Origin of the sequence: Pseudomonas sp. (genome assembly GCF_030683065.1) — a bacterium.
Classification (GTDB): domain Bacteria; phylum Pseudomonadota; class Gammaproteobacteria; order Pseudomonadales; family Pseudomonadaceae; genus Aquipseudomonas.
The window spans coordinates 1-45,714 of sequence record NZ_JAUXMX010000016.1; the positions used below are offsets into that span (position 1 = coordinate 1).

The window sequence follows — 45,714 nt, forward strand, 5'->3', positions numbered from 1 at the left end:
GTTGACCGCCAAAGCGAACAGGTTGACCCATTCCATGCCGCTGAGGGTCGAGCCGATCACGTTGGGCTTGCTCATCTCCTGCAGGCTGCGGTGCAGCTTGGCCGCACGGCGCTTGACGTTGAGCCCGCCGGGCAGGATGCCTTCGTGCGCAAGGCCCTGCTCGACGCAGTCGCGCATGGCCTGCCACAGGCGCATCAGGCCGCTGCGGATTTCCGCCTCGCTGCGCCAGGCCTTCTCGTTGGCCATCATCAGTTCGGACACACGCAGCCCATGCTCCTTGCACAGGCGCAGCAGTTCGTCACCACTGGAAAAGTCGTAAGGCAACTGGGTGTGATCCTGGTCCAGTTGGCCGGTGGCGGCCTGTTCGGCATCGACCACGAAACCGCCGCCGACCGAATAATAGGTGCCGCTACTCAGCTCGCTGCCGTCGGCCGCGAAGGCCGTGAGGGTCATGGCATTAGGGTGATAGGGCAGGTTCTCATCGAGCAGCAACATGTCGCGCGCCCAGTCGAAGGCCACCGGCAGGTTGCCGTCGAGCAACAGTTGGCCGCTGTCGCGTAACGCCGCGATGCGTGGCGCGATCTGCGCCGGGTCGATCTGATCTGGCCAGTCGCCCATCAGCCCCATGACCACCGCTGTGTCGCTGCCGTGACCGATGCCGGTGGCAGACAACGAGCCATACAGGCGCACTTCCACGCGCTGTACCCGCTCCAGCAGGCGCCGCTCACGCAGCGTGCCGAGGAACAACGCCGCGGCGCGCATCGGGCCGACGGTATGCGAACTGGAAGGCCCGATACCGATTTTGAACAAGTCGAACACACTGATAGCCACAACAATCTCCTGCACGTATTCCAGGAGACATCATCGGGATTTGCGCAAAGCACAGGCGTCCCACACCGACGCGTTCGTATCCAAAGCCGTCAGGCGCTCATTGAGGCGCCGAATGGAGACCGTCGATTGCGCCTGCACTGCGGTTATGGGTCGTCAGCAAGCGCTCACCAAAAAAATAACCCCTTGTTTTATATGTATAAATTAAAAATTAACGACGCCTTCGTTGCGCCAGCTTGCTGCGCGACGGCGCGGCGCCGAAGACGTGCCGCCCCCTCCTGCACATTTCCAGCGATGAAATGCGACAGCAATGTTCTGTTCGCGACCCGGCGCATAGGCAGCGACCAGGCCCCGGCGCAATGATCCGACGCCCATGCGCCGGCCATATAGCCAGGTTCATGGCCAGAGCCCCGAGGGGATCCGCCACCCGCGAAAGGATAAGCCGATGAAATTTCCTCAGAACTGCCTGCTGGCACTGGCTCTGAGCACCCCTCTGTTGGCCCAGGCTGTAGAGCCCGCCGCCTGCGACCTGGTGCGCTTCGCCGACGTCGGCTGGACCGACATCACCGTCACCACTGCAGTCACCCGCCTGGTACTCAACGAACTGGGCTACCGCACCCAGGTCAAACGCCTGTCGGTGCCGGACACCTACAAAGCCCTGCAGGAGCAAAAGATCGACGTGTTCCTCGGTACCTGGATGCCGACCTCGGAGGCCCACATCAGGCCGTACCTGGACAGCGGGGCGGTGGAAACCGTGATCGCCAACCTGGAAGGGGCCAAATACACCCTCGCGGTGAACCAGGCGGCGCACGACGGCGGACTGATTAACTTCGCCGATATTGCGAAGTTTAGAAGCGAAATTGGCGGCAAAATCTACGGAATAGAACCAGGCAACGACGGCAACAAGCTGATTCAGCAGATGATCGATAGCAATGCCTTCGGCCTGGCCAACTTCAGCCTGGTGGAGTCCAGTGAGTCGAGCATGCTGGCCCAGGTCAAACGCGCCGAACACCTCAAGCAGTGGGTGGTGTTTCTCGGCTGGGAACCGCACCCGATGAACAATCAGGTACAGATGCACTACCTGGGTGGCGGCGACGATTACTTCGGGCCCAATTATGGCGGCGCCACGGTGTATACCAGCGTGCGCAAGGGCTATACCGAGCAGTGCCCGAACGTCGGCCAACTGCTGCGCAATCTGCGCTTCAGTTTGGAGATGGAAAACCACCTGATGGGCGCAATTCTCAACCAAAGCACCAACCGCCGCCGCGAAGCCAAAGCCTGGCTCCAAGCAAACCCACAGGCGCTTGAGCAATGGCTGAAAGGCGTCACCCACCGCGACGGCAGCGTGGCGCATTCGACCTTTGACAGCAAAAAAACGCTCTGAATTTCATTTTTTTTCATTGCGCCACAGCCCCCGGCATACGGCGGCTACACTCTTGTCAATAGCTGAAAACCACGGCTGGCGCGGGCTTCAGCCTTGGCCAAGGGCTAAAAAACTCTGTTATGGTTTTTAAGGCCAGCGTCATGTCGTCGCCCAATACGTCAACGTCGCAAACCGACAATTGCCAGGACTTTAAGCCTATATCGTTGAGTCAGCCGATTTCGTCGCTGCCACCTCCAGGGGAGATGGCAGACCGGAGCCCCACCGCTCTGGACCGAAGAACATATAAGCGCTGGCAGCATTTTTGAGCGCCAGCCCAACAAGAAAATTTCGGATGTACGCGCACCTCGGTTCGAGGTGTGAACTCCCAAGGATTGGGCTTCTTAACGCTGCCAGAGAGCTAGAAAAGCAGTTTGCAGTACGGCAAAGATCACTCAGCAGTTGGCCTTAGCAACGTCCATGACCCACGAGGTTGTGGGTGTGTGTTACGGGCGGCTGTCGGCAGCCCGGCAAATGCATTTCCAGCACTCGAAACCATGCACATACCTACAGGCAAGTACAGTCGGCATCACCTGACGAACGCCCCGATGGCGCGCGGCGGGTTCCATGTAGCTGATCTGGATGTCTACTGAAGGGGAACACCCATGCAGTCTGGAAAAATCGTCGTCAAAAACCTCTACAAGGTTTTTGGCAACAAACCGCAAGAAGCCATCGCCCAGAGTAAGCAAGGCTGGAGCAAGGATAAAGTCCTCGCCGAAACCGGCGCGGTGATCGGCGTTAGCGACGTGTCATTCAGCGTCGAAGAAGGCGAGATCTTCGTCCTCATGGGCCTTTCCGGCTCAGGCAAATCTACTCTGATCCGTTTGATCAACCGGCTGATCGAGCCCTCGGACGGCGATGTGTTCATCGACGGCCACAACGTGGCCAAGATGTCCAACGCGGAGCTGATCAGCCTGCGACGCCGTGATATGAGCATGGTGTTCCAGTCCTTCGCCCTGATGCCTTCGCGCACCGTCCTGGACAATGCGGCTTTCGGCCTGGAAGTAGCCGGCGTAAGCCGCAAGGAACGGGAAGCCCGGGCCATGGCGGTACTCAAGGAGGTGGGCCTGGATACATTTGCCCAGATGCACCCCCACGAACTCTCCGGCGGCATGCAGCAGCGCGTCGGCTTGGCCCGCGCCTTGGCCGTCGACCCCTCGATGATGATCATGGACGAGGCGTTTTCCGCCCTCGACCCGCTCAAGCGCCGCGAAATGCAGGACTTACTGCTCGAGCTGCAGAAAGTACACCGGCGCACCATCATCTTCGTCTCCCACGACATCGAAGAGGCCATGCGTATCGGCAACCGTATCGCCATCATGGAAGGCGGCAAGCTGGTACAGGTTGGCACCCCACAAGAGCTGGTCGACAACCCGGCCAGTGACTATGTGCGCAACTTCTTCGACACCGTCGACACCAACCGCTACCTCACCGCCGGCCAGCTAATGGCCAATAGCGTACCGATCTTCGTGCACAACGGCGTTGCCCCGGACGCCCAGGTGGTCTCGCAAAAGCTGCAGGAACTGGACAAGCATTACGCCTTCATTGTCGATGAGAACAACCGTTTCTACGGTTCAATCAGCCTGGAGAAAATCGCCCTGCTGGTCGAAGGCGGTCAGTCATGCAAGCTCGACCAAAGCGTGGTCAAGCACATCACCCCTGTGCCGGAAGACATGCCGCTGGATAAGGTCATTGAGCGCCTGGTAGACAACGAAGGGCCAATCCCGGTTGTCGGTGCCAACGGCCAATACTCTGGCGCCATTAGCAAGGGTCGCCTGCTGACCCGCATGCAGGGAGAATGATATGAGTGACAAGAAACTCGACCTGGGCACCTGGGTCAACGACGGTGTTGAGCACCTGCTGGACAACTACAGCGAAGGCTTCGACAGCATTGGCGGCGTGGTCAGCTCGTTTTCCGAAGGCATCGAGGCCATCCTCATGCTGCCGCCGGCGTGGCTGCTGATTGCGATCTTCGTCGGCCTCGGCCTCTGGCGTATCGGCGCGCGCTTTGCCGCCTTCACCGCAGTTTCATTCATCCTGATTGTCCTTACCGGCTTCTGGGAGCAGACCGTGGTAACCCTCGGCCTGACCTTCTCAGCGACACTGATCAGTCTCTTGATGGGTATCCCCTTGGGCATCTGGGCGGCCAAGAGCGAGCGAGTGGCGATGATTATCCGCCCCATTCTCGACTTCATGCAGACCATGCCGGCATTCGTCTACCTGATTCCGGCGGCCATGCTGTTTGGCCTCGGTCGAGTGCCAGGGATCATCGCAACAGTGATTTTCGCCATGCCACCCGCGGTGCGCCTGACCAGTCTGGGCATCCGCCAGGTCAACAAGGAAATCGTCGAGGCAGGCCAATCCTTCGGTTGCAGCAAGACCCAACTGCTGCTCAAGGTGCAACTGCCTAGCGCGATGCCGTCGATCATGGCCGGGGTAAACCAGACCATCATGATGGCCTTGTCGATGGTGATCATTGCCTCGATGGTCGGCGCCGGCGGCCTGGGCAACGATGTACTCGCGAGCATCCAGCGTCTGGATATCGGTCTAGGCTTCGAAAGCGGCATGGCCGTGGTACTGCTGGCGATCATTCTCGACCGCATTACCGAAAGCTTCGGCACCAAGCAAAGTGAAAAACGCGGCACCCTGATCAGCTGGGTAAGCGCGAAATTGCAGCGCCAGTAAGACTTTCACCCTATCCGTTCATAGAGGGATTCATACATGATCAAGCTGAAAACCATCGCTGGCGTTGGCCTACTGTCTTGCACGCTGCTGCAAAGCGCCTGGGCCCAGGAACCTGAAAGCTGCAAACAGGTGCGTTTCGCCGAAATCGGCTGGGCCGACATCGCCGCCACCACCGGCGTGGCCATGACCCTGAGCGAAGGCCTGGGCTACCAGCCCCGCAAGATCATGGCCTCGGTACCGATCGCCTTCACCGGCGTGCAAAAGGGTCAGATCGATGTATTCCTTGGCTACTGGGCACCCTCGATGGACGCGGTGATCGAGCCGTTCACCAAGGATGGCGGGGTCAAAGTGCTGCCAACCGCAAATCTGGAGGGTGCCAAATACACCCTCGCCGTACCGACCTACCTGGCTGAAGCCGGCCTGAAAAGCTTCCAGGACATCGCCAAGTTCAAGAAGGAACTCGACGGCAAAATCTACGGCATCGAGCCGGGTAACGACGGCAATCTGCTGATCGATAAAATGATCAAAGAAGACCAGTTCGGCATGGGCAGTTTCCGCATGGTCGAGTCCAGCGAAGCCGGGATGCTGGTACAGGTGCAGCGTGCAGTCAGGAAGAACAAGCCGGTCATCTTCCTCGGCTGGGCACCGCACCCAATGAACACCCAGTTCGACATCACCTACCTGGACGGTGGCGATGACATCTTCGGCCCGGACTACGGCGCGGCCAAGGTCTACACCGTGGTACCGCCGGACTACGAAGCGCGCTGCGCCAACATGGGCAAACTGCTCAACAACCTGCAGTTCAGCGTCGAGATCGAAAGCCAGTTGATGGAAAAAGTGCTGGAGAAAGAAGACCCGGCCACAGTCGCGAAAAACTGGATCAAGGCCAACCCACAGATGCTCGACAAGTGGCTGGCTGGCGTCACCACCTTCGACGGTCAGGACGGCATCGCCGCCGTGAAGAAGCACGTCGGACTGTAAACCCGCTGGCCCGGCTGGCGTTCGCGCCAGCCGACTAGAGGTACGAACACCTGGCATCGGCTAACCGGCCAGCGCAACACCTGCACTGCGCACGAACGAGCAACACAGTTGAACTGAAACTCTCACTGATGGAGCACTAAATCTATGCGTAACCTTTCCACCTTCTGCCTGAAAAGCCTTGGCGTTGCTGCACTCGCGCTGGGCATGTCAACTGCCATGGCTGCGGACAAGCCCACCCTGACCATCGGCTTCGTCAACGGTTGGGACGACAGCGTCGCCGCCACCCATGTCGCCAGCGAAATTCTCAAGAGCAACCTCGGCTACAAGGTCGATCTGAAAGCGGTTGAGCCGGCCATCATGTGGCAAGGCGTGGCCCGCGGCGATCTCGACATCACCCTCTCCGCCTGGCTACCTGCCACCCACGGCGAATACTACGAGAAGATGAAAGACAAGGTGGTGATCCTTGGCACCAACTATGCTGACGCGAAAATCGGCTTGGTGGTTCCAGATTACGTCGAAGCCAAGAGCATCGAAGACCTGAACAAATACACCACGGAATTTGGCGGCAAGATCACCGGCATCGACGCTGGCGCTGGCGTCATGCGCCGCACCGAAGAAGCCATTGAGAAATACAAACTGGACTACAAGCTCATGCCAAGTTCCGGCCCAGCCATGGCTATCGCCTTGGGTCGCGCCGAGAAGAAGCAGGAAGCCATCGTAGTCCCGGGCTGGATTCCACATTGGATGTTCGCCAAGTGGAAACTGCGCTTCCTGGAAGATCCACAGAATGTCTTCGGTGCAGCTGAGCACATCGACACCGTCGTCAGCATGGGTATGGAAGCCAAAGCTCCAGAGGCCGCAGCCTTCCTCAAGAAATTCTCTTGGGGCCCTGAAGACGTAGGCGCGGTGATGCTGGCCGTCAGCGAAGGCGCCAAGCCAGAACAGGCTGCCAAGGACTGGGTCGCAGCAAACCCTGAACTCGTGGCAGGCTGGTTGAAATAAGCACGACTAGCGCACTAGCAGAAAGCGGGCTTCGGCCCGCTTTCTGCTTTCTGGTATCTGTGCTTAACCGCAACCGTGCAATCAGACGGCGCGGCACAGCGCTCTGCGCCCATCCTCGAACGCGAGGCAAGGCCGGCAGTTACAAATGGACCTCTGCGTTCTTGATGCCCAGTTCGCGCAACTCGTCGACCAGGTCATCCAGCTGGACGAATGATTCGACCTCCTCGTTCTCATCGACCAGAAAGTAGCTTCTCCCTGCGTCTTTTTTGAAAAACACGATCCACTCCTTGAGGTTGGTCGGGTTGGCTATCACGTGGGTGTCAAAGGTGACGCCCTCGGCATGTTTGCTTTTAACGTCGTTACGGTTCATCTCGGTCACCCGCTTGTTGGTGCTCACGCACGCCTGTGCACTTAGTGTCGAAGAAGCGCTTTATTATCACCACATGATAATATCACGCACATACACAGACCGAGGAGCTCACCATGATTGCGCTACGTGAAGCGTGGAATGCCGGTTTGCTGGGGCGCAAGCACTGGCTGAACAACCTGGTCGCCGGGGTAATCGTCGGCATAGTCGCACTGCCGCTGGCCATGGCCTTTGCCATCGCCTCGGGGGTCAAGCCCGAACAAGGCATCTATACGGCGATCATTGGCGGCGTGCTGGTATCGCTGTTTGGCGGCAGTCGCGTGCAAATCGCCGGACCGACCGGCGCGTTCATCGTGATTCTAGCGAGCATCACCGCCGAGTACGGCATCGACGGCTTGCAGATCGCCACGATGATGGCCGGCGTCATACTGCTGTTACTGGGGATTACCCGGCTGGGAACGGTGATCAAGTTCATTCCGGCACCGGTGATCGTCGGCTTCACCGCCGGGATCGGGGTGATCATATGGGTCGGCCAGTGGAAGGACTTCTTCGGTCTGCCCAAGGTCGGCGGCGAACATTTCCACGAGAAGGTCTGGAATTTACTCCAGGTGCTGCCGGACCTGCACCCGGCTACCACGCTGCTGGCCCTGCTCAGCCTGGGTTTGGTTTTGTTCTCGCCAAAGCTGCCGGGGCTAAAACGCGTACCCGGGCCGCTGGTAGCCATGCTGGTGGTCACGTTGACCCAGGCGCTGTTTCAGTTCGATGGCGTGGCCACCATCGGCAGCGCCTTTGGCGGCATCCCCCAGGGCTTACCCGAATTTGGCCTGCCTGACGTCAGCCTGCCGCGGGTTATCGAGTTGATCGGTCCGGCCTTTGCGATTGCCATGCTCGGCGCCATCGAGTCGTTGCTGTCGGCGGTAGTAGCCGATGGCATGACGGGCACCAAGCATAATTCCAACCAGGAGTTGATTGGCCAAGGCATCGCCAACATGGCCACGCCCTTGTTCGGCGGTTTTGCCGTGACTGGTGCGATTGCCCGCACCGCGACCAATATCCGTAACGGTGGCAGCAGCCCGCTAGCCGGGATCATGCACGCGGCCACCCTGCTGCTGATCATCCTGTTCCTGGCTCCGCTGGCTTCCGACATCCCGCTGTGCGCGCTGGCGGCGATTCTGTTTGTGGTTGCCTACAACATGAGCGAGGTGCGCCACTTCAAGCGCATGGTGCTGCGCGCGCCACGGGCGGACGTGGCAATCCTGTTGATCACCTTCGGCCTCACGGTGTTCAGCGACCTGGTAGTGGCAGTGAATATCGGAGTGATCCTGGCGATGCTGCATTTCATGCGGCGCATGGCCGCCTCGGTGGGCGTGCAACAGGTAGTCGAGCAGGAGCTGGAAGCGGAGTTACGGCTTGGCGGCCATGCCCACCTGCCGCCAGGCCTGATGGTGTACACGATCGAAGGACCGCTGTTCTTTGCCGCGGCAGAGAACTTCGAGCGCGCGCTGGCTCAGACCCATACCGACCCGCAGATACTGGTGATTCGTCTGAACCGCGTGCCCTTCATGGACATTACCGGCTTGCAAACGCTGGAGGAAGTCATCCAGCAACTGCTCAAACGCAAGATCGTGGTGAAACTCTGCGAGGCCAACAGCAGGGTGCTGACCAAGCTGGACAAGGCGGGCATCCTGCTGCAGATCGGCGCGGATAATTACCACGCGGGCTTCAACGCCGCGCTGAACGCCCACAAGGAGCGCGAGCACGCGCCAGGCTAACGCTGGCGGGCGACTCGGCGGCTCATGACTTGGCGACAGGGCCGCGCTTGCTCTGGGTGTCGTAGGTCGCACCGTGGGTTTCGAGGTAATCGCGAATCAATTGGCGCACAACCTGGGAAGGCGTCAGGTCCTGCCCGGCGCACAGTTCCTCAAATGCCTTTTTCTTGACCGGATCGATCAATACGGTGAGGCGCGCTGTCTTGTTTTCCATAAAATTGCCAACCATTCAGTTTTGATGTTAATCAAATTGTAATAGCCTAGTCGGGCGCTGTCACGGCGCAGAAGGGTTGTCAGGCCCGTGGCAAGAGCTGCTACGACCAATACCTCGCCCGGCACGCTGGATATGTGATTGATCGTTCAATAAAAACCGGCCTAGACTGCCGCCCCCACGGACCGCCCTGAATCCACGGAGACACCGATGCCCAAGGTCGGAATGCAACCGATCCGCCGCTCGCAATTGATTGCGGCCACCCTCGAAGCCGTCGATCAGGTCGGCATGGGCGATGCCAGCATCGCCTACATTGCTCGCCTGGCAGGGGTGTCCAACGGCATCATCAGTCACTACTTCAAGGACAAGAACGGCCTGCTCGACGCCACCATGCGCCACCTGATGCTGGCCCTCAACACGGCAGTGCGCGCACGCCGGGCGGCGCTCAAGGACAACAGCCCACGCGCCCATCTACGGGCGATGATCGACGGCAATTTCGACGACAGCCAGGTCAATGGTCCGGCGATCAAGACCTGGCTAGCGTTCTGGGCCAGCAGCATGCATCAGCCATGCTTGCGCCGCTTGCAGCGGGTCAACGACCACCGCCTGGATTCAAACCTGTGCTGCCAGTTCCGCCGTGTCCTCCCCGCGCAGCAGGCCCGCGCCGCCTCGCGCGGCCTGGCCGCCCTGATCGATGGCCTGTGGCTGCGCGGCGCGCTGTCCGGCGGCAGCTTCGATACCCAACAGGCCATCCAGATCGCCTACGACTACCTGGACCAGCAACTGCGCAAGGCAGGCTGAACACGCCACGTCGATAGCGCCATTCACAACCCGCGTCCCGGCCTCAAACCCCGGTGCGCACGGCGCACCCTACGGGCCGGGCGGCTCCTGTACGCGACTTGTCGTATCACGTGTAGGGTGCGCCGCGCGCACCATCAATAACCCACGCAATAACTTCGAACCCCGGCGCAGCCTACGGGCCAGGCGGCGGCTCCTGCACGCGGCTTGTCGTATCCAGGCCAGCGTGAGTCGCTCCCGGCTATCTTTGTTGATTGATCGTTCAATAAAAATAACGTAGGCTGAATGCCACTCTTTCCGGCCGGGACATTGTCGCTGCGCGCGACATCCGCACCCGCCGACCCATCTGGCCAAGGCCGTACTGAAGCCGCCGCCAGCCTTGCGAAGACAACAGACAAGAGAGGACTCTCCCCATGGCCCGATTCGACGAACAGAAGCTCTACATCGGCGGCCGCTATGTCGATTCGACCAGCGGCGCCACCTTCGAAAGCATCAACCCGGCCAATGGTGAAGTGCTCGCCAACGTCCAGCGCGCCAGCCAGGAAGACGTCGAACGTGCCGTCGCCAGCGCGACCGCCGGACAGAAAGTCTGGGCGGCGATGACTGCTATGCAGCGCTCGCGCATCCTGCGCAAAGCAGTGGACATCCTGCGCGAGCGCAACGATGAGCTGGCTGAACTGGAAACCCTCGACACCGGCAAGCCACTGTCGGAAACGCGCTTCGTCGACATCGTCACCGGTGCCGATGTGCTGGAGTATTACGCAGGCCTGGTGCCCGCCATCGAAGGCCAGCAGATCCCCCTGCGCGAGAGCGCGTTCGTCTATACCCGCCGCGAGCCGCTGGGTGTGGTCGCCGGTATTGGCGCGTGGAACTACCCGATTCAGATCGCCCTGTGGAAATCCGCACCGGCCCTGGCCGCCGGCAACGCGATGATTTTCAAGCCCAGCGAAGTCACCTCGCTGACCACCCTCAAGCTGGCCGAGATCTACAGCGAAGCCGGCCTGCCGGACGGCGTGTTCAACGTGCTCACCGGCAGCGGTCGCGAAGTCGGCCAGTGGCTGACCGAGCACCCAGGTATCGAGAAAATCTCCTTCACCGGCGGCACCGTCACCGGCAAGAAGGTCATGGCCAGCGCCTCCAGCTCCTCGCTCAAGGAAGTGACCATGGAGCTGGGCGGCAAGTCGCCGCTGATCATCTTCGAAGATGCAGACCTCGACCGCGCCGCCGACATCGCGATGATGGCCAACTTCTACAGCTCCGGCCAGGTCTGCACCAACGGCACCCGGGTGTTCGTGCCACGCATGCTGCAGGCGCGCTTCGAGAGCAAGATACTGGAGCGAGTCAAACGCATCCGCCTGGGTGATCCGCAGATTGAGGCCACCAACTTCGGCCCACTGGTCAGCTTCGCCCACCTGGAAAGCGTGCTCGGTTACATCGAAAAAGGCCGTAGCGAAGGTGCGCGCCTGCTGATCGGTGGCGAGCGAGTGACCGAGGGCGACTACGCCAAGGGCGCCTACGTGGCACCGACCGTATTTACCGACTGCACGGACGGGATGACCATCGTCCGCGAAGAAATCTTCGGCCCGGTGATGAGCATCCTGGTCTACGACACGGAAGAAGAAGTGATCCGCCGTGCCAACGACACCGACTACGGCCTCGCGGCCGGCGTGGTGACGCGCGACCTGGCACGCGCGCACCGGGTCATCCACCAGCTGGAAGCCGGTATCTGCTGGATCAACACCTGGGGTGAGTCGCCGGCAGAAATGCCGGTGGGCGGCTACAAGCAGTCCGGCGTCGGTCGCGAGAACGGTCTGAGCACCCTGGAGCACTACACCCGCATCAAGTCGGTGCAGGTCGAACTCGGCGGCTACGCCTCGGTGTTCTGACCCTCGACGTAACTGTAGGAGGGGCCTTGGCCGCGCTTGCGCTTCGCGGGCATGGCGGTACACCGCCCATTCTTTGCGCCCCGTAGCCCGGATCCAATCCGGGAGCAGTCATCGTATTTCCCCCGGACTGGATCCGGGCTACAGGAGCTCTTATGCCCCAAGAATTCGACTACATCATCATCGGCGCCGGCTCGGCCGGCAACGTGCTGGCTACCCGCCTGACTGAAGACAAGGACGTCAGCGTGCTGCTGCTGGAAGCTGGCGGCCCCGACTATCGCCTGGATTTCCGCACCCAGATGCCCGCCGCTCTGGCCTTCCCATTGCAAGGTCGGCGCTACAACTGGGCCTACGAAACCGAGCCGGAACCCTTCATGAACAACCGCCGCATGGAGTGCGGGCGTGGCAAGGGCCTGGGCGGCTCATCGCTGATCAACGGCATGTGCTACATCCGCGGCAATGCCCTCGACTATGACGGCTGGGCAAAACAACCGGGGCTTGAAGATTGGTCCTACCTGGACTGCCTGCCGTATTTCAGGAAAGCCGAAACCCGCGACAGTGGCGCCAATGCCTACCACGGCGGCGACGGTCCGGTCAGCGTGGGTACGCCGAAAGCCGGCAACAATCCACTGTTCCACGCCATGGTCGAAGCCGGTGTGCAGGCCGGTTACCCGCGCACTGACGACTTGAATGGTTACCAGCAAGAAGGCTTCGGGCCGATGGATCGTACCGTGACCCCGCAGGGTCGACGCTCCAGCACCGCGCGCGGCTATCTGGACCAAGCCAAAGGCCGGCCGAACCTGACCATCGTCACCCATGCCTTGACCGAGCGCATTTTGTTCAGCGGCAAACGCGCCATCGGCGTCGACTACCTGCACGGCGACAGCAACAATCCGACCACCGTCAATGCGCGGCGCGAAGTGCTGCTGTGCAGTGGCGCCATTGCCTCGCCGCAGATTCTCCAGCGCTCCGGGGTCGGCCCGGCCGCCCTGCTAAGCGATCTGGACATTCCGCTGGTGCACGAATTGCCCGGCGTTGGCGAGAACCTCCAGGATCACTTGGAGATGTACCTGCAATACGCCTGCAAGGAGCCGGTGTCGCTGTACCCGGCGCTGCAATGGTGGAACCAGCCACCGATCGGCGCCAAATGGCTACTGCTCGGCAAGGGCACCGGTGCCAGCAACCAGTTCGAGGCCGGCGGCTTCATTCGCTCCAGCGCCGAGTTCGAGTGGCCAAACATCCAGTACCACTTCCTGCCGGTAGCGATTAATTACAACGGCAGTAACGCGGTCAAGGAACACGGTTTTCAGGCCCACGTCGGCTCTATGCGCTCGCCAAGTCGCGGGCGCGTCCAGGCCAAATCGAAAGACCCGCGCCAACACCCGAGCATCCTGTTCAACTACATGAGCAGCCCCCAGGACTGGCGTGAGTTCCGCGACGGCATCCGCATCACCCGCGAAATCATGAACCAGTCGGCGCTCGACCCGTTCCGTGGCCGCGAACTCAGCCCCGGTGCCGACGTGCAGAGCGACGCCGAACTGGATGCCTTCGTCCGCGATCATGCGGAAACCGCCTTCCACCCGTCCTGCTCCTGCAAGATGGGCGAGGACGCCATGGCAGTGGTCGACGGCCAGGGCCGGGTGCATGGCATCGAAGGGCTGCGAGTGGTTGACGCGTCGATCATGCCGCTGATCACCACCGGCAACCTCAACGCGCCGACCATCATGATGGCCGAAAAGATCGCCGACAAAATCCGCGGACGCACGCCACTGCCGCGCAGCACCGCGCCCTACTACGTAGCAGGCAGTGCGCCAGTGCGCCACACCCCGCAGCGCGGCTGAGCGGCTGAGCGGTTTTCAATGGCTATGTACCAGTTGCATGTTGCACGACTTGCGCTGGCAGCACCCCAGGAGAGATGACCAGTAAAAAGGCAGGCGCGTCTGTAGGAGCCAGCTTGCTGGCGATCCGGGCCAGCAATCCCATGCAACAGCATCGCCAGCAAGCTGGCTCCTACAGGGCATTGCTGCATGCAACACATAACGGGTACATAGCCTTTTCAATGGTGATGCCTGCGCTGGCTTGTCGAGACCCGTGGCTCTTGTAAGAGCGGGCTTGCCCGCGAAGCTGGGTCAACAGGAATCCGTCGCGACCAATAACCCAGCGTCCCGCCGCGCCTAGGTGTGAGTGGGCGCGGGGCCGCGCAGGCCAGACTCTTGGTGCGTACGGCGCACCCTACTGGCGGCAGGCGTGGGAGGCAGACTACTTGGCAAACAACTGGTCGATATCCTTGAACGCCTTGAACTCCAGGGCATTGCCGCAGGGGTCGAGGAGGAACATCGTCGCCTGCTCGCCGACCTGGCCGGCGAAGCGCACGTAGGGCTCGATGACGAAGTGGGTATTTCTGGCCTGCAAGCGCTCGGCCAGTTGCTGCCAGTCATCCCAGCCGAGCACCACACCGAAATGCGGCACCGGCACTTCATGGCCGTCCACCGGGTTGCTGTGTGCAGCTTTTTGATAGTCCATCTGCGGCGCCTGGTGGATCACCAACTGATGGCCGAAGAAGTCGAAGTCCACCCAATGCTCGCTGCTGCGACCCTCGGCACAGCCAAATACCTGCGCATAGAAGTGCCGGGCGGCGGCCAGGTCGTGGACGGGAATGGCCAGGTGAAAAGGTGCGAGTGCCATGCGGTGGTTCCTTGTGCTGAGTGTTCACCGATTCTCAGCAACAGCGATACTGATTAAAAGCGAATATCCTTGCTCGCAAGCACAAACAATATTGATCAGTCGAGGCGGCCATGTTGCGCGAGTTGAGAACCTTCCTGATGGTTGCCCGCCACGGCACCTTCGCCGCTGCTGGCCAGCAGGTCGGCCTGACCCAGTCGGCGGTCAGTGCGCAGATGCGCGTGCTGGAAAACGGTCTGGGGGTGCGCCTGTTCGACCGCAGCGGCCGCGCCGCCGTGCTCAATGGCGCCGGGCGGCATGCCCTGCCTTTGGCCGAGCAGATGCTCGCGCTCTATGCGCAGATGGCCCAACCGACCACGGCGGCCGAGTGGCGCGGCGAGCTGAAGGTCGGCGCCATCGCCAGCGTGCAGACCGGCTTGCTACCAGAAGCCTTGCCGCGCTTTCGGGTACTGGCCCCGCGGGTCGAATTGAAGCTGGTGCCCGGCGTTTCACTCAACCTGCTGAGCCAGGTGGATGCCGGCGAACTGGACCTGGCATTGCTGATCAAACCACCCTTCGAGCTACCCAAGGAGCTGCTGCAGATCAGCCTGGCGCGTGAACCCTTCGTGCTGATCACGCCACTGAGCGTTGCGGGCGATGAGCCGTTGCAAATCCTCGCCGAACAGCCATTCGTGCGTTACGACCGGCGCTCCTTCGGCGGGCGGCTGGTGAGCCAGTTCCTCCGCGAACAGCACCTGAGCGTGCATGAGGCACTGGAGTTGGACGAGCTGGAGGCCATCGTGCGCATGGTCGAGTGCGGCCTCGGCGTCTCGCTGATCCCCCGCGCCGGCTTGTGGCTGCAGCGGCCGACCCAGCTGCGGGTGCTCGAACTGGGCGAACTGACCTTCCACCGCGAACTGATCGCGGTGCTGCGCCGGGCGCAACGCCAGCCGGCGCTGGATTGTCTGCTGGAATGCCTGCTGGAGACCTAAGCGGCAAGAAAAAGGCTATGTACCCATTACGTGTTGCATGGGGCGCCCGGGGAAGCATGACACTACTTGCAGCGGCCGCAATCGGTAGGGTGCGCTGTGCGCACCAGGCGTCTGTGGCGGCGCTGGTGTTGGTGCGCGCGGCGCACCCTACGAAGCCAGCCCCCTAAACCTGGGCGCCGATGCCTGAGCGCAACAGAGGATGGGGACATAGCCAAGAAAAAGCCCGCTGCGGGAGCGGGCTCATGTGACTAGCGGAGAAGCGACAGCTTAGAACGCCGGCACGACTGCGCCCTGGTATTTCTCTAGGATAAAGGCTTTGACTTCAGGGCTGTTCAGCGCCTTGGCCAGTTTCTGCATGGCAGCGCTGTCCTTGTTGTCCGGGCGGGCGACCAGGATGTTTACGTAGGGCGAGTCGCTGCCTTCGATGATCAGCGCATCCGCGGTCGGGTTGAGCTTGGCTTCCAGAGCGTAGTTGGTGTTGATCAGCGCCAGGTCGACCTGGGTCAGTACACGCGGCAGGGTCGCGGCTTCCAGTTCCCGCACCTTGATCGCTTTCGGGTTCTCGGCGATGTCTTTCGGCGTGGCGAGGATGTTGCTCGCGTCCTTCAGGGTGATCACGCCGGCCTTTTGCAGCAGCAACAGGGCACGGCCGCCGTTGGTGGCGTCGTTGGGGATGACCACGTTGGCGCCTTGCGGCAGGTCCTTGAGGTCCTTGATCGTGCTCGAGTAGGCACCGAAGGGTTCGACATGCACGCCGGCGACGCTGCTCAGCTCGGTGCCGCGGCTCTTGTTGAACTCATCGAGGTACGGCTGGTGCTGGAAGAAGTTGGCGTCCAGGCGCTTCTCGGCGACCTGCACGTTAGGCTGCACGTAGTCGGTGAAGACCTTGATCTCCAACTCGACGCCGTCTTTGGCCAAGGTCGGTTTGACGAACTCGAGGATTTCCGCGTGCGGCACGGCGGTGGCCGCCACGCTCAGGGATTCAGCCTGGGCAGCGCTGGAAAACGCAGCGACGACAGCGATGGCAGTCAGCAATTTTTTCATCATGAAGCTCCTTGTGGGATGGATACGGGGTTCGGCGGATAGCCGCTATACAACAGGACGTAGGAGCCAGCTTGTTGTGGTCCGGCACGCCGGCGATCCTTGCCAAGGCTGATCGCCAGCAAGCTGGCTCCTACAACAAACCGTTTATTTTCTGGAGAAATGCACCACCAGCTTGTCGCCGGCGGTCTGCAGAATCTGTACCAGCACCAGCAGCAGCACCACGGTGACCAGCATCACGTCGGGCTGGTAGCGCTGGTAGCCATAGCGCACCGCCAGATCGCCAAGCCCGCCGCCGCCGATCAGGCCGGACATGGCGGTGTAGGACACCAGAGTGATGGCGGTCACCGTCACCGCCGCAAAGATGCCCGGCAACGCTTCAGGCAGCAGGGCGTTGACCACGATCTGGCGGGTGCTCGCCCCCATCGCCTGGGTCGCCTCGATGATCCCACGATCGACTTCGCGCAATGCGGTTTCCACCAGGCGGGCGAAGAACGGCGTGGCCCCCACCACCAGCGGCGGGATGGCCCCGGCCACACCCAGCGAGGTGCCGGTGACCAGCACCGTGAAGGGAATCATCACGATCAGCAGGATGACGAAGGGCACCGAACGCAGGATGTTCACCAGCAGCGATAGCACGCTGTACAGCGCTTTCTGCTCGAACATCTGCCGTGGGCTGGTGAGGAACAGCAGCACGCCCAGCGGTAAACCGAGGATCACGGTAAACAGCAGCGAGCCACCGAGCATGCTCAGGGTGTCGAGGCTGGCGTAGCCGATTTCCGCCCAATCGACATTGGGTAACAGGCGGGTCAGAAGAGCCTCCATCAGCGCAGCACCTCCATGTGCACGTCGGCGGCAGCGAAGCGCGCTAGCGCGGCATTCAGGTCGCCGCCAGTCAGGGCCAGGGTCAACTGGCCGTAGGGGGTGTCTTTGATGTGATCGATGCGCCCGGCGAGGATGCTGTAATCCACCCCGGTTTCACGCGCCACGGTGCCGAGCAGCGGCGCGTAAGTGGCCTGCCCCTGAAAGGTCAGGCGCAGGATGCTGCCGGCCACATGGGCGAAGTCGTCATGCCGCGCGCCTTCGTCGACCTGCTCGGTTTCTTGGACGAAGCGCTTGGTGGTGGCGTGCTGCGGATGCAGAAAGACATCGGCCACCGAGCCCATCTCGACGATCACGCCGGCATCCATCACCGCCACGCGGTCGCAGACCCGGCGAATCACGTCCATTTCATGGGTGATCAGCACAATGGTCAGGTTCAGTTCGCGGTTGATCTGCGCCAGCAGTTGCAACACCGAGGCGGTGGTCTGCGGGTCGAGAGCGCTGGTGGCCTCGTCGCACAGCAGAATCTTCGGCTCGGTAGCCAGGGCGCGGGCGATGCCGACGCGCTGCTTCTGGCCGCCGGACAGCTGCGCCGGGTATTTGTTGGCGTGCTCGCTGAGACCGACCCGCGCCAGCAGTTCGGCGACCCGCGCCTGCATGGCGCTGCGCGACAATACCCCAGCCAGTTTCAGCGGCAGGGCGACGTTGGCGGCGACGGTCTTCGACGACAGCAGGTTGAAATGCTGGAAGATCATCCCGACCCGCTGACGGAAGCGCCGCAGGCCAGCTGCATCCAGCGCGGTGACGTCTTCACCATCGATCTCGATGCGCCCGCCCGAGGGTTCTTCCAGACGATTGATCAGGCGCAGCAGGGTGCTCTTGCCGGCACCGGAATGACCGATGATGCCGAACACTTCGCCACGGGCGATCTGCAGGTCGCTCGGCTGCAAGGCGGGGATATCCTGGCCACTGACGCGATACGCCTTGTGAACCTGATGAAAGTTGATCACGCATTAAACCTTTTGGGTTTGTAAAACGGCCGGGTGGGCACAAAGGCGCCTAGTCTACCCGGCACGCTTTAGGCCGCAAAAATCTTTGTGGGCCTATGGTTATAGCTAAAAAGCATGAGCCAGAGCGGCACCAACCGCGAGTACAGGTCATTGCCACGGGCAGCTGCCTGGTCTAAGGCTGCGGGCTCAGCAGCAGTTGCGGTGCCTGGTCGGGTTCGATTACCTGGCTCATGACCGGGCTGAAGTCCGGGTCGAGACGCTCGATCCGCGCCTTGAGCAACGGTGCGAGCCACAGATAGTCGCCGGCCTGACGAACCTGGATAGCCACTGTGCAGCGGAAGGTGACCACATCCGCAGCGACCGCATCGAGCAGCCGGTACAGCCCCTGGTTGTCCCGGCTATCGAGCATCGGCAAGGCAATCGCACTGCTGGACGCAGCCGGATCGATCAGTTGGGCGTGCGGCACGGGGGCCTCTTCGGGCAACTGGATCGCCCTGAGTGCAGCGGCCTGCCGCTCGGCGGCCTGGCGCAATTGGCGCGCCTGCTCACCCCGCGCCGCCTGGGCTTGGGCCGCAGCCTGTTCGGCGGCGCTGCTCGCAAGGTCCGCCGCATCCAGCTCGGTTTGTCGAACCTTGGCAATCGCGCCACCCAGCCCGGTGGTCAATGCGGGCGCCTGCGGCATCAACATACGCGCCCGGCCGAGGGCCTTGGCCGCACGCTCCAGGTCACCGACCTGCAGGGCTGCTTGGCCTTGGCGCAGATAGGCTTCGGCCAGCTGACGCTGATACACCTCAAGGCGAGCGTCGCCGCTGGCGCGCACGTTTAGGGATTTGAGCTGGCTTTCGGCTGCGCTCAACTGGTCTTCGGCCAGGCTTTGCTCGAGCAGGCGAAAGTCACCGAGCAGCTCGTCGGTGATCGGGCCTGGTCCTTGCGGCGCGCTCTGGCACGCGGCCAACAGCAGCGAAATAGCGAGGATGGAAAGACAACGTGAGGCGTACGAGATCATTTCTGCGAGTCTCATGTTGGGCAAAAAACGGCCAATTCTACACCGCCCAGCCGAGCGCAACCAAACCTTGCTGCGACTGTATAGGGTGGATGACGCTCTATCCATCCACCAATCGCGATGGTGGATGAAAAAGGCATCAGCTACGCGCCCCGATTCATTGCCCTACACGGCTCCCGTAGCCTGAGCCTTACGCCGTGCGCCGCGGCAGGGCGAAGCTGAGCAGGAACAGGCTGGCCGCCGAGACCACTATCGAGGGTCCGGCCGGGGTGTCCTGGAACCACGACAGGCTGAGGCCACCGCACACCGCAACGATGCCCAGCAGGCTGGCGCCCAGGGCCATCTGCTCCGGGGTGCGCGCGTGGCGCTGGGCGGCGGCGGCGGGAATGATCAGCAAGGAGGTGATCAGCAGCACGCCAACGATCTTCATCGCCACGGCGATCACCACGGCGATCAGCAGCATCAGGCTCAGGCGGATCGCCGCCACCGGCAAGCCTTCCACCCGTGCCAGCTCCTCGTGCACGGTGATCGCCAGCAGCGGACGCCAGAGCAGCGTCAACAGCACCAGCACCAGGGCGCTGCCGCCAAGAATCCAGGCCAGGTCGCTGGGGCCGACGGCCAGCAGGTCGCCGAACAGGTAGCCCATCAGGTCAATCCGCACATCTTTCATAAAGCTCAAGACGACCAGACCCAAGGACAGAGTGCTATGGGCAAGAATCCCGAGCAGGGTGTCCGAAGCCAGCGGCTGGCGGGTCTGCAGGGTCACCAGCAGCACCGCCAGCAGCACGCAGCCGACCGTCACCGCCAAGGTCGGACTCACATCGAGCATCAGGCCGAGGGCGACGCCGAGCAGCGCGGCATGCGACAGGGTGTCGCCGAAATAAGCCATGCGCCGCCAGACCACGAAAGAGCCGAGCGGACCGGCGACAATGGCCAGGGCCAGGCCGGCAAGCAGGGCGTTGAGCAGAAAATCAGCCATGCTTGCAGCCATCTCCGTGTACATGGGGTTGCAGCGGGCCTTTGATATTCAGGCCGGCGCTCGGTTGGTTGACCACGGCGCCATGCAGGTCGTGCTCATGGTCGTGGCGGTGGTGATAGATCGCCAGGCTCTGGGCGTCCTGGCCGAACAGCTCGACGAACGCCGGGTCAAAGCTGACCTGCTCCGGGTGACCGGAACAGCAGACATGCCGATTGAGGCAGACCACTTGGTCGGTGGTGCTCATCACCAGGTGCAGGTCATGGGACACCATCAATACGCCGCAACCATGGCGGTCGCGCAACTGGGTGATAAGGCGGTACAGCTCGGCCTGGCCGCTGACATCGACGCCCTGCACCGGCTCGTCGAGCACCAGCAGCTGCGGCTCGCGCAACAGCGCCCGGGCCAGCAGCACCCGCTGCAGCTCGCCGCCGGAAATACTCTGCAAAGGACTGTCGATCACCTGGCTGGCGCCGACTTCGGCCAGCGCCGCCTGAGCGCTGGCACGATCAACACCGGGCACCAGACGCAGAAAGCGCAGCACACTGAGCGGCAGGGTGGCATCGACATGCAGTTTCTGCGGCATATAGCCGATGCGCAGCTTCGGCTTACGCCAGACACTGCCGCTATCGGGCTTGAGCAGGCCGAGTACGGCGCGCACCAGGGTGGTTTTGCCGGCGCCATTGGGACCGATAAGGGTGACGATCTCGCCGGGCTTGACGCTCAGTTGCACATCCTGCAACACGCTCTGGCCGCGGAAGCTGACACCAATCCCCTCAAGGCGAATCAACGCATCGCTCATGCGGCCTCCTGGCAACCCGCGCAGAGACCAACTACTTCCACGGTCTGCCCTTCGACCACAAAACCGACGCTCTGCGCGCCACTGACGATCGCGTCACTGATCGCGGCATACTCCAGCTCGATGGCCGCATGGCAGCTGCGGCAAATCAGGAACTGGCCCTGGTGGGCGTGCGTCGGGTGACTGCAGCCGACAAAGGCGTTGAGCGAGGCGATGCGGTGCACCAGGCCGTTTTCCAGAAGAAAATCCAGCGCCCGATAAACGGTCGGCGGTGCGGCGCGGCGGCCATCCTGCTCGCTTAACACGGCGAGGATGTCGTAAGCCCCCAACGGCTTGTGGCTCTGCCAGACCAGCTCCAGCACGCGTTTGCGCAGGGCAGTCAGGCGCAGCCCCTGCTGCGTGCAGATGCCTTCGGCCTCGGCCAGGGCATGGCTGACACAATGGGAATGGTCGTGGGGACGTGAGGCGAGCGGTGGCTGAGTCATTGGGCGAGGACGGCAAGGGCGGGAGACGTTATTATATTACCCGTTCCTTCCAGCCTGAGTGTCCTCCGTGTTGCGTCTTTTTTCTGCTGTCAGCCTGCTCTGCGCCATTTTCCTCACCAGCCCTGCCGCACTCGCCGAGGTGCGCGTGCTGACCAGCATCAAACCCTTGCAGCTGATTGCCGCGGCCGTGCAGGACGGTGTCGGCAGCCCCGAAGTGCTGCTGCCGCCAGGCGCCTCGCCGCACCACTACGCGCTACGCCCCTCCGATGTGCGGCGGGTACGCGAAGTGACGCTGCTGTACTGGGTTGGCCCGGACCTGGAAAGCTTCCTGCCGCGGGTACTGGCCGGGCGTAGCCAACCCAACGTCGCGGTGCAGGACCTGCCCGGCATGCACCTGCGTCACTTCGGCGACAGCCATGCCGCGCACGAAGGCCATGATGACCATGACTTGGGCCACGATGATCATAAGGCGCACAACGCGCCTGACCAGGGGGCCGCCGACCAGCACGATCACAATCATCGCCCCGGCAGCCTGGATGCCCATTTGTGGTTGCTGCCAGCCAACGCCCAAGTAATAGCCGCGAAAATGGCCGCCGACCTGGCCAGCGCCGACCCGGCCAACGCACCGCGCTATCAGGCCAATGCTAACGCCTTTGGCGAAAGCCTTGAGGCCCTCGACCAACGCCTGAAAACCCGCCTGAGTGGCCTGGCCGGCAAACCCTACTTTGTCTTCCACGAGGCCTATGACTACTTCGAGGCGGCCTACGGGCTCAAGCACGCCGGCGTATTTAGCGTGGCCAGCGAGGTGCAGCCCGGCGCCCGGCATGTGGCCGCCATGCGCACCCGTTTAGAGAAGGCCGGGCCGAGCTGTGTATTCAGCGAACCGCCGATGGTCCCACGCCTGGCCGAGACCCTGACCGCCGGTCTGCCGGTAACTTTGGCTGAGCTCGATACCATGGGCGCGATCCTGGCTGTAGATGGCAACGGCTACGAGGCCTTGCTGGATAACCTGGCCAATGGCTTGGTCGACTGTTTGAGCGCTTTATAAGGCCTCGCAGGCCGTCAATGCTGCGCGCGTGACAACGCTGGAAGTCATGCGCAGGTTGAGCCATGCTTGGCCGACATGCTCGCGCATGCCATAACAATAAGCAGGCAATGCCTATCAACACCCGTGCATAGGCAAAACCGTAGCTGTACCACCATCGCTGCTCTATAAAGATTTCGACTAATGGTCTTTCGCTGAGGGCATATCTGCCGATAGCCAAGACAATCCCTCAAGGAGAGATACCATGTTGCGTTTCTTCGCCGACCTCGGCTTTCGCTGGAAAATCACCCTACCTATCGGCTTCCTGGCGTTGTTGCTGGTGCTGATGGGCTGGTCAGGCATGCGCGGCATCAACCAGGTAACGGAGTCCAGCACTCAGCTGACCAAACGCTACCTGCCGGCCATCAGCCTGCTACTCAATGCTGATCGTGATCTCTATCAGGCCTTTGTTGCCGAGCGCAGCTTGCTCGACAGCAACGCGGGCAGCCACGCCCAAGCACTGCGGGCCAGTCACGCGGAAAATCTGCAGCAAGTTCAGGATCGCGTTCAGCGCTATGCCGCGATGCAGCCAGGTGCCGAGGCACTGGCCCTGGTCAGTCAGTTCAATAATGGCTTTGCGCAGTGGACGCAGGTCTCGCGGCGAGTCATCGAACAAGCCGAGAGCAACCCAAAAGCGGCCAGCGACCTGAGCTTTGGCGACAGCGAACGTCAGTTCGAAGCTATGCGCGATGTCATCGACAAGCTTGGCGAAATGGAAGACCTGGCATCGCTTAGCGAAGGCCAGGCAGCGATAGACGATGGCGCTGCCGCGAACGTGCAACAAGGCAGCATTCTGCTGATCGCCCTGCTCGGTTGCGTGCTGCTGGTTATTGCCCTGCCGCTCGTGGTGCTTCGCCCAATGCTGCAGCTGCTCCATCGCGTCGAGCAGATTGCCGAAGGTGACGGCGACCTGCGGGCACGCATGGACGCCCACTCGGCTGACGAACTGGGCCAGCTTGGTAAAGCGTTCAACCGTTTCCTCGACAAGCTGCAGCCGCTGATTGCCGAGGTCGGCCGGGTTACCGGAGAAGTCGATGCAGCAGCTCGATCCATGGCTGGTATGGCCGCGACCAATGACCGACTGATCAGCAGCGAGCATGCCTCACTCGACCAGGTCAGCACTGCCGCAACCGAGATGAGTGCCGCCGTGCATGAGGTGGCGCGCAATGCACTGAACGCCTCGGACGCCGCGCAGCAAGCCACCAGCCAGTCCCGCGATGGCGCCCAAGTGGTCAGCAGCACCATCCAGTCGATCCGCCAACTGGCCCAGGAAGTGGAAAGCGCATCGGAAACCATTGCCGCCCTGGCCCAGGAGACCTCCAGCATCGGCGCCGTACTCGAAGTAATCCGCGGCATCGCCGACCAGACCAACCTGCTGGCCCTGAACGCCGCCATCGAGGCCGCGCGGGCCGGTGAACAAGGCCGCGGCTTTGCCGTGGTGGCCGACGAAGTCAGGGCGCTGGCGGGACGCACCCAGGACTCGACCAAGGACATCCAGGTGCGCATCGAGCGTCTGCAGGCCGGGGTCGACAAGGCCGTGCACGCCATGCACGCCGGCAGCAGCAAGGCCCGCGACAGCGTCGAGCGTGCCGCCGGGGTCGATCAGGTGCTCAGTGACACCAGCGCTTCGGTGCTGCGCATCAACGACATGGCCGCCCAAATTGCCACTGCCTGCGAAGAACAGAGCAGCGTCACCGAGGAAATAGCACGCAACATCACCGACATCCGCGACCTGTCCAACGACGCCGCCGCCAACTCCGCCCAGAGCATGCAGGCCAGCCAGCAACTCTCCAGGCTATCAAAGACCCTGGCAGAACTGGTCGGCCGCTTCCGCGTCTGAGCCGGAGGCAATCAGGCAGAAGCGTAACGGTAGCAAGACCACGATTCACCCTTGAACGCCACGGAGAAATCCGTGGTGTTTTTGCTGATTTCTGAATAGCACAAAATGGAGAGGGGTCGCGGAAGCTGGATCAGGACGATTTCGGCCCTTGGTGACTGGAGCCGGTCGTGACAGGCAGGAGTCGGCCCAGAAGCGGGCGCCTGAAATAGGCCAAATAAATCTCTAGCCCCCCTTTTTGCTACTGCCTGCCGCATTCAACGCGGCAAGGCTGTCGGGGGATCTGCTCAAAACCCGCCTCAATAACCGGTCATTTCCAGAAATCCGCGCCCTCCCAGGCTGCCGGTCAAGCTGACCGGTCCTTCCCAATAGGGAAACAGCGTGGCCATCCATGCCTGCGGCTGTAGCGCTGCGACCTGCACATCCACAGCATGCTCGGGCACTTCAACCCGCCATGCTGTCGGCACCTTGCGCCCATGCTGCTGAACCGTCCAGGTCACTGGCGTGAGCTTGATCTGCGTTGCATCAAGAGGTGTTGGAACACCCTCGGCGCTGATCCAGGTTCCTGCACGATAATGGTCGCCTTGGGCCTGCCGAACCTGAAACAGCATCAACTTGGCGCCATTTTGCAGATGCAGGGAAAACCAGTCCCAGCCCTGCTGGTCGGCGGCCAGTGGCTGGCTGCTCCACTCGCGATCCAGCCAGGCATTGCCGGTGACGTTGAAGCGCTGGCCGGCACTTTGCACTTCACCGGTAACCTGAAAAAAAGGCTGGCTGAAATAATAAGACGCTTGCCCCTGCCCGGACTTCTCGCTGTAGCCTTGATCCCCATGGGCGACCAGCGGGCCCTTGCTGCTGAGTTGCAGCGCATAGCTGAATTGCTTTCCAGACGCCTGCATGTGCAGGTTCTGCAACCCTGCACCGGCGCTGCTATGCAGCGACCAGTTATCGATCCATGCACGGAAAGGCTCGGCTTGCACCCCGGCCTGGCCAATCCCTCCGCGGGCCAGCGTCTCGGTATGCTGATGCCCCCAAGGGCTGGTCAGGCCAGCATGCCCCATCCATACATTGGGGCTGTTCCAACCCACTTGTTCCTCACCCGGACGCAGGGCCGTGCGGAACAGCGTCCACTGCGCACCCCATTCACGGCCTTGTTCATCGGTCAAATTAGCGGTGACGTACCACCATTCAATGCGATAGCCGTCATGGGCAGCATGATCCTGCGGGAAAACCAGCGGCCGGCCACGGCTGACCGTGGCAAACGCATCGGATGCCTGACCAAGGCCGGCAAAGCCTGCCGTGACGGATGGTTTTTCTTCGCAAGCGGCCAGGAGCACAAACAGCATCAACACGAGTAACCGCTTAGCGTTCATCGGCAAATTGCCTCAATAGATCAGCTGGCTGACGCCTGGACAGTTGCCACAAGGGGCCGGCAGCGGCCAGTAAACTGGTCAGCAGGCCCAGCAAGCAGAGTTGCAGCAATTGCCCGGGGAAAACATACAGCGGCAGGCGCCAGCCGAAGGCTTGCACATTCACTACCGCTACCAGGCACCAGGCCAGCAGCAAACCAAGTGGTATAGCCAGCAACACGGTCAGCCCGGCCAGCAGGACGGTTTGACTCAGGCTCAGCCAGGCCAGGTGCCGGCGCTCAAGGCCCAGCGCCCAGAGCGGCGCCAGTTGCCCAAGCCGACTCTGGCCCAGGGTCAGCAAACTGATGAACAAGGCAATCCCGGCCACCCCCAGGGTCAGGCTGTTCAGCGCAGCAGTGGCGGCAAAGGTGCGGTCGAATACCTGGGTCGACCAGCGTTTCAGGGAAGCCTGGTCAATCAGCCGCGAAGGCTCCAGGCCAAAGCGCTTTTCGAGCGCTTGTTTGACATCATCTGCCCGATTCACTGGCATACGCAGGCTCAAACTGCTCAGACTGGCGTGCGCCCAGTATTGTCGCAGCCAGTCGGCACTCACCAGTATCTGTCCCTTGGGGTTGCCGTAGTCCGCGTACAGCCCAACCACCGGTAGCGCCTGATCACCGCTCGGAGTAACCAGCGTCAGGCTGTCGCCAACACCCAGTTTGAGTTGGCGTGCGAGCTGTTCACTGAGCATCGCCCCCTGCCCGGCATCCAGCTTTTGCCATGCTTGGCCGTGCTGTTCCAGCAAGGGCCAGTGCTGCCGGTAACTGACATGGCTGATGATGCCTTGCACCTGCACGGGGCTGCCTTGCAGGCGCACGTCGATAAGCCATTGCGGCAGGATCGCCTCGATATCCGGCTGCGTGCTCAGCCATTGACTGATTTGCACACCCTGACGGGTATCGCGCGGATTGATGAACAACTCTGCAGACAAACGCTGGTCAAGCCAGCCGATAAAGGTCTTGCGAAAGCCCTCGGTCATGCTGCCAACCCCGACGCTCGCCGCCAATGCCAGTAACAACGCCATCAGTGCCAGCGACAAAGCCGGCAGCTGTTGGCGACTGTCTGCAACAAACCATTCAACCAATGGGCCTCGACAATAGCGGGCCAGCCCGGCCAGCACGCCGTCAAGCAACGCCGGCAGCAGTAAAGCCGCCGCTAGAAGCAGCGAAGCCAGCATGACAAATGCAATGAGCAGGCTATCTCCCAGCTGCCAACAGGCCAGTGCAAGGCCCAACAAGCCGATCGCCAGCAGCGCCTGACGCTTCAGCCAGCGGCTCTGGGCCAGGCGCCAGGCCTGCGGCTTCGCCACTTCCAGCAGTGGCAGGCGGGCCGCGATTAACAGGCTCTTGCCGCCGGCCAGCAATGTTCCAAGCAAACTGATTGCCAGGCCCGCCAGCCACCATTGCGGCGACAAGCTCAGCTGACCGGCGATTTCCGCACCATACAAACCACGCAAACTGGCCGCGACATCGCTCAGCAAGGCACTGGCCAGCAAGTAACCGCTGACCACTCCGGCCAGCCCCCCGAGCAGGGCAAACAGCCCTAATTCCACTGCCAGCGCTGCGATCATTGCACTGAGGCTTACCCCGCACGCACGCAAATTACGCAGCAGGCCACGGCGCTGCTCGAGTGCCAGCCCGATAGAGGCATGCACAATTAGCAGACCGACCATAAAGGCCAACAAACCCAGTGCGGTGAGGTTGAGATGAAAACTCTGGGTCAGGCGCTGCAGATCATCCCCGGGCAACTCTGCCTGAGCTTTCAGGGCCTCCGCCAGTTCGACCGGCAAGGCAGTGTCAGCAAAATCTGTTGGTAACAGCAGCCATGAGAGCTTTCCCGGCAGGTTGAGTAACGCTTGCGCTCGCCCGATATCCACCACGACCAGACCAGGCGCGAGCTGAGCATGCACCTGCAATGGCGGTAGGCGCTGACCGTCTGCCGTCACTGGCTGCTCGCCAGCCAGGAAACCCATGCGCTCGAGCGTATCGGCGGCAATCCAGGCAACGCCCGGCTGGCCGAGAAAACCACCAAGGTCAGCATTGCCCAATGGTTGCCCGGCAACCTCACTGCCGGAGGGTAAGGTCATAGGATCAATACCGATCAGGCGCAGGCTCCGCAGATCGTCGCTGGCAAAACGTAAACGCCCCTCGAGGATCGGGGAAACCGGCCAACCCTGCAGTCGCAACTGGATATAGGCCCGCTGGTCAACATGCAGACCCTGGCGCGCTAACAACCGGGCCGGCGCCGCATTGCTGATAATCGAACTGGCCCGGGCGTAATCTGCCCGCGCCTGACTATTGAGCGCCTGCACGCCAGTCCAGAGCATGGTGGCCAACCACAACCCGGTAAAAATGCTGAAAAACTGCAACGGATGCCTTCGCCAATGACTGAGCAACGCCTGCAAGCTGAGAGCAAAAACACCCATCAGCCTTGCTCCAGCTGGACACGGCCCTGATGCAAGGTCAGCCGGCGTGAAAGTCTTGAAGCCAGCTGTGCGCTGTGCGTAACCATCAGCAGGCTACTTCCGGCTTCGCCGACCAGCTGCAGCAGGAGATTCATCACGGCATCACTGCTGGCCTCATCGAGGCTGCCGGTTGGCTCATCTGCCAACACCAGCGAGGGACGCGAGGCCATGGCCCGCCCGATTGCCACCCGCTGCTGCTGGCCACCGGAGAGCTGCTCCGGGAAGCGCTGCAGAAAGGGCTGCAGGCCAAGCTGCTCGGCCAGATAGTCAATCCACAGGGGGTCATGCCGCCCTGCCAGGCGTGCCTGAAACGCCAGATTGGCAGCAACACTCAGGCTGCTGATCAGGTTGTATTGCTGAAAAACCAGACCAATGCCCTCGCGGCGCCAGCGCGCCAGTTCGGCCTCACCGAGCCCATGCAAGGGCTGATCGTTGACCAGAATGCGACCGCTGTCAGCGCTCTCCAGCCCGGCGATAAGGTGCAGAAGCGTACTCTTGCCGCTCCCCGACTCGCCCATCAACGCCAGACTGTCTCCACCAGCCAGTTGCAAACTCACCCCGCGCAAAACCGCAAGGCTGCCTTGCACGTTAACAAATGACTTGTGCAGATCTTCGACGATTAGCATTGGCTATGAGAACTCCTCAACGGGCCGGCACTCTAGAACAGGGCGCATCATTGCGCGTCGGCTGGCGGCGCTGCAAAGCCCATCATCCGGCTTTGCACTGCACTAGGCCAGCCGCTTGAACAACAACCCCGCTCCGCCCTCGCCCTCGCTGGGCCGTCTCCCCGCGCCCAACCGCCAGCCCTGCGGGCACCCACGATAGCCGGGCATCGTGGCGCCTGCGCAGACTGCTAAGGTGAACTACACAATGTGCGGCAGGAGGACGGTAGATGGCCAAGCGAGCTGCAGGTGGCTCGGCGGCCGCAGGGATTGCCCTGCAGGCGGCAGCGCTGGATATCTGGGCGCAGAAGTACTGCCTGCGCGACCGTGACGGCCAGCCGCTGGATGCCAATATTGATGGCACCTGGCAGCGCATCGCCCGCGCCCTGGCCGAAGTGGAGGCGCCGCAACTGCGCGAGCATTGGTATGAGGAGTTTCTCTGGGCGCTGCACAACGGCGCGATTCCCGCTGGACGGATAGTCGCCAATGCCGGTGCCGAGGCCTACAAGCCGGCGACCTCGACCATCAACTGCACGGTCTCAGGAACCATCGAGGATTCGATGGAGGACATTCTCGGCAAGCTGGTCGAGGCCGGGCTGACGCTCAAGGCCGGCTGCGGCATCGGCTACGAATTCTCCACCCTGCGCCCGCGCGGCGCCCTGGTTTCCGGCGCGGGGACGCAGACCAGCGGGCCACTGTCGTTTATGGATATCTTCGACAAGATGTGTTTCACCATCAGCTCGGCCGGCGGGCGCCGCGGGGCGCAGATGGCTACTTTCGATATCGCTCACCCGGATGTGCGCGCATTTATCGCCGCCAAGCGCGAGGACGGCCGGCTGCGCCAGTTCAACCTGAGCCTGCTGGTTGGCGACGACTTCATGCAGGCGGTAGACACCGACGCCGACTGGCCGTTGCTGTTCCCCGTGCATGCCAAGGAGCGCGCTGCGCTGGATCTCGATGACCCGGCCCAGGCGCGCTGGCGCGACTGGCCGCTGCACGACGGCTATTGCGTGCGCGAAGACGGCCTGGTGGCCTGCAAGGTCTACGCCACGCTGCGCGCCCGTGAGCTGTGGGACGCGCTGATGGCGGCCACCTACGACTACGGCGAGCCGGGCTTTATCCTGATCGACCGGGTCAATCAGCAGAACAACAACTGGTGGTGCGAGGACATCCGCGCAAGTAATCCGTGCGGCGAACAGCCCTTGCCGCCCTACGGCGCCTGCCTGCTCGGCTCGCTCAACCTGACCGCCTTCGTCGAGGCGCCGTTCACCGCCAACGCGCGCTTCGATTGGCACACATTCCGCCGCGTGGTGCGCATTTTCACCCGCCTGCTGGACAACGTGGTGGAGATCAACGGCCTGCCGCTGGCGGCGCAGCGTGCCGAGATTTTCGCCAAGCGTCGGCATGGCATGGGTTTTCTCGGCCTGGGTTCGGCACTGACACTGCTCACGCTGCGCTATGGCAGCCCGCAGGCCTGCGCATTCACCGAGGCGGTGGCGCGCGAGATGGCCCTGACCGGCTGGCAGGTGGCCCTGGAGTTGGCCGAGGAGAAAGGCCCGGCGCCGCTGCTGACCGAAGAATTCGAGGTAAGCGCGGCGATGCTACGCCAGCGCCCGGAGATGCTTGCCGATGGCCATAAGGTCGGCGATCGCCTGCCGGGCCGGGTGCTGCACGCCAAGTATTCGCGCTACATGCAGCGCCTGGCCGAGCATGCGCCGCAACTGGTGGCGGCGCTGGCCGAGCGCGGCGCACGCTTCACCCACCACAGCTCCATCGCGCCCACCGGCACCATCAGTTTGAGCCTGGCCAACAATGCTTCCAACGGCATCGAACCGAGCTTCGCGCACTGTTACTCGCGCAACCTGATCCGCGCCGGGCGCAAGGCCAAGGACAGGATCGAGGTGCTCAGCTACGAGCTGCTCGCCTACCGCACGCGGGTCAACCCGCGTGCCCGGCCCGGCGCGGACGACCCGGCCGAGCAGCTGCCGGACTACTTCGTCAGCAGCCAGGAGATCAGCCCCAGCGAGCATGTGGACATCCAGGCGGCAGCGCAGAAGTGGGTCGACTCGGCGATCTCCAAGACTGCCAACGTGCCCGCCGATTACCCCTTCGCGGCGTTCAAGGACATTTACCGCTATGCCTGGCGCCAGGGCCTCAAGGGTTGCACGACCTTTCGCTTCAACCCGGCGGCGTTCCAGGGCGTGCTGGTCAAGGACGCGGACCTGGCGCGCACCCGCTACCGCTTCGAACTGGAAGACGGCAGCCTGGTGGAGTTGGCGGGCAACGAAGAGGTCGAGTATGACGGCCAGGTGCACAGCGCCGCCAACCTGTTCGAGGCCCTGAAGGAAGGTTATTACGGCAAGTATTGAGCGGGTTTGTCGCGCCGCTTCAGGAGCGGTCGGCCACCCGCAGGGAGCAACCCATGGTGGTAAAAATCGACAAATCCATCGTCGGCTACCAGGTGGTCGACGAGGTCGAGGCGCTGCAGCGTGCGGCGGCTGCCGAAACGCCGGTGCAGCTGGACGAGCCCCTGCCGCGCCCGGAGAGCCTGCTCGGCGTCACCTACAAGATCAAGTCGCCGCTGTTCGAGCATGCGCTCTACGTCACCATCAACGACATCCTGCTCAACGCCGGCACCCCCCAGGAGCAGCGTCGACCGTTCGAGATTTTCATCAACTCAAGGGGTATGGAGCATTTCCAGTGGATAGTCGCGCTGACGCGGATCATGTCGGCGGTGCTGCGCAAGGGCGGTGACTGCACCTTCCTGGTCGAGGAATTGAAGGCGGTGTTCGATCCGCACGGCGGCTACCTCAAGCGCGGTGGCGTCTACATGCCGTCGCTGGTGGCCGAGATCGGCGCGGTGCTGGAGCGTCACCTGATCGCCATCGGTTTGCTCAAGGGTCACGAACTGGATGAAAGACAGCGCCGGCTGCTGGCAGAGAAGTGGGCGGTCTACCAGGCCAGCCAGGACGCCAGCGCGGTGGAGCCGGGCGAGGGTTTCCCGCCCGGCGCGCAGCTGTGCAGCACGTGCCAGACCCAGGCGCTGGTGCAGCTGGAGGGCTGCGCCACCTGCCTCAACTGTGGATATTCCAGATGCGGCTGAGGCGCCTGCCGTAGGGTGCGCCATGCGCACCAATCGGGGTCTGCCGCCAGGTGTGCCGGGAAGAGCGTCTGAGGCTGGCCGCCGCGCGCCCACCAAGAGCGCGGGCATGAGACACCATGGTGCGCGCGGCGCAGCCTGTGGGTCGTTACAGGGCGAACGGCAGCGCCACCTCGACCTGCTGGCGATGCAGCAGGCGATGCTGGAACTCGCCCGGATCGTGGATCAGCACCTCCTGCCCGGCGAAGGAGTCGACGGCGATCAGGCGCGACAGCCAGAAGCGCACGCAGGCAATGCGCAGCATGGCCGGCCATAGCTCGGCTTCCGCCGGGGTAAAGGGGCGCAGTGCAGCATAAGCGCCGAGCAATGCCTGGGCACGGTGCGCATCGACACGGCCATCGGCGTCCGAACACCAGTCATTCAGGGCGATTGCCAGGTCATAGAGCATCGGCCCAGAGCAGGCGTTGTAAAAGTCGATCACGCCGGCCAAATGATTGCCATCGAACAGCACGTTGTCGCGGAACAGGTCGGCGTGCAGGTTGGCCCGTGGCAAGGCGAGGATGCGCGGCTTGAGCACATGGATTTCCGCCAGCGCATCGCGCAGCAGCGGCAATTGCGCCTCCGGCAGTTTCAGCGCCAGGCTCGGCCCCTCTTCGAGCATCCAGTCCAGGCCGCGATCACTGCGCCGCTCCAGCACATGCCCACGGGTGGCCAGGTGAATGTGCGCCAGCAGCTGGCCGACTTCCTGGCAATGGTGCGGGTTGGCCAGGCTGACGTGCTTGCCCGGCAGACGCGGCTGCAACAGCGCCGGCTTCTCCGCGAGGCTGCGTAATGCTTCGCCATCGGCGGTGCGCAGGGCATAAGGCACCGGCAAGCCGGCCTCATGCAAGACATCGAGCAGTTCGATAAAGAACGGCAGATCGCTGCTGGGGCCGCGCTCGATCAGGGTCAGGACGAACTCGCCCTGCTCCAGACTGACGAAGAAGTTGCTGTTCTCGCTGCCTGCGGCTATGCCTTGGAAATCGCGCAGGCGACCCAAGCCATAAGGCGCGAGAAAGACTTCCAGTTCGTGACGCTCTAGGGGGGTGAATACCGACATATCAGAACCGCCGACTTACCATTTGAAAATTTCCCAGGATGGAATCAGCATGTCCGGAGAGTCCGAACGGACGAAGTTGCCGTCACTGCCGTCGGCGCGCACCAGAAAGTAGGGCTTGCCGGTCTTGGGGGTTATTTTGATTGCGTAGAGAAAGCCATTGACCCGGTACTCCTGGATAGTCCGGTCACCTTCCTGGCGGATCGTGACATCCGGCTCGGCAGACGGTGCATCATCGGCAAAAGCCGCGAGCGAAGTGACCGTCAGCAAGCTGGCCAGCAACAAGCGATTGAGTGCGCGCATGGTAACCTTGTCCCTTTGTTTTCAATGGTGCGGCCATTCTAACGCCGCCCCCGCCGAAAAGGTTGATCCTGCTCATGAGCCAAGCCCCTCTCGTCCTGGTCGACGGTTCCTCGTACCTGTACCGCGCCTTCCATGCCCTGCCGCCGATGACCACCTCCAAGGGCTTGCCCACCGGAGCAGTGAAGGGCGTGCTGAACATGCTCAAGAGCCTGCGCAAGCAGTATCCCGATAGCCCCTTTGCGGTGGTCTTTGACGCCAAGGGTGGCACCTTTCGCGATGCGCTGTTTGCCGAGTACAAAGCCAATCGGCCGTCGATGCCCGATGATCTGCGCGTACAGGTCGAACCTTTGCACGCCAGCGTCAAAGCGCTGGGTTATCCGCTGCTCTGCGTCGACAACGTCGAAGCCGATGATGTGATCGGTACCCTGGCCCGCCAATGTGCTGGCGAACGCCGCGACGTAGTGATCTCCACTGGCGACAAGGACATGGCGCAACTGGTGTGCCCGCACGTTACGCTGGTCAACACCATGACCGGTAGCGTGTACGACATCGATGGCGTGAAAGAGAAATTTGGTGTCGGTCCTGAGCTGATCATCGACTACCTGGCGTTGATGGGCGACAAGGTCGACAACATTCCAGGGGTGCCTGGGGTCGGCGAGAAAACCGCGCTGGGCCTGCTGGTTGGTATCGGTGGCGGCCTCGACGTGATCTACGCCAACCTCGACAAGGTGGCCGGACTGCCGATCCGTGGGGCCAAGACCCTGGCGGCCAAGCTCACCGAGCACCGTGACATGGCGTACCTGTCCTACGAGCTGGCGACCATCAAGCTGGATGTACCCTTGAACCTGGAAATCGACGCGCTGCATCCCGGTGCCGCCGATGTGCCCGCCTTGATCGCCCTGTACGAAGAGCTGGAATTCAAGGGCTGGCGCGACCAGTTGTTGCGCCAGAATCCAGGCCAGGAGCAGCCCGCCAAGGTTGCCAAGACGGCCAGCGTCGCCCCGCCTGCCGCCGACCTGTTTACCCTGACCGCCAGCGCTGCGCCGCAAGCAGAGCCGGCCATTATCGTCCAGCCCCCCGCACCGGCGGGCTATCTGACGATCCTTGAGCAGGCACAGTTCGACCATTGGCTGGAGAAGCTAGCAGGCGCCGAACTTATCGCCTTCGACAGCGAAACCACTGGCCTCGACGCCCAGAAGGCGCAGCTGGTGGGCTTGTCGTTTGCGGTCACGCCTGGCGAAGCGGCCTATATTCCGCTGGCCCACTCTTATATGGGCGTGCCGGTGCAGCTCGATCGCGACCAGGTGCTGGCGGCGCTCAAGCCGATTCTCGAAGACCCGCACAAGGCCAAGGTTGGCCAGCACGCCAAGTACGACATCAATATCCTCGCCAATGCCTCGACGCCGATCCTGGTGCAAGGCGTGGCCTTCGACACCATGCTCGAATCCTATGTGCTCGACTCCACGGCGACCCGCCATGACATGGACAGCCTGGCGTTGAAATACCTCGATCACAGCACCATCCGCTTCGAGGACATCGCCGGCAAAGGCGCCAAGCAGCTGACCTTCGACCAGATCGCCCTGGAGCTGGCCGGCCCATACGCCGCAGAAGACGCCGACGTGACCCTGCGCCTGCACCAGTGCCTATGGGCCAAGCTGGAAGCAGAGCCAAGCCTGGCCAAGGTCTTGCGTGAAATCGAGATGCCGCTGGTGCCTGTACTGGCGCGGATCGAGCGCCAGGGTGCGCTGGTCGACGCCAAGCTGCTTGGCCTGCACAGCGTCGAGTTGGGCGACAAGCTGGTGGCGCTGGAACGCCAGGCCTTCGAGATCGCCGGGGAGGAGTTCAACCTGTCATCGCCCAAGCAGCTCGGGGTGATCCTCTACGAGAAACTCGGCCTGCCGATTATCAGCAAGACCGCCAAGGGCCAGGCCTCCACCGCCGAAGCGGTGCTCGCCGAGCTGGCCGAGCAGGACTTCGAGCTGCCCAAGGTACTGATGCAGTACCGCAGCCTGAGCAAACTCAAGAGCACCTACACCGACCGCCTGCCGGAGCAGATCAACCCGCGCACCGGACGTATCCACACCAGCTACCACCAGGCGGTAACTGCCACTGGGCGCTTGTCTTCCAGCGATCCGAACCTGCAGAACATTCCGATCCGCACCGCCGAAGGCCGACGTATTCGCCAGGCCTTCGTCGCCCCCGCGGGCTACCAACTGCTGGCGGCGGACTACTCACAGATAGAGTTGCGCATCATGGCTCATCTGGCCCAGGACGAAGGCCTGCTGGATGCTTTCCGGCATGGCCGCGACGTGCACAAGGCCACGGCTGCCGAAGTGTTCGGCGTGCCACTGGAGGACGTGAGCGGTGATCAGCGGCGCAGTGCCAAGGCGATCAACTTCGGCCTGATTTACGGCATGAGCGCCTTCGGCCTGGCCAAGCAGATCGGCTGCGACCGCAAGCAGGCGCAGGCCTATATCGACGTTTACTTTGCCCGTTATCCGGGAGTTCTTGCCTATATGGAGCGCACCCGCGAGCAGGCTGCCGAGCAAGGTTATGTCGAAACCCTGTTCGGCCGCCGGCTGTACCTGCCGGAGATTCGTTCGAGCAACCAGGGCCTGCGCAAAGGCGCCGAGCGCACGGCGATCAACGCCCCCATGCAAGGCACCGCCGCGGACATCATCAAGCGCGCGATGATCGCAGTAGACAACTGGCTGAGCGAATCGGGGCTGGATGCCAAGGTCATTCTGCAGGTGCACGATGAACTGGTGCTGGAGGTCCGCGAAGACCTGATCGAGCAGGTGCGTGAGCAGATCAAGCAGCTGATGAGCGGCGCGGCCGAGCTGGATGTACCGCTGCTGGTGGAAGTGGGCGTGGGCGACAACTGGGACGAGGCGCACTGAACATGAGGGTGTTCGGCCTGCATAAAGCCACCGATGAAAGCGGCTAGCGCTTGGCTTACTGACCTTTTAAACCTATCAGGCATTAAGCGCAGAGGCTTTATGACCAATAGATTCTAAGCGCCGGCTGAACTTTGCGTTTACACCGGTAGTCAGAACTTGTGAATGGCCCAGAAAGCTCTTCAATGCTCCTTGTTGTGTTAAGTGTTGGCAGATATCTGAACCCCGCCCTAGCGGTTCAGAACCTTGAGCCCCGAGTCTCTCTCTCCCCATATGAGGCTCGGGGTTTTTTTATGGCCGCCATCCCTGGCCGCCATCCCGCAGGCCGTCGCTGCGCGACGTTAAAAATTTCTCTTGAGGATTTTTTGTCCGCTACCCCGAGTCAGGCTTCGGCTTCCTCATCGTCTGGCAGTGCAAACTCACCCAATTGCAGCCACTCGGCCAGCACCGCCTGGGCATCTTCGATACCCATCCGCTTGGGCGCCGAGAACAGCTGGATACTCACCCGGTCGCCCCAACGCTTGTGAATATCCTGCTGCACCTTGAGTAAAGTGGTCTTGGCCGCGCCGAAGGCCAGTTTGTCGGCCTTGGTCAGCAGGATGTGCATGGGCATCTCGCTGAGCACCGACCAATCCAGCATCAGGATGTCGAATTCGGTCAGCGGCTTGCGGATATCCATCATCAGCATTAGCCCGCGCAGGCTCTCGCGGCTGCCCAGATAGGCTTCCAGGTGCTTCTGCCAGTGCAGTTTCAGTGGGATCGGTACTTTTGCGTAACCGTAACCGGGCAGATCCACCAGGCGACGCTCATCATCCAGGCGGAAGAAGTTGAGCAGCTGGGTGCGCCCCGGGGTTTTCGAGGTGCGCGCAAGGCTGGCATGGGTCAGGGTATTCAGCGCGCTGGACTTGCCAGCGTTGGAGCGACCTGCAAACGCGACTTCATGGCCCAGATCGTCCGGACATTGGTCGACTTTGGCGGCACTGATTTGAAAGGTGGCTTGTTGGCACAGGCCGATAATGGGGTTCTTAGCTTGCATCAGGGTATCCGGTGAGGGCGGGCATAATGGAAATTACAGGTGCGCAGCCCTTGCGACATTTGCGCACATCCTGCCGGGCGCCGTGCAGCGCGGCAAGCTGCATCGTTTCCGTTTCAGTGATGCCAGTATATAATGCCGTAGAATTTGTGTGCGCTTTGTCCCACTCGCAGGATAAGTGTTCATGGGAACGATTGAAATCTCTGCCCTTAGAAGCAGCATGTTTCCCTCCCCGACGAGGTCGATCTGATGAAAAAAATGCTGCTTGTAGCTGGTGTGCTGATGGTGTCGTTCAATAGCCATGCAGCCCAAGACCCAGAGGCTGTCTACGCTCGTGCCTGTGCAGCGTGCCATAACGGACAGCTGCCGATGTCGCCGCAAAAAGGTGACAAGGTTGCATGGGAGCCACGCTTGGCCAAAGGCATGGATGTGCTGGTGCAAAACGTTACCAACGGTTTAAATGCCATGCCACCTCGTGGTTTGTGCATGGACTGCACTGCCGAGGACTACCAAGCCGTCATACAGTGGATGTCCGAGTAAATCCGGCCCACAACTCTTTCTCTTAGCCGTAGTTGGATTAGTTGATGAACAAAATACTCGTGAGTCTACTGTTGACCTTGGGCATCACCGGTTTGGCCCAGGCCGCTGGTGATGCCGCCGCAGGTCAGGGCAAGGTTGTGGTGTGTGGCGCCTGTCACAATGCCGATGGCAACAGTGCTATACCGAACTTCCCGAAACTGGCCGGTCAGGGTGAGCGTTATATGCTCAAGCAATTGAATGACATCAAGTCGGGCGCGCGCCCCATCGTCGAAATGACCGGCCTGCTGGACAATCTCAGCGACCAGGATCTGGCCGACATCTCCGCGTACTATGCCAGCCAGAAAATGAGCGTGGGCGCAGCCGATCCGAAACTGGTCGAGCGCGGTGAAGCACTGTTTCGTGGCGGCAAACTGCAGGAAGGCATGCCTGCCTGCATCGGTTGCCATTCGCCTGATGGCGCAGGCCTCGCCGCAGCGGGCTTCCCGAAAATCGGCGGCCAGCATGCCGCTTATGTGGCCAAGCAGCTGACCGATTTCCGTGAAGGCAATCGGACCAACGATGGCGACAGCATGATCATGCGCGGCATCGCTGCCAAGCTGAGCAACAAGGATATCGAGGCGGTGTCCAGCTTCATCCAGGGCCTGCACTGAGCCTTGCCGCGGGCGATGTAAGAACCTGCAAAGAAAAGGGTGGCCGTGGCCACCCTTTTTCGTTTGTCAGGCCGCTACAATGGCCGGAACCTGACCCGCAGCACAGAGTCTGAGTAGCGACTCGTCGCTGTGCGACGCTTAACATCCAAACAATGGAGTACCCCATGCGTAAACTGATCCTTGGTGCCGCCTTGGCTATCAGCAGCCTGTTCGCGCTGGCTGTTCAGGCTGAACCCGAAGCAGGCAAGCACTATGTCGAGCTCGCAAGCCCTGTGCCGGTCGCAAAACCAGGGCAAATCGAGGTTGTCGAGTTGTTCTGGTATGGCTGCGGGCATTGCTACCAGTTCGAATCGGCCATCAATCCGTGGGTAGAGCAGTTACCGGAAGACGTAAATTTCGTGCGTATCCCGGCATTGTTTGGCGGTTTGTGGAATGTCCAGGGCCAAGGGTTCATCGCCCTGGAAGCGCTGAAAGTGGAGCCTGCTGTGCATGCCGCTGTATTCGATGCGATTCACAAACAAGGCAAAAAACTGGCAACGGCCGGAGAAATGGCTGAGTTCCTCGCCACCCAGGGTGTCGACAAGGATGCCTTTCTCAAAGCCTACAATTCATTCGGCGTGAAGAGCCAGATGGAAAAGGCCAAGAAACTGGCCATGGCCTACCAGATCAATGGGGTGCCGGTGATGATCGTCAACGGCAAGTACCGTTTTGACATCGGCAGCTCAGGTGGCCAGGCGCAGGCCCTGCAAGTCGCCGACTTCCTGATCGACAAAGAGCGCGCCGCGCAGTAGGCGGCCGCCACGAGCGTCGAGCATGCTGCGACGTTGGTCGAGCAAACGCCTGGTTGGCCTGTGTGATCCACAGGTCAACCCGCAGTGCGCCGTTGCCGGCGATTGGCCCTGCGGCGGGCGTCTGCGCCTGCTCAGTTTCAATATCCAGGTCGGCATCAACACCCAGCGCTACCATCACTACCTGACGCGCAGCTGGCAGCACCTGCTGCCCCATCAGGGGCGGGCCGGCAATCTGCAACGCATCGGTGATCTGCTCGCCGATTACGACCTCGTCGCGCTGCAGGAGGCCGATGGCGGCAGTCTGCGCTCCGGCTATATCAACCAGGTCGAACACCTCGCCCACCTTGGTGCCTTTCCTTACTGGTACCAGCAACTCAATCGTAATCTTGGCCATCTTGCTCAACACAGCAATGGCGTGCTCAGCCGGCTGCGTCCGAGCCTGCTGGAGGATCACCCGCTACCTGGCCCACGCGGCCGCGGGGCGATGCTGCTGCGTATTGGCGATGGCGAGGATGCCATTGTGGTGGTGATGATGCACCTGGCTCTTGGCGCGCGTACCCGTACCCTCCAACTGGCATATATCCGCGACCTGATTGGCGGCTACCGACATCAGATCCTGATGGGCGACATGAACACCCATGCCAGCGACCTGCTGCTAAGCTCACCACTGCGTGACCTCGGTTTGGTTGCACCGCAGATCGAAGCGACTTTTCCAAGCTGGCGGCCACAACGCTGTCTTGACCATATCCTGCTCAGCCCCGACCTGCTGCTGGAGCGCTTCGAGGTGCTCGCCCTGCCAATCTCCGACCACCTGCCAGTGGCTGTGGAGATTCGCTTGCCCCAGGCACTGGGTGGCCCGCAGCCACCCATGCCCAACCTTCCCGTGCGCGGAACCCCACAATGAGCAACGATGCCCAACGCTGGAAAGACAAGTATCTGGCTGGCCTTGAGCAGCAGGAGGCCCTTGAGCAGCGCTGGGATGCCCGGGTCGACCTGCTGCGCCGTGGCCTGGTGCGCAGCAGCCTGGCCGCCGAAGGCGCCGATAAAGCGGTCGACCAGTGCATGCAGGAGCTGCGCGAAATCCTGCGCCGCGACGATATGGATGCCGGTCTTTCGGCACTGATCCCGCGGCTGGAAAAGGCTGCTCTTGACTCCGAGCAGCGTCGCGAGCAGCGGGGCGAGCAAGCGTCCTCGGCACTGACGGCACTGGTAAGCCAGTTGCTCAAGCTGGATCTACCGGGCGACGTGCGCAAACCGCTGAAAAACTATGCCAAGCAACTCGATAGCCGTGCCGAGCAGGTGCGTGAGTTGCCGCGGTTGCTGGCAGAGTTGAGTGTCCTGCAACAGCATGCCCTGGCAGTGCTGGGCAACAAGCAGAGCGAGCGTCCAGGCTTGCTCCAGCGCCTGTTCAACGGCCGGCCCGCAGAGACTGGCACTCTGCCGACCGAGCCTTTGCCTTTGCCTTTGCCTTTGCCTTTGCCTTTGCCTTTGCCTTTGCCTAAAGAGCATGCGCAGCAGCAAACAATAGTGCCACTCGCCGCAGCGTCATTACCGGAGCCCGCGGTGGCTGACGCCATCCCGTGCGCGGCTGCAGCTACAGCCACTGCGGCGGCGAGCATGCTCGACAGCCTGCCGCTACCTGACGGTCTATTACCGCAGGCGCTACCGCCAGCAGGGCCGGGCCCTGAGGAAGAGCCGACCAGACCTGCCGAAGCGGACCCCGAGTACGCCCTGCCAGCGCCGCCAGAACCCGGTTACAGCGCAATCGCCAAGCATGTCGAAACAACCCTGCTCGGCCTGCTGGAGGAGCTGGTCTTGCCGGAACGCCACCAGGCTCAGGCCGACCTCTTGCGCGAGCGCATCATGGCCGGGCTGAACATGTATGAGCTGGTGCCGGTGCTCGACGACCTGGCCGTGTTGATGCTGGCCGTCGCCGATATCGGGCAACGCGAGTTCGAGGGTTACCTCAAGCAGCTCAATGAGCGCCTGGCAACCTTCCAGGGCGGCCTGCAGGACGCCCAAGATGGCTACGCCGACTCGGTCAGTGCCGCGCGGGAACTGGATAGCGAACTGCGCCAGCAGGTCGACGGCCTGCACAGCAGCGTGCAACACGCAACCGACCTGCCAAGCCTCAAGGGCCTCGTGGAGAACCGCCTGAATGGCTTGCTGGGCACCATGGAGCAATATCAGCGTCAGCGTGACGACCGCGAGCAACTGGTGGCTGGGCGCATGCAAACCCTGGTCGAGCGGGTGGCTAACATGGAGCAGGAGGCCAAGGGCTTCCGCCAGCACATGGAGGAACAACGGCAAAAAGCCTTGCTCGATCCGCTCACCGCACTGCCCAATCGCGCGGCCTGGAACGAACGCCTGGAGCTGGAGATGGCGCGCTGGCAGCGTTACGGTGGCGACCTGTTGTTGGCGGTGGTCGACATCGACCACTTCAAGCGGATCAACGACGAATATGGCCACCTGGCTGGCGACAAGGTACTGAAAATTATCGCCAGCGAACTGCACAAGCGCCTGCGCAAGACTGACTTCATCGCCCGCTTCGGCGGTGAGGAGTTCGCCGTGCTGATTCCCGCAACCCCAATGGCCGGCGGCTTGCAGCTGCTGGAAACTCTGCGTAGCGGCATCGCAGAGTGTCCGTTCCACTTCAGGGGTGAGCGGGTGACGATTACCCTGTCAGCCGGGATCAGTGCATTTGCCAGCACTGAGCGTAGCGAGCAGGTCTTCGAGCGGGCTGATCAGGCGCTGTACCGGGCCAAGCGCGGCGGGCGCAACTGCGTTGAGGCGGGCTGAGCGCGGGACATTCGCCACCCCGAGCAGGAGCGCCCGCCCAGCCTTCGACGCAGCGCTGCCGCGCAACAAACTGTGTAGGAGGGCGTTCCCCGCAAACCCAGACGTCGGGCTTCAGGCCGCCTTGGGCAGATAGGGCCGCCAGTTTTCGGGAATATTCTCCAGGCGCGGGTAACTAAGGGCGTCCAGTTGCAACTGCGAGAGCAGGAACGGGGTATGCCGTAAATGCTGCGGCAGATGGCGCAGTTCCGGCAGCCAGAGACTGACGAAGGTAGCGTCCGGATCATACTGGCGAGCCTGGCGCAGGGCATTGAATGCACGCTTGTGCCGTGGGTCGCAGCCGACGCCGGCCAGGTAGGCCCAATTTCCCCAGTTACTCGCGGGGTCGTAGTCGATCAAGTGCTCCTCGAACCAGGCGGCGCCGTATCGCCAGTCCTGCTCCAAGTCGTTGATCAGGTAACTGGCGACTACTTGACGGCCACGGTTGGACATAAAGCCGGTGGCCGCCAATTCACGCATATTGGCGTCCACCAGCGGCATGCCGGTACGACCATGGCACCAGCGCTCGAAGTCTTGATCGACCCGCTGCGAGGCATGCTCCGTGGCTTTCAAGCCGCCCGCCTTGAACAGTGCGCTGCCGTGGCGAACCAGGGTCCAGCGAAAGAAGTCGCGCCAGAGCAACTCCAGCCATAACCAATACGTTGAATCGTTGCCCCCGTATTGCGCTTCATAACGCCGCAACTCGGCCATCACCCGCCGTGCCGAGAGGCTGCCGCTGGCCAGCCAGGGCGAGAATTTCGACGAGTACTCACTGCCTACCATGCCGTTGCGCGTCTCTTTGTAATGGCGCACACCCTGACTACTCCACAGGTAATCGCGCAAGCGCGCCTGCGCTGCGGTTTCGCCACCAGAAAAAGGGAAGGCGCTGGCTGGCACACTGAGCGGCTCGCCAAGACCCAAGCGTGACAGGCTAGGCAATGGCTGCAGCAACGCTTGCGCTCCGTCCGGCAGCGACGGCAACCGGTCAGGCGCGGGGCGGGGCTGGAACACATGGAGGCGCTCCTCAACCATGTTCTTGAACTGGGTAAATACCTGCGGCAGCTGTTCGAGCGAGCAGGGCAGCTCCTCGACGTTCAGCAGGTTATTGCCAGGCACTTGCTGCAACACCACACCCGCAAGCTGGTCTTGTACGCGGGCCAATTGCGCACGCTCGTCGGGGGCGATTTCTTCCAGGGTCAGTACCCGATCCAGGCCGAACTGAGTGACCAGCCGCGGGATAACCTGCTCTGGGGCGCCCGATACCACCAGCAAATGCGAACCACGCTGGCGTAGCGCGCCATCCAGCGCCATCAAGCTCTCCAGAAGAAAGCGGGCACGGTGCACGCCTAGCCGACGGGTGCCGAAAGCGCAGGTTTGCAGCTGCGTCGGATCGAAGACGAACACTGGCAACAGGCACTGCGCACTCAGTGCGGCCTGAAGTGCCGGGTGATCGTCGAGGCGCAAATCCTGTTTGAACCACAGCAGCGCACGCATGAACAGTTCCTTAAACGGCAGCCTGGCAAAATAACCGGGCGGCTGGGTGATGGTAGCGAGGCCTATGTACAACTGCCGCCCATTCGCCTCACGACGGCGTTTTGCCGACAGACTGGCGCCTTCTACAACAGTAGACTGTAGCGATAGGTGAAGGAGTGCTGCATGGATATTTTCGGGATAGCGGTATTGATTTTCCTGGTTACCGACCCGTTCGGCAATATTGCCATTTTTATCGCCGCTTTGAAGAACGTCGCGCCCAAGCGCCGCCTGTGGGTCGCGGGGCGCGAGTTGCTGTGTGCACTGGCCTTGCTGCTGCTGTTCCTTACCTTTGGTGACAAAGTACTCAGCGCCCTTGGCCTGTCGCGCGAGGCAACCGCGATTGCCGGCGGTATCATCCTCTTCGTGATTGCCATGCGCCTGATCTTTCCCGGCCCGCAGGGCGTGCTCGGCGATGTGCCGGATGGTGAGCCGATGCTGGTGCCGCTGGCCACACCTGCAGTAGCCGGACCTTCGGCACTGGCGGTGCTGATGACCTTGCGCAATACCCATGAAGGCCCGCTTTGGGAACTTTACCTGGCGGTCATCCTGGCGTGGGCGGCGACCGCCTTTATCCTGCTGCAGGCCTCACTCCTGCAGCGTTTCCTCGGCCCTCGCGGGCTGACCGCAGTGGAGCGACTGATGGGCATGCTATTGATCATGCTCAGTGTCGACATGCTGTTGGATAACCTGCAAAGCGTATTACATATCCGCCCATGAAAATTCTTGGCCTTGCCCTGCTCCTCACCCTGCTTGCCGGCTGCACCAGCGGCCCGCGGATCGACGACCGTTACACCGCGACCGGCCAGAATAGCCGGGTGCAATACATCATTTTGCACTACACCTCGACCGACTTGCCGCACTCCCTGCGCCTGCTGACCGAGGAAGACGTCAGCAGCCACTACCTGATCGGTGATGCGCCGCCGACCATCTACCGCCTGGTCGATGAAAACCGTCGCGCCTGGCATGCGGGCGTCAGTCAGTGGCAGGGCCGCACCTGGCTCAACGGCACCTCAATCGGCATTGAGCTGGTCAATCAGGGCTATTCCGACGGACCCGACGGGCGCCATTGGCACCCCTATGCCCCGGCGCAGATCGAGGCGCTGGTCGAACTGCTCAAGGACATCGTGCAGCGTCACCAGTTGCCCCTCGGCAGCATCATTGCCCACAGCGACGTGGCACCGCAGCGCAAGGTCGATCCGGGCCCGCTGTTCCCCTGGAAGCGCCTGGCTGACGCCGGCCTGCTGGCCTGGCCAGATGCCCAGGCCGTTGCACAGCAGCAAGCCCTGTTCAGCCAGAGCCTGCCCACGGTAGCCTGGTTTCAGCAGCAGTTGGCGCTGCAAGGCTACCTGCAGCCAGAGCATGGCGAGCTCGATGAGGCCACGCGCAATGTCCTGGCCGCCTTCCAGATGAAATACCGCCCCGCTCGCTACGATGGCCAGCCGGATGCCGAAACGGCAGCGCTGCTGCTGGTACTCAACAGCAAACCCTGAGTCGCTGCGCTGGAGACCCGCACCCTGCTGCAATGCTGTTCACTTAAGCGGCCATCTCTGGGCGCCTGTCGTAGCCATGCACCCACCCGTAGCCCGGATGCAATCCGGGAGCGATTATCAAGCGCCAGACTTCCCCCGGATTTCATCCGTATATGGACTCCCCCCGTTTTGCCAGTGATACGCTCTTCAAACGAACCTAGGTACGACTGCTTCCGTATATCCGGCTTCTAATTAAGGCATTAGGTGCCTTGAGCCAT

The 45,714-nt window shown here is 62.0% G+C and carries 40 protein-coding genes and 1 pseudogene; 23 read left to right on the forward strand and 18 right to left on the reverse strand.

Annotated features, from left to right (window positions below; genetic code table 11):
• Positions 1-831, reverse strand: an 831-nt coding sequence (locus Q8K09_RS03580) for a serine dehydratase beta chain (RefSeq protein ID WP_305253655.1), incomplete at its 3' end; no start/stop codon positions are given.
• A 442-nt stretch (positions 832-1,273) separates the two neighbouring features.
• Here Q8K09_RS03580 and choX point away from each other — a divergent pair.
• The 5 genes from choX (at position 1,274) to Q8K09_RS03605 (ending at position 6,916) form a co-directional block, all read left to right on the forward strand.
• A complete protein-coding gene (choX, locus tag Q8K09_RS03585; protein WP_305253656.1) occupies positions 1,274-2,212 on the forward strand; it encodes a choline ABC transporter substrate-binding protein in 939 nt (312 codons plus the stop codon).
• Between the two features lie 641 nt (positions 2,213-2,853).
• Positions 2,854-4,050: a glycine betaine/L-proline ABC transporter ATP-binding protein gene (locus Q8K09_RS03590; RefSeq protein WP_305253657.1), complete on the forward strand. Its 1,197-nt coding sequence runs from the start codon at positions 2,854-2,856 to the stop codon at positions 4,048-4,050.
• A 1-nt stretch (position 4,051) separates the two neighbouring features.
• Positions 4,052-4,933 carry a proline/glycine betaine ABC transporter permease gene (locus Q8K09_RS03595; RefSeq protein WP_305253658.1) on the forward strand — a complete coding sequence of 294 codons (882 nt, stop codon included), beginning with the start codon at positions 4,052-4,054 and terminating at the stop codon, positions 4,931-4,933.
• Between the two features lie 36 nt (positions 4,934-4,969).
• Positions 4,970-5,914 (forward strand): choline ABC transporter substrate-binding protein, encoded by a 945-nt coding sequence (locus Q8K09_RS03600; protein ID WP_305253659.1) that lies wholly within the window; start codon positions 4,970-4,972, stop codon positions 5,912-5,914.
• 144 nt (positions 5,915-6,058) lie between these two features.
• Positions 6,059-6,916, forward strand: coding sequence for a glycine betaine ABC transporter substrate-binding protein (locus Q8K09_RS03605; RefSeq protein ID WP_305253660.1), 858 nt, complete (start codon positions 6,059-6,061; stop codon positions 6,914-6,916).
• A gap of 139 nt (positions 6,917-7,055) precedes the next feature.
• Here the strand turns inward: Q8K09_RS03605 and Q8K09_RS03610 are convergent, their stop codons facing one another.
• Positions 7,056-7,286, reverse strand: coding sequence for a hypothetical protein (locus tag Q8K09_RS03610; RefSeq protein ID WP_305253693.1), 231 nt, complete (start codon positions 7,284-7,286; stop codon positions 7,056-7,058).
• A gap of 113 nt (positions 7,287-7,399) precedes the next feature.
• Here Q8K09_RS03610 and Q8K09_RS03615 point away from each other — a divergent pair, with 113 nt between their 5' ends.
• Positions 7,400-9,055, forward strand: a complete 1,656-nt coding sequence (locus Q8K09_RS03615) for a SulP family inorganic anion transporter (protein ID WP_305253661.1) — start codon at positions 7,400-7,402, stop codon at positions 9,053-9,055.
• A 22-nt stretch (positions 9,056-9,077) separates the two neighbouring features.
• On the opposite strand, the gene Q8K09_RS03620 is transcribed toward Q8K09_RS03615, so the two are convergent.
• Positions 9,078-9,266: a CopG family transcriptional regulator gene (locus Q8K09_RS03620; protein ID WP_305253662.1), complete on the reverse strand. Its 189-nt coding sequence runs from the start codon at positions 9,264-9,266 to the stop codon at positions 9,078-9,080.
• A 207-nt stretch (positions 9,267-9,473) separates the two neighbouring features.
• Between Q8K09_RS03620 and betI the strand changes: the two genes are divergently transcribed.
• From betI to betA, 3 genes are all read left to right on the forward strand, one after another.
• Positions 9,474-10,064, forward strand: a complete 591-nt coding sequence (betI, locus tag Q8K09_RS03625) for a transcriptional regulator BetI (RefSeq protein WP_305253663.1) — start codon at positions 9,474-9,476, stop codon at positions 10,062-10,064.
• Between the two features lie 410 nt (positions 10,065-10,474).
• On the forward strand, positions 10,475-11,947 hold the full coding sequence (gene betB / locus Q8K09_RS03630; RefSeq protein ID WP_305253664.1) for a betaine-aldehyde dehydrogenase: 1,473 nt from the start codon (positions 10,475-10,477) through the stop codon (positions 11,945-11,947).
• A 152-nt stretch (positions 11,948-12,099) separates the two neighbouring features.
• Entirely contained in the window at positions 12,100-13,785 is a 1,686-nt protein-coding gene (gene betA / locus Q8K09_RS03635) for a choline dehydrogenase (protein ID WP_305253665.1), read from the forward strand.
• Positions 13,786-14,203: 418 nt separating this feature from the next.
• On the opposite strand, the gene Q8K09_RS03640 is transcribed toward betA, so the two are convergent.
• Positions 14,204-14,629: a VOC family protein gene (locus tag Q8K09_RS03640; RefSeq protein WP_305253666.1), complete on the reverse strand. Its 426-nt coding sequence runs from the start codon at positions 14,627-14,629 to the stop codon at positions 14,204-14,206.
• A 110-nt stretch (positions 14,630-14,739) separates the two neighbouring features.
• Here Q8K09_RS03640 and Q8K09_RS03645 point away from each other — a divergent pair, with 110 nt between their 5' ends.
• On the forward strand, positions 14,740-15,597 hold the full coding sequence (locus Q8K09_RS03645) for a LysR substrate-binding domain-containing protein (RefSeq protein WP_305253667.1): 858 nt from the start codon (positions 14,740-14,742) through the stop codon (positions 15,595-15,597).
• Positions 15,598-15,864: 267 nt separating this feature from the next.
• Here Q8K09_RS03645 and Q8K09_RS03650 read toward each other — a convergent pair whose 3' ends face one another.
• The 7 genes from Q8K09_RS03650 to Q8K09_RS03680 all read right to left on the reverse strand — a co-directional run bounded on the left by Q8K09_RS03650 (position 15,865) and on the right by Q8K09_RS03680 (position 21,733).
• Positions 15,865-16,641, reverse strand: coding sequence for a MetQ/NlpA family ABC transporter substrate-binding protein (locus Q8K09_RS03650; protein WP_305253668.1), 777 nt, complete (start codon positions 16,639-16,641; stop codon positions 15,865-15,867).
• A gap of 144 nt (positions 16,642-16,785) precedes the next feature.
• The gene (locus tag Q8K09_RS03655) at positions 16,786-17,463 is read right to left on the reverse strand and encodes a methionine ABC transporter permease (protein WP_305253669.1); all 678 of its coding nucleotides are present in this window, start codon (positions 17,461-17,463) and stop codon (positions 16,786-16,788) included.
• The gene (locus Q8K09_RS03660) at positions 17,463-18,470 is read right to left on the reverse strand and encodes a methionine ABC transporter ATP-binding protein (RefSeq protein WP_305253670.1); all 1,008 of its coding nucleotides are present in this window, start codon (positions 18,468-18,470) and stop codon (positions 17,463-17,465) included. Before Q8K09_RS03660 ends, Q8K09_RS03655 begins: the two co-directional genes overlap by 1 nt.
• Positions 18,471-18,642: 172 nt before the next feature.
• Positions 18,643-19,476 (reverse strand): hypothetical protein, encoded by an 834-nt coding sequence (locus Q8K09_RS03665; protein WP_305253671.1) that lies wholly within the window; start codon positions 19,474-19,476, stop codon positions 18,643-18,645.
• A gap of 187 nt (positions 19,477-19,663) precedes the next feature.
• On the reverse strand, positions 19,664-20,452 hold the full coding sequence (gene znuB, locus Q8K09_RS03670) for a zinc ABC transporter permease subunit ZnuB (protein WP_305253672.1): 789 nt from the start codon (positions 20,450-20,452) through the stop codon (positions 19,664-19,666).
• Positions 20,445-21,251 (reverse strand): zinc ABC transporter ATP-binding protein ZnuC, encoded by an 807-nt coding sequence (gene znuC / locus Q8K09_RS03675; RefSeq protein WP_305253673.1) that lies wholly within the window; start codon positions 21,249-21,251, stop codon positions 20,445-20,447. Before znuC ends, znuB begins: the two co-directional genes overlap by 8 nt.
• Positions 21,248-21,733, reverse strand: coding sequence for a Fur family transcriptional regulator (locus tag Q8K09_RS03680; RefSeq protein ID WP_305253674.1), 486 nt, complete (start codon positions 21,731-21,733; stop codon positions 21,248-21,250). The genes znuC and Q8K09_RS03680 overlap by 4 nt, the downstream gene beginning before the upstream one ends.
• A 67-nt stretch (positions 21,734-21,800) precedes the next feature.
• Between Q8K09_RS03680 and Q8K09_RS03685 the strand changes: the two genes are divergently transcribed.
• The 3 genes and pseudogenes from Q8K09_RS03685 to Q8K09_RS21225 all read left to right on the forward strand — a co-directional run bounded on the left by Q8K09_RS03685 (position 21,801) and on the right by Q8K09_RS21225 (position 24,657).
• Positions 21,801-22,781, forward strand: coding sequence for a zinc ABC transporter substrate-binding protein (locus tag Q8K09_RS03685; RefSeq protein ID WP_305253675.1), 981 nt, complete (start codon positions 21,801-21,803; stop codon positions 22,779-22,781).
• A gap of 241 nt (positions 22,782-23,022) precedes the next feature.
• Positions 23,023-23,799 (forward strand): annotated as a pseudogene (locus Q8K09_RS21220) (MCP four helix bundle domain-containing protein); the annotation flags it as partial.
• A 78-nt stretch (positions 23,800-23,877) separates the two neighbouring features.
• Positions 23,878-24,657: a methyl-accepting chemotaxis protein gene (locus tag Q8K09_RS21225; RefSeq protein WP_370869481.1), complete on the forward strand. Its 780-nt coding sequence runs from the start codon at positions 23,878-23,880 to the stop codon at positions 24,655-24,657.
• Between the two features lie 296 nt (positions 24,658-24,953).
• On the opposite strand, the gene Q8K09_RS03695 is transcribed toward Q8K09_RS21225, so the two are convergent.
• From Q8K09_RS03695 to Q8K09_RS03705, 3 genes are read right to left on the reverse strand one after another with little or no spacing between them, the layout of a single operon-like run.
• A complete protein-coding gene (locus Q8K09_RS03695) occupies positions 24,954-26,027 on the reverse strand; it encodes a lipocalin-like domain-containing protein (protein ID WP_370869480.1) in 1,074 nt (357 codons plus the stop codon).
• On the reverse strand, positions 26,017-28,488 hold the full coding sequence (locus Q8K09_RS03700) for an FtsX-like permease family protein (protein WP_305253677.1): 2,472 nt from the start codon (positions 28,486-28,488) through the stop codon (positions 26,017-26,019). The genes Q8K09_RS03695 and Q8K09_RS03700 overlap by 11 nt, the downstream gene beginning before the upstream one ends.
• Positions 28,488-29,153 carry an ABC transporter ATP-binding protein gene (locus Q8K09_RS03705; protein WP_305253678.1) on the reverse strand — a complete coding sequence of 222 codons (666 nt, stop codon included), beginning with the start codon at positions 29,151-29,153 and terminating at the stop codon, positions 28,488-28,490. Before Q8K09_RS03705 ends, Q8K09_RS03700 begins: the two co-directional genes overlap by 1 nt.
• A gap of 266 nt (positions 29,154-29,419) precedes the next feature.
• Between Q8K09_RS03705 and Q8K09_RS03710 the strand changes: the two genes are divergently transcribed.
• Positions 29,420-31,558, forward strand: coding sequence for an adenosylcobalamin-dependent ribonucleoside-diphosphate reductase (locus Q8K09_RS03710; protein ID WP_305253679.1), 2,139 nt, complete (start codon positions 29,420-29,422; stop codon positions 31,556-31,558).
• A gap of 53 nt (positions 31,559-31,611) precedes the next feature.
• Positions 31,612-32,292, forward strand: a complete 681-nt coding sequence (locus tag Q8K09_RS03715; protein WP_305253680.1) for an NrdJb — start codon at positions 31,612-31,614, stop codon at positions 32,290-32,292.
• Positions 32,293-32,437: 145 nt separating this feature from the next.
• On the opposite strand, the gene Q8K09_RS03720 is transcribed toward Q8K09_RS03715, so the two are convergent.
• Positions 32,438-33,388, reverse strand: a complete 951-nt coding sequence (locus Q8K09_RS03720) for a homoserine kinase (protein ID WP_305253681.1) — start codon at positions 33,386-33,388, stop codon at positions 32,438-32,440.
• Positions 33,389-33,403: 15 nt separating this feature from the next.
• Entirely contained in the window at positions 33,404-33,688 is a 285-nt protein-coding gene (locus tag Q8K09_RS03725) for a DUF2782 domain-containing protein (protein ID WP_305253682.1), read from the reverse strand.
• Positions 33,689-33,762: 74 nt separating this feature from the next.
• On the opposite strand from Q8K09_RS03725, the gene polA reads away from it, so the two are divergent.
• Positions 33,763-36,588, forward strand: a complete 2,826-nt coding sequence (gene polA, locus Q8K09_RS03730; RefSeq protein ID WP_305253683.1) for a DNA polymerase I — start codon at positions 33,763-33,765, stop codon at positions 36,586-36,588.
• Positions 36,589-36,967: 379 nt separating this feature from the next.
• Here polA and yihA read toward each other — a convergent pair whose 3' ends face one another.
• The gene (gene yihA / locus Q8K09_RS03735) at positions 36,968-37,621 is read right to left on the reverse strand and encodes a ribosome biogenesis GTP-binding protein YihA/YsxC (protein ID WP_305253684.1); all 654 of its coding nucleotides are present in this window, start codon (positions 37,619-37,621) and stop codon (positions 36,968-36,970) included.
• 246 nt (positions 37,622-37,867) lie between these two features.
• Between yihA and Q8K09_RS03740 the strand changes: the two genes are divergently transcribed.
• The 5 genes from Q8K09_RS03740 (at position 37,868) to Q8K09_RS03760 (ending at position 42,398) form a co-directional block, all read left to right on the forward strand.
• Positions 37,868-38,158, forward strand: a complete 291-nt coding sequence (locus Q8K09_RS03740) for a cytochrome c5 family protein (RefSeq protein ID WP_305253685.1) — start codon at positions 37,868-37,870, stop codon at positions 38,156-38,158.
• 44 nt (positions 38,159-38,202) lie between these two features.
• A complete protein-coding gene (locus Q8K09_RS03745; RefSeq protein ID WP_305253686.1) occupies positions 38,203-38,808 on the forward strand; it encodes a cytochrome c in 606 nt (201 codons plus the stop codon).
• A 164-nt stretch (positions 38,809-38,972) separates the two neighbouring features.
• A complete protein-coding gene (locus tag Q8K09_RS03750) occupies positions 38,973-39,599 on the forward strand; it encodes a thiol:disulfide interchange protein DsbA/DsbL (protein WP_305253687.1) in 627 nt (208 codons plus the stop codon).
• 22 nt (positions 39,600-39,621) lie between these two features.
• A complete protein-coding gene (locus Q8K09_RS03755) occupies positions 39,622-40,503 on the forward strand; it encodes an endonuclease/exonuclease/phosphatase family protein (RefSeq protein ID WP_305253688.1) in 882 nt (293 codons plus the stop codon).
• Positions 40,500-42,398: a GGDEF domain-containing protein gene (locus tag Q8K09_RS03760; RefSeq protein WP_305253689.1), complete on the forward strand. Its 1,899-nt coding sequence runs from the start codon at positions 40,500-40,502 to the stop codon at positions 42,396-42,398. The genes Q8K09_RS03755 and Q8K09_RS03760 overlap by 4 nt, the downstream gene beginning before the upstream one ends.
• A 111-nt stretch (positions 42,399-42,509) precedes the next feature.
• Here Q8K09_RS03760 and Q8K09_RS03765 read toward each other — a convergent pair whose 3' ends face one another.
• Entirely contained in the window at positions 42,510-43,928 is a 1,419-nt protein-coding gene (locus Q8K09_RS03765) for a DASH family cryptochrome (protein WP_305253690.1), read from the reverse strand.
• Between the two features lie 162 nt (positions 43,929-44,090).
• Between Q8K09_RS03765 and Q8K09_RS03770 the strand changes: the two genes are divergently transcribed.
• Positions 44,091-44,684 carry a MarC family protein gene (locus Q8K09_RS03770; protein WP_305253691.1) on the forward strand — a complete coding sequence of 198 codons (594 nt, stop codon included), beginning with the start codon at positions 44,091-44,093 and terminating at the stop codon, positions 44,682-44,684.
• Positions 44,681-45,457: an N-acetylmuramoyl-L-alanine amidase gene (locus Q8K09_RS03775; RefSeq protein ID WP_305253692.1), complete on the forward strand. Its 777-nt coding sequence runs from the start codon at positions 44,681-44,683 to the stop codon at positions 45,455-45,457. Before Q8K09_RS03770 ends, Q8K09_RS03775 begins: the two co-directional genes overlap by 4 nt.
• Positions 45,458-45,714 lie beyond the last annotated feature (257 nt).

Excerpts from the sequence above, each read along its gene's own strand:
- Q8K09_RS03750 (WP_305253687.1), top strand. The coding sequence starts at position 38,973 with ATGCGTAAACTGATCCTTGGTGCCGCCTTGGCTATCAGCAGCCTGTTC.
- choX (WP_305253656.1), top strand. The coding sequence starts at position 1,274 with ATGAAATTTCCTCAGAACTGCCTGCTGGCACTGGCTCTGAGCACCCCT.
- Q8K09_RS03725 (WP_305253682.1), bottom strand. The coding sequence starts at position 33,688 with ATGCGCGCACTCAATCGCTTGTTGCTGGCCAGCTTGCTGACGGTCACT.
- Q8K09_RS03595 (WP_305253658.1), top strand. The coding sequence starts at position 4,052 with ATGAGTGACAAGAAACTCGACCTGGGCACCTGGGTCAACGACGGTGTT.
- Q8K09_RS03715 (WP_305253680.1), top strand. The coding sequence starts at position 31,612 with ATGGTGGTAAAAATCGACAAATCCATCGTCGGCTACCAGGTGGTCGAC.
- Q8K09_RS03655 (WP_305253669.1), bottom strand. The coding sequence starts at position 17,463 with ATGGAGGCTCTTCTGACCCGCCTGTTACCCAATGTCGATTGGGCGGAA.
- Q8K09_RS03740 (WP_305253685.1), top strand. The coding sequence starts at position 37,868 with ATGAAAAAAATGCTGCTTGTAGCTGGTGTGCTGATGGTGTCGTTCAAT.
- znuC (WP_305253673.1), bottom strand. The coding sequence starts at position 21,251 with ATGAGCGATGCGTTGATTCGCCTTGAGGGGATTGGTGTCAGCTTCCGC.
- yihA (WP_305253684.1), bottom strand. The coding sequence starts at position 37,621 with ATGCAAGCTAAGAACCCCATTATCGGCCTGTGCCAACAAGCCACCTTT.
- polA (WP_305253683.1), top strand. The coding sequence starts at position 33,763 with ATGAGCCAAGCCCCTCTCGTCCTGGTCGACGGTTCCTCGTACCTGTAC.
- Q8K09_RS03640 (WP_305253666.1), bottom strand. The coding sequence starts at position 14,629 with ATGGCACTCGCACCTTTTCACCTGGCCATTCCCGTCCACGACCTGGCC.
- Q8K09_RS03610 (WP_305253693.1), bottom strand. The coding sequence starts at position 7,286 with ATGAACCGTAACGACGTTAAAAGCAAACATGCCGAGGGCGTCACCTTT.
- Q8K09_RS03705 (WP_305253678.1), bottom strand. The coding sequence starts at position 29,153 with ATGCTAATCGTCGAAGATCTGCACAAGTCATTTGTTAACGTGCAAGGC.
- Q8K09_RS03710 (WP_305253679.1), top strand. The coding sequence starts at position 29,420 with ATGGCCAAGCGAGCTGCAGGTGGCTCGGCGGCCGCAGGGATTGCCCTG.
- Q8K09_RS03745 (WP_305253686.1), top strand. The coding sequence starts at position 38,203 with ATGAACAAAATACTCGTGAGTCTACTGTTGACCTTGGGCATCACCGGT.
- Q8K09_RS03645 (WP_305253667.1), top strand. The coding sequence starts at position 14,740 with ATGTTGCGCGAGTTGAGAACCTTCCTGATGGTTGCCCGCCACGGCACC.
- Q8K09_RS03775 (WP_305253692.1), top strand. The coding sequence starts at position 44,681 with ATGAAAATTCTTGGCCTTGCCCTGCTCCTCACCCTGCTTGCCGGCTGC.
- Q8K09_RS03765 (WP_305253690.1), bottom strand. The coding sequence starts at position 43,928 with ATGCGTGCGCTGCTGTGGTTCAAACAGGATTTGCGCCTCGACGATCAC.
- Q8K09_RS03760 (WP_305253689.1), top strand. The coding sequence starts at position 40,500 with ATGAGCAACGATGCCCAACGCTGGAAAGACAAGTATCTGGCTGGCCTT.
- Q8K09_RS03620 (WP_305253662.1), bottom strand. The coding sequence starts at position 9,266 with ATGGAAAACAAGACAGCGCGCCTCACCGTATTGATCGATCCGGTCAAG.
- Q8K09_RS03605 (WP_305253660.1), top strand. The coding sequence starts at position 6,059 with ATGCGTAACCTTTCCACCTTCTGCCTGAAAAGCCTTGGCGTTGCTGCA.
- Q8K09_RS03615 (WP_305253661.1), top strand. The coding sequence starts at position 7,400 with ATGATTGCGCTACGTGAAGCGTGGAATGCCGGTTTGCTGGGGCGCAAG.
- Q8K09_RS21225 (WP_370869481.1), top strand. The coding sequence starts at position 23,878 with ATGGCCGCGACCAATGACCGACTGATCAGCAGCGAGCATGCCTCACTC.
- Q8K09_RS03770 (WP_305253691.1), top strand. The coding sequence starts at position 44,091 with ATGGATATTTTCGGGATAGCGGTATTGATTTTCCTGGTTACCGACCCG.
- Q8K09_RS03600 (WP_305253659.1), top strand. The coding sequence starts at position 4,970 with ATGATCAAGCTGAAAACCATCGCTGGCGTTGGCCTACTGTCTTGCACG.
- Q8K09_RS03700 (WP_305253677.1), bottom strand. The coding sequence starts at position 28,488 with ATGGGTGTTTTTGCTCTCAGCTTGCAGGCGTTGCTCAGTCATTGGCGA.
- Q8K09_RS03695 (WP_370869480.1), bottom strand. The coding sequence starts at position 26,027 with ATGAACGCTAAGCGGTTACTCGTGTTGATGCTGTTTGTGCTCCTGGCC.
- Q8K09_RS03680 (WP_305253674.1), bottom strand. The coding sequence starts at position 21,733 with ATGACTCAGCCACCGCTCGCCTCACGTCCCCACGACCATTCCCATTGT.
- Q8K09_RS03665 (WP_305253671.1), bottom strand. The coding sequence starts at position 19,476 with ATGATCTCGTACGCCTCACGTTGTCTTTCCATCCTCGCTATTTCGCTG.
- Q8K09_RS03650 (WP_305253668.1), bottom strand. The coding sequence starts at position 16,641 with ATGAAAAAATTGCTGACTGCCATCGCTGTCGTCGCTGCGTTTTCCAGC.
- betB (WP_305253664.1), top strand. The coding sequence starts at position 10,475 with ATGGCCCGATTCGACGAACAGAAGCTCTACATCGGCGGCCGCTATGTC.
- betA (WP_305253665.1), top strand. The coding sequence starts at position 12,100 with ATGCCCCAAGAATTCGACTACATCATCATCGGCGCCGGCTCGGCCGGC.
- Q8K09_RS03590 (WP_305253657.1), top strand. The coding sequence starts at position 2,854 with ATGCAGTCTGGAAAAATCGTCGTCAAAAACCTCTACAAGGTTTTTGGC.
- znuB (WP_305253672.1), bottom strand. The coding sequence starts at position 20,452 with ATGGCTGATTTTCTGCTCAACGCCCTGCTTGCCGGCCTGGCCCTGGCC.
- Q8K09_RS03720 (WP_305253681.1), bottom strand. The coding sequence starts at position 33,388 with ATGTCGGTATTCACCCCCCTAGAGCGTCACGAACTGGAAGTCTTTCTC.
- betI (WP_305253663.1), top strand. The coding sequence starts at position 9,474 with ATGCCCAAGGTCGGAATGCAACCGATCCGCCGCTCGCAATTGATTGCG.
- Q8K09_RS03755 (WP_305253688.1), top strand. The coding sequence starts at position 39,622 with ATGCTGCGACGTTGGTCGAGCAAACGCCTGGTTGGCCTGTGTGATCCA.